Raw genomic sequence first — 54,290 nt, 5'->3', positions numbered from 1 at the left:
CCCGGCAGACGAATTTCTACCGCGACCGGCAGGTGATCGGAAATGGGTTGTGCCAGCACCTCGACCTTTTCAAGCGTCAGGGTGGGGCTGAGCAGAATGTGGTCCAGGCAGCGCTGTGGGCGCCAGCTGGGAAAGGTCGCTTCCATCTGCGGCGCGAGCAGGCCTAAATCGCGCAGCGGGGAATGTTGCAGCAAGTCACCGGCATGGGTATTCATATCGCCCATCAGCACCTGGTGCTTATAACCGCCGATCAACTCGCGGATGTAAGCCAGTTGCATGCTACGGGCGCGAGCGCCCAGCGCCAGGTGCATCATCACCACCACGAGCGCCTCCGGACCTTCGCCGAAGCGCACCAGAATGGCCCCGCGACCCTTGGGCCCCGGCAGCGGATGATCCTCGATCGCCCACGGGCGCAGGCGACTGAGCACGCCATTGCTGTGCTGGCCGAGATGACCGAGATTGCGATTGAGTTGTTGATACCAATAAGGGAAGGCGCCGAGCTGCGCCAGGTGTTCGACCTGATTGACGTAGCCCGATCGCAGGCTGCCGCCATCGGCTTCCTGCAAGGCGACCAGATCGAAGTCGCCCAGCAGATTGCCGATTTTTTGCAGGTTGTCGGCACGCCCGGTGTGCGGCAACAGATGCTGCCAGCCGCGGGTCAGATAGTGCCGATAACGCTCGGTACTGATGCCGACCTGGATATTGAAACTGAGCAAACGCAGACGGCTGTCCACGGGCAACCCCGTCGATTCCAGGTGATGCTCGTTGACCCGCGGGTCGTGCAGGCCAACGATGCGTTCAGTTCCCCAGCGGCGCATGGCAGGTGCCGCGCTTAGTTGGCAACGGCCTTGGTTGCCGCTCGCTCTTTGGCGACCAGTTGGTCGGCCAGTTTCAACGCTTGTTCGGCGCCGCCGGCAGAACCGATGTCAAAGCGATACTTGCCATTGACGATCATGGTAGGCACCCCGGTGATTTCGTATTTCTTGGCAAGCTCTTTGGCTTTGTTGATCTGGCCCTTGATGGCGAAGGAGTCGAAGGTGGCCAGGAATTTGTCCTTGTCTACACCTTGGGTCGCCAGGAAGTCCGCCATGTCTTCTTTATCGGTCAGCTTCTTGTGTTCTTTCTGGATTGCGTTGAACACCGCAGCATGAACCTTGCTCTCGACACCCATGGCCTCAAGCGTCAGGAACATCTGGCCGTGGGCATCCCAAGGGCCGCCAAACATGGCCGGGATACGCACGAAATTCACGTCGGAGGGCAGCTTTTCAACCCATGGGTTGATGACGGGTTCGAAGGCATAGCAGTGCGGGCAGCCGTACCAGAACAGCTCCACGACTTCGATCTTGCCAGGCTCGGCCACTGGGACCGGGTTGCTCAGTTCGACATAGGGCGCTTCAGGTTTTTCGGCGGCTTGGGCAGTCATGCCGAACAGGCTGGCAGCGACGAGTGCGGCGCTGATGATCAGATTACGCATGCTTTACTCCTGGACAATTTGGGCGCCTCGCGCGACCTGTTTTCAGACAGATTCCGGCGGGCTTGAGTTCTGTAGTGTAACGGCAGCGGCCACAAAAAAGGGCAGCCAAAGCTACCCTTTTTATGTTTGCATCGACGGATTAATCGAGAGTTAACGTTGCAAGAGATGTACATCACTCACAACGCTCGATCACAGGCCTTAGTGCAAGCCTTGAATATAGCTGGAGACGGCGGCGATATCTTCGTCGCTCAGCTTTTTAGCGATGCTTTGCATTGGTTTGGTGTCGCCGTCGTTGGTCCGGCCACCTTCTTCTTTTCTGAATTCGGTCAGTTGCTTGCCGACGTACTGGGCATGCTGGCCGCCCAGGTGCGGGAAGCCGGCAGCTGCGTTGCCTGCGCCATTGGGCGAGTGGCAGCCGGTGCAGGCTGGCAGGCCTTTAGCCAGGTCGCCACCGCGGAACAGTGCTTCACCGCGTGCCACGATTTTCGGGTCGGCGGCACCAACGCTGCCTTTCTGGCTGGCGAAGTAGGCGGAGATATCGGCCAGGTCCTGATCGCTGAGGTTGGTCAGCAGGCCGGTCATTTCCAGTACCGTGCGTTTGCCGGACTTGATGTCGTGCAGCTGCTTGTTCAGATAACGCTCGCCCTGGCCTGCCAGTTTCGGAAAGTTAGGCGCCATGCTATTGCCATCCGGGCCATGACAGGCGCCACATACTGCGGCTTTCGCCTGACCAGCAGTCGCATCACCTGCAGCATGGGCAATACCGGAGATCCCCACGGTCAACAGCAGACTCACGATCAATTTGTTCATCAGCTAATCCAACTACGGCTAAGGGTTAAAGAGTTATGGACCGGGTTTACTCGCTCATCCACTGGATGATGGCTCGGTAATCCTCGGCACTGCAGTCCATGCACAAACCACGCGGCGGCATCGCCTTGAAACCCTGGGTCACGTGTTGCACCAGCGTCTCCATACCTTTCGCCAACCTCGGCGTCCAAGCTTCCTGATCGCCCTTGCGGGGCGCCATGGGTAGTTGGCCGGAATGACAGGCACCACAAACACGGTTGTACACAGCTTCCGGATCCTGTGTAGCCTGAGCGCTGTAAAGCGGCATCAAGACACCGGCAGCTAGCAGCCATTTCGTCATAAAACGACCTTTTCAGGGTTGAGAGCGTGCTGCGTTCTAATGCGCAATCAAGGTCAATCGCTCTCGTGAACTTCATCCTACGCTGGGACAAAGCGCACACAAAATCTGCGGCATTATATACTGGCGTCACTGAAACGGAAACGACACTGCTTGCCGCGTCCATTCCCGGCGCCGCCCACATCGGAAATCCCATGCAACTCAAGAATCCCATCCTCGGCCTGTGCCAACAGTCCACCTTTATGCTCAGCGCCGCCAAAGTCGACCAATGTCCCGACGACGAAGGCTTTGAAGTGGCCTTCGCCGGGCGTTCCAATGCCGGCAAGTCCAGCGCATTGAATACTCTGACCCACGCCAGCCTGGCGCGAACCTCGAAAACACCGGGTCGCACGCAGCTGTTGAACTTCTTCAAGCTAGACGATGAACGCCGTCTGGTCGACCTGCCGGGGTACGGTTATGCAAAAGTACCGATCCCGTTGAAGATGCACTGGCAGCGTCACCTGGAAGCCTATCTGGGTGGCCGTGAGAGTTTGAAAGGTTTGATTCTGATGATGGACATCCGTCATCCAATGACCGACTTCGACCTGTTGATGCTCGATTGGGCCGTCGCCAGCGGCATGCCGATGCATATTCTGCTGACCAAGGCCGACAAACTGACCTACGGCGCGGCAAAAAACACGCTGCTCAAGGTTCAATCGGAAATCCGCAAGGGTTGGGGCGATACGATCACTATCCAGCTGTTTTCGGCCCCCAAACGCATGGGGCTGGAAGAAGCCTACACCGTACTGGCGGACTGGATGGAGTTGGCGGACAAGGGTGCCGAGGCTGCCGAGTAAGGCTCTCGAGACCAATCGGCAGGCAAAAAAAACCCCGGACTTCGTATGGGGAGGGAGAAGTTCCGGGGTTCAAGTTCCGGACCGCTAGGGCGGGGTCCAGATATCTGCCAACACTTAACACAACATAGGAGCATCGAAGGGCTTCACCAGCCATTCAGTATCTCTGAGTGGCGGTTCACGGATTTAGTTCAGACTATTTTCAAAATCCTTTGGAAATAATCACTGTCGTTTTTCGCTCTATAGCCCTTCGTCATGTGCTGCGGCGCCAGGCCGCAGCACAAACGTCTTTTCAGGCGGCTCAGTGCGCCTCATCCCAGTTGTTGCCTACGCCCACCTCGACCAGAAGCGGTACGTCCAGTTGTGCAGCGTTGCTCATGTGCACGCGAATCTCCTCGCGTACCTGGTCGACCAGGTCCTCACGCACCTCGAGCACCAATTCATCGTGTACCTGCAGGATGACTTTGGCGTCCAGGCCTGACGATGCCAGCCAGTTGTCCACCGCCACCATGGCTTTCTTGATGATGTCCGCCGCGGTGCCTTGCATCGGGGCGTTGATCGCCGTGCGCTCGGCAGCTTTGCGCAGGGCCTGGTTTTTCGCGTTGATTTCCGGCAAGTACAGGCGACGACCAAAGATGGTTTCGACGAAGCCTTGCTCGGCGGCCTGGGCGCGCGTGCGCTCCATGTACTGCAGCACGCCGGGATAACGAGCGAAATAACGGTCGATGTAGGCCTGGGACTGTTTGCGATCGACGCCAATCTGCTTGGCCAGACCAAACGCACTCATGCCGTAGATCAAGCCGAAGTTGATGGCTTTCGCACTTCGACGCTGATCGTTGGTGACCGCGCCCAACTCAACGCCAAACACTTCTGCGGCCGTGGCCCGGTGCACATCGAGGTTGTTGCGGAAGGCATGCAGCAAACCTTCGTCCTTGGCCAGGTGCGCCATGATCCGCAGTTCGATTTGCGAGTAATCCGCGGCCAGCAGTTTGTAGCCTTTCGGCGCGACGAACGCCTGACGAATCCGGCGACCTTCGGCGGTGCGAATCGGAATGTTCTGCAGGTTCGGGTCGATGGATGACAAACGCCCGGTGGCTGCGACAGCTTGCTGGTAAGACGTATGAATGCGCCCGGTGCGTGCGTTGATCTGCTCTGGCAAACGGTCGGTGTAGGTGCTTTTGAGCTTGCTCAGCGAGCGGTATTGCATCAGCACCTTGGGCAGCGGGTAGTCCTGTTCGGCCAACTCGGCCAGCACGGCTTCGGCAGTCGACGCCTGACCCTTGGCGGTTTTGCTGAGTACAGGCAAACCGAGCTTTTCGTAGAGGATCACGCCCAGTTGCTTCGGCGAGCCGAGGTTGAATTCTTCACCGGCAATGGCAAAGGCCTCACGCTCAAGGGCGACCAGTTTCTCACCCAGCTCGACGCTCTGGATGCCCAGCAGGTTGGCGTCTACAAGCGCGCCCTGGCGCTCGATACGGGCCAGGACCGGCATCAGCGGCATTTCAATTTCGTTGAGCACTTTGACCAGGCTTGGCGTCGCGGCCAGTTTTTCCTGCAATACCAGATGCAGGCGGAAGGTGACATCGGCGTCTTCGGCGGCGTAGGGGCCTGCCAGCTCAAGGGAAATCTGGTCGAAGGTCAGCTGTTTGACGCCTTTGCCCGCAATCTCCTGAATGTCGGTCTTGCTTTGGCCCAAGTATTTGAGTGCCAGGCTGTCCATGTCGTGGCGGGTGGCCGTTGAGTCCAGTACGTAGGACTCGAGCATGGTGTCGTAGGCAATACCCCGAACAGTAATCCCGTTGTTCTGATCGCCACCGATGGCGCAATTGGCGAGGATATTGGTGTCGTACTTCGCATGTTGGCCGACTTTCAGTTTATTCGGGTTTTCCAGCAGCGGTTTCAACGCCAGCAGTACGGTGTCGCGATCCAGTTGCTCTGGCACGCCCATGTAGGAATGGGTCAGCGGAATGTAGGCTGCTTCGTTGGCCGCGACAGAGAACGACAGGCCTACCAGTTGCGCGTGTTGGGGGTCGTTGCCGTTGGTTTCGGTGACCAAGGCGATCAGCGGCGCTTTTTCGAGCTTGTCCAGCCAGGCCTCGAAGCGCTTCTGGTCGAGGATGGTTTCGTATTTCGCTTCGGCGGCACCCGGCTGCTCTTGGACAGCCTCGACGATGTCCTGGCCCGAGCGCTTGGCATCGCGCTGGTTCTCTTCGAACCAGCTTTTGAATTCCAGCAGGGAATACAGCTCGGCAAGTTTGTCGTGATCCGGTGGTCCCATATGCAGGTCGTCGAGGCCGAAGTCCAGCGGTACGTCGATCTTGATGGTTGCCAATCGATAAGAAAGAAAGGCCATTTCCTTATGTTCTTCGAGCTTGGCCGGCAGGGTCTTGGCGCCGCGAATCGGCAGGGTCGGGACGATATCGAGCTGTGCATAGAGCTCGGTCAGGCCGCCATTCACGCCAACCAGCAGGCCGGAAGCGGTCTTGGGACCGATACCCGGAACGCCCGGGATGTTGTCGGACGAATCGCCCATCAGGGCCAGATAATCGATGATCTGCTCGGGAGCGACGCCGAATTTCTCCTTCACGCCTTCCACGTCCAGCGTGCTACCAGTCATCGTATTGACCAAGGTAATGTGCCCGTCGACCAGTTGCGCCATGTCCTTGTCGCCGGTGGAAATCACCACCGGGCGGTCCGCGGCCGCGCTGCTGCGGGCCAGGGTGCCGATCACATCGTCCGCTTCGACGTTGTCCACGCACAGCAATGGAAAGCCCAAGGCTTTGACGCTGGCGTGCAGCGGCTCGATCTGGACCCGCATATCGTCAGGCATGCTTGGACGGTTGGCCTTGTACTCGGCGAACATCGCGTCGCGGAACGTCCCGCCCTTGGCGTCGAACACCACGGCGAACGGGCTGTCCGGGTACTGCTTGCGCAGACTCTTGAGCATGTTCAACACGCCCTTGACCGCACCGGTCGGCAGGCCTTTGGACGTGGTCAGCGGTGGCAGCGCATGAAAAGCGCGGTACAGGTAAGAAGAACCGTCCACCAGGACGAGGGGGGCTTGGCTCATGAGCAGGATCAACCTTTTCGGCGGGTCCGGCGCTAGAATAGCGGGACCGTTGACGACAAAGGGACAAGGTTATCATGCGCACACTAAATCGCTTGTTGCTGGCTGGCTTCTTTGCAATCACTCCGTTGGCTGTCATGGCGGCGGATGACAAGCCCTCGGCGGACCCGGAAGTAACGATCCGCACGGAAGGCGATAAAACCATTCAGGAATACCGGCAGAACGGTTTTCTGTATGCCATCAAGGTCACTCCGAAGGGCGGTAAACCGTACTTCCTGGTGCGCGCTGATGGCTCGGAGGGTAACTATATCCGCTCGGATCAGCCGGATATGCTGATCCCTGCGTGGGAAATCTTTAAGTGGTAAGCGGTTCTTAACTTTAATCGGCGCTTGCTATGTAGCGGCGCCCGTACTGGCAGTTTTAACCATGTCTGTGTTCACCCCCCTGGCTCGGCCCGAGCTGGAAACCTTTCTCGCCCCTTACGGGCTCGGCCGCCTGCTTGATTTCCAGGGGATCGCCGCCGGTAGCGAAAACACCAATTTCTTTATCAGCCTGGAGCAGGGCGAGTTTGTCCTGACCCTGGTCGAGCGCGGTCCGGTGCAGGAGATGCCGTTCTTCATCGAACTGCTCGATGTGCTGCACGACGCCAACCTGCCGGTGCCTTATGCCCTGCGCACCACCGACGGCGTCGCTTTGCGCGAACTGGCCGGTAAACCCGCGCTGTTGCAGCCACGTCTGGCGGGCAAGCACATCAAGGACGCCAACGCGCAGCATTGCGCTCAGGTCGGCGAGCTGCTGGCCCATCTGCACCTGGCGACCCAGGCCAACATGATCAAGCGCAAAACCGATCGCGGCCTGGACTGGATGCTGGAAGAGGGCACGCAGTTTCTTTCGCACTTGAACGCCGAGCAAAGCGATTTGCTGCAACGGGCCCTGGAAGAAATCACCCAGCAAAAGACGAAAATTCTGGCGCTGCCGCGGGCCAACATCCATGCGGATCTGTTCCGCGACAACGCGATGTTCGAAGGCACGCACCTGACCGGGTTGATCGACTTCTACAATGCCTGTTCAGGGCCGATGCTTTATGACGTGGCAATTGCGTTGAACGATTGGTGTTCGGACGAGCAAGGGCAGATCGATGGCGTACGGGCGCGGGCGTTGCTGGGCGCTTATGCCGCGCTGCGGCCGTTCACCGCTGCCGAAGCTGAGCTGTGGCCGACCATGCTGCGCGTGGCGTGCGTGCGGTTCTGGTTGTCGCGGTTGATTGCGGCGGAGTCTTTCGCCGGGCAGGACGTGTTGATTCACGATCCGATGGAATTTCAGCTGCGCTTGGCACAGCGGCAGAAGGTCGACACGCCGCTGCCTTTCGCCCTCTAAAAGCTTCGCGGGCAAGCCTCGCTCCTACAGGATGTGCGCGATCCCTGTAGGAGCGAGGCTTGCCCGCGAACGATTCACCACCAAACTTCCCGCTTACAACGACTCCAGGCACCCGGCCAAATCATTCCCCAACTTTTCCAGCACCTGCTCATACCCTTGGGCAGTCGCTGGTGTGTATCCGCCCAATGCATCCAGCTCCGCCAGTTTCACCGGTAGCCCGGCCACCAGGGTTTCTGCCAGGCGCGGGCGCAGCGGCGGTTCGCTGAACACGCAAGTTTTGCCGACTTCCTGCAACCGCGTGCGCATCGCCGCGACGTGCTGGGCACCGGGCTGCACTTCGGCTGCGACACTGAACACGCCGGCATGCTTGAGGCCGTAGGCGTCTTCGAAGTAGTCAAAGGCTTCGTGGAACACAAAGTAAGGTTTGTTCGCGATGCCTGCCAGGCGAGCCTTCAGGCGCAGGTCCAAGGCATCCAGGCGCTCATCGAAGGCTTTGAGGTTGCTCTGATAGCGCGCTGCGTTAGCCGGATCGGCTGCACTCAGATCGGCAGCCATTTTGCTGGCGATCACTCGGGCGTTGATTGGGGACAACCACAAGTGCGCATCGAGGCTGCCAGGGCGATGATCGTGGTCATGCTCGTCGGCTTCTTCGGCGTGGGAGTGGCTGTCTTCGGCGAAATGTCGCAGTTTCAGGCCAGGCAAATCCTGCACTGCGACGCTGGGCAGCGTACGACCTTTCAGTACGCGAGGCAGGAAACCTTCCATGTCCGGACCGATCCAGTAAACCAGGTCTACCGACTGCACCTTCCGTACGTCGGATGGGCGCAAGGCATAGTTATGCGGTGATGCCCCGGGCGGCAGCAACACTTCCGGAATCGCCACACCCTCCTGTACCGCAGCAGCAATCAGCTGCAGCGGCTTGATGCTGGTAAGGACGTTGACTTCGGCCTGGGCTGAACCGATCAGCAGAAAACTTGCGACAAATGCGACAAAGATAGAAAAAAGTCGGGACACGATGACCACTCGAAGAGGCGAGAACGGGTAACATAATAACGTCTCTCACAACACTCGTCGCCGCTCATGCCTAAAACACCGATTGCCAGTCGTCCCCACGACCACTCTCATTGCGTCCATAGCGCATTGTCTGAGGCCGATGCCTTGTGCGCACGTCAGGGGCTACGCCTGACCGCTTTGCGCCGGCGGGTGCTGGAACTGGTCTGGCAAAGCCATAAACCGCTGGGTGCCTACGACATTCTGGCGGTGCTCAGCGAGCAGGACGGCCGCCGAGCTGCGCCGCCGACCGTGTATCGCGCGCTGGATTTTCTGCTGGAAAACGGCCTGGTACACCGCATCTCCTCGCTGAACGCCTTCGTCGGCTGCAATCACCCGGAACACGCTCACCAAGGCCAGTTCCTGATTTGCCGCCAATGCCACGCCGCCATCGAGCTTGAACAGAAGTCCATAAGCGACGCGATCGTCGGCAGTGCCAGGGACGTCGGATTTATTGTCGAGGCCCAGACCGTTGAAGTCATCGGTCTCTGCTCGGGTTGCCAGGGGGCTTAATGAGCAATGCGCTGATCCGTCTTGAGCAGGTGGCCGTCACTTTTGCCGGGCAAAACGTGCTGGATAACATCGAACTGAGCGTCGAGCCGGGGCAGATCGTTACCCTGATCGGCCCTAATGGCGCCGGTAAAACCACGCTGGTGCGCGCGGTGCTCGGTCTGTTGAAGCCGGACAGCGGCAGCGTCTGGCGCAAGCCGAAGTTGCGCGTCGGTTACATGCCGCAAAAACTCCATGTCGATCCAACCCTGCCGCTATCAGTGCTGCGTTTCTTGCGTCTGGTCCCTGGCGTGGACCGCGCTCGGGCCTTGGCCGCCCTCAAGGAAGTCGGCGCCGAGCAGGTGATCGACAGCCCGGTGCAAAGTGTTTCCGGTGGCGAAATGCAGCGAGTACTGCTGGCCCGGGCATTGCTGCGCGAGCCGGAGTTGCTGGTGCTCGATGAGCCGGTACAAGGCGTCGACGTGGCCGGTCAAGCCGAGCTCTATAGCCTGATCACACGCCTGCGCGACCGTCATGGTTGCGGCGTATTGATGGTCTCTCACGATTTGCATCTGGTGATGAGCACCACCGACCAGGTGGTGTGTCTGAATCGCCATGTCTGCTGCTCCGGGCATCCTGAGCAGGTCAGCGGCGATCCCGCGTTCGTCGAACTGTTCGGAAAGAACGCACAAAGTCTGGCGATTTATCACCATCATCACGACCACGCTCACGACCTGCATGGCTCGGTGGTCATTGCGACCCCGTCGGCCCATACCCACGTTCATGGAGATAGCTGCAAGCATGGCTGATTTTCTGCTTTTCGCCCTGCTTGCAGGTCTGGCCTTGGCGTTGGTCGCGGGTCCGCTGGGTTCGTTCGTGGTCTGGCGGCGCATGGCTTATTTTGGCGACACCCTGTCCCACGCCGCGCTGCTGGGTGTGGCGCTGGGCTTTCTGCTGGATGTCAGCCCGACCGTGGCTGTCACCGTAGGCTGCCTGTTGCTGGCAGTGTTGCTGGTGACGCTGCAACAGCGGCAGCCATTGGCGTCTGACACGCTGTTGGGAATTCTCGCACCGAGCACGCTCTCCCTGGGCCTGGTGGTACTAAGCTTCATGCATGAAGTGCGGATCGACCTGATGGCCTATCTGTTTGGCGACCTGCTGGCGATCAGCCCGACCGATCTGGCCTGGATCCTCGGCGGCAGCGCGGCGGTGCTGGTATTGCTTGTCACGCTGTGGCGACCCTTGCTGGCGATCACCGTGCATGAAGAACTGGCCAGGGTGGAAGGTTTGCCGGTGGCGGCGTTGCGTCTGGTCCTGATGTTGCTGATCGCCGTGGTGATCGCGGTGGCGATGAAAATCGTCGGCGTGTTGCTGATTACTTCGTTACTGATTATTCCGGCGGCTGCGGCACAGCGTCACGCCCGCTCGCCGGAGCAGATGGCACTGGGCGCGAGCCTGCTGGGCATGCTCGCGGTGTGTGGCGGGCTGGCGTTGTCCTGGTTCAAGGACACCCCGGCTGGCCCGTCGATTGTGGTGGCGGCCGCCGCGCTGTTTCTGCTGAGTTTTGTCCTGCCCCGTCGAGGGGTGTAGACTTGCTCGTTTTTTGCGCAAATAGAGAGTCGCAGGAATGAAGCCGTTCGCCTCCCGTTATCTGCTCCTTGTCGCATTTTCGCTGCTACTGGGTGCTTGCCAAAGCACGCCGCCGGCGGCCACCGAGGCCCCCGATGCGCGGGCCACGGCTATTGCACAACTGGAACAAAGCCTGGCCAGCAGTGAGCTGGCCACCGCCGAGGATCAATTGGCGGCCTTGCAGGCCGAGTCGCCCAACGATCAATCCCTTGAGCAATACCAGCGGCAATTGGCCGAAGCCTATTTGCTGCGCAGCCAGATCGTGTTGCAAAAAGGTGATGTGAATGCTGCGGCCACTGCCCTCAGCCGTGCCCGGGTATTGATGCCCAAGGCCCCGGCGCTGACCGGTGGCGTTAACAATGCCATCGTTCATGCACGTAAGGCTGAACTGGATAAAGCCGAAGCGGCCCTCAAGGCTGCCGAAGCCAAACCGCAGGCCAAAGTGATCGACCCGACGGCTGAAAGCACGACGGTGGCATTGAACCTCACCGATATGAGCAAACTTCGTCGTCAACTCGATGCTATCGCCGCTGATGTGGTGAATTATCAGTGCGACGTGAGCATTCAGGCTCCCCGTACCCAGGATTACCCATGGTTGGCCACCTTGCTGACCAAACGGGTGAAGAAGCTGGATTCGGAGTTTGATCTGAAGCTGGAGAAACAGATTCTGCGTAATATTCCGGCGCAGATGGTTTTGAGTCCTCGCAAGCCATAAAGAAAAGATCGCAGCCTGCAGCAGCTCCGGACCGTCTAGGAGTTAGCGCAGGCTGCGATCTTTTGCTTTTCTAGATGCATCAGGCCGCAATTGCCTTGGTCCCAGGTTCCTACCTTTGATCGCCTTATTGCCAAATCGCTGGTTGAAGGCGAAATAAATGCTAAGAACCTCTATACGGACAGGCTAAAATGCGCGCCCGGCTAACCGCTGATCCTTTTCTAACGCGCCCCACAAGGTTCGCTACGTGATCGAGTTTCAAAACGTCCACAAAACTTACCGCGTCGCCGGTAAGGATATTCCCGCCCTGCATCCGACCAGTCTGACGATTGAGAACGGTCAGGTCTTTGGCCTGATCGGCCATTCCGGTGCGGGAAAAAGTACCCTGCTGCGCCTGATCAATCGCCTGGAAAACTCCAGTGGCGGCAAGATCATCGTCGATGGTGAAGAAGTCACGGCGCTGGATGCCAACGGCCTGCGACGTTTCCGTCAGCAGGTCGGGATGATTTTCCAGCACTTCAACTTGCTGGCGTCCAAGACCGTGGCCGACAACGTCGCGCTGCCGCTGACCCTCGCCGGTGAGCTGTCGCGTAGCGAAATCGACCAGCGTGTGGCGCAATTGCTGGCACGGGTTGGCCTGGCCGACCATGCGAAAAAATACCCGGCGCAACTGTCCGGTGGTCAGAAGCAGCGTGTCGGCATCGCCCGCGCCCTGGCAACCAAGCCGAAAATTTTGCTGTGCGACGAAGCCACCAGTGCCCTCGACCCGCAGACCACGGCGTCGGTTTTGCAATTGCTGGCCGAGATCAATCGCGAGCTGAAGCTGACCATCGTCCTGATCACCCACGAGATGGATGTGATCCGTCGAGTCTGCGATCAGGTGGCGGTGATGGATGCCGGTGTGATCGTCGAGCAAGGTTCGGTGGCCGAGGTGTTCCTGCATCCCAAGCACCCGACCACCAAGCGCTTCGTCCAGGAAGACGAGCAGATCGACGAGAACGAACAGCGCGACGACTTCGCTCACGTACCGGGCCGCATCGTACGTCTGACCTTCCAGGGCGAAGCGACCTACGCACCATTGCTGGGTACCGTCGCCCGGGAAACGGGCGTGGACTACAGCATCCTGGCCGGTCGTATCGATCGCATCAAAGAGGTTCCCTACGGCCAATTGACCCTGGCCGTCACCGGTGGCGACATGGAAGCGGCGTTTGCTCACTTCACCGCAGCTGATGTCCACATGGAGGTGCTGCGCTGATGGAAGTCCTGATGAGTTTCTTTTCCAATATCGACTGGTACGAAATCTGGCTGGCCACCGGCGACACCCTGCTGATGCTTGGCGGTTCGCTGTTGTTCACCGTGCTGCTGGGGTTGCCGTTGGGCGTGCTGTTGTTCTTGTGCAGCCCGCGCCAGTTGTTGGAAGCCAAAGGCGTTTACGCGATGCTGTCGCTGGTGGTGAACATTCTGCGTTCGCTGCCGTTCATCATTCTGCTGATCGTGATGATTCCGTTCACCGTATTGATTACCGGCACTTCCCTCGGTGTCGCCGGTGCGATCCCACCGTTGGTGGTGGGCGCTACGCCGTTCTTCGCGCGACTGGTGGAAACCGCCCTGCGTGAAGTGGATCGCGGCATCATCGAAGCGACCCAGGCGATGGGCGCGACGACCCGTCAGATCATCACCAACGCCTTGCTGCCGGAAGCCCGTCCGGGCATCTTCGCGGCGATTACGGTGACAGCGATTACACTGGTGTCCTACACAGCGATGGCCGGTGTGGTCGGCGCTGGCGGCTTGGGCGACCTGGCGATCCGTTTCGGTTACCAGCGTTTCCAGACCGACGTGATGGTGGTCACCGTGGTGTTGCTGCTGGTGCTGGTTCAAGTGCTGCAAACCGTCGGCGACAAGCTGGTGGTTCATTTCTCCCGCAAATAAACAGTTTTCGTCACTTAAGACATGAGCCGGCCATTCGCTGGCAGGCGCCAAACGGGCGCCTCACAAGGAGTTAGCTGAATGAAAAAACTACTCGTAGCGTTCGCTGCCGTTGCAGCCTTTTCCGCCCACGCTGCCGACACCCTGACCGTTGCGGCCACCCCGGTGCCCCACGCGGAAATCCTCGAGTTCGTTAAACCGGCCCTGGCCAAAGAAGGCGTGGACCTGAAAGTCAAAGTCTTCACCGACTATATCCAGCCGAACGTACAGGTAGCCGAGAAGCGTCTGGACGCCAACTTCTTCCAGCACCAACCGTACCTGAATGAATTCAACAAGGCCAAGGGCACTAACCTCGTCAGCGTTGCCGGTGTGCACCTGGAGCCGCTGGGCGCTTACTCCAGCAAGTACAAGAAACTGGAAGAGCTGCCGGGCGGCGCCAACGTGGTAATCCCGAACGACGCCACCAACGGCGGCCGTGCGCTGTTGCTGCTGGCGAAGGCTGGCCTGATCAAGTTGAAGGATTCGAAAAATATCCTGTCGACCGTGAAGGACATCACCGAGAACACCAAGGATCTGAAATTCCGTGAACTGGAAGCCGCGACCATCCCGCGCGTGCTGACTCAGGTCGACCTGGCGCTGATCAACACCAACTACGCGCTGGAAGCCAAGCTCGATCCGTCCAAGGACGCGCTGGTCATCGAAGGCAGCGACTCGCCGTACGTGAACATCCTCGTTGCCCGTCCGGACGACAAGGACAGCGCGGCAATGCAGAAACTGGTTGCTGCCCTGCACAGCCCGGAAGTGAAAGCCTTCATTCTCGAGAAGTACAAAGGCGCGGTATTGCCGGCGTTCTGATCGGCTGACGTAAACGAAAAAGGGGCGCATTGAATTGAATGCGCCCCTTTTTTTGTCTGTTTGCCCCGTTCTGTAGGAGCCAGGCTTGCCGGCGAAGGCGCCCGTGAGATCGCCTTCGCCGGCAAGCCTGGCTCCTACAAAGAGTGTGGTGCTTATTGACGGTTGAGCATCACCGGCAACTGCGCCACCAGTTTCTGGTTATTCAGCGGTGCACGAATGAACCCGCGTTGAGTCCCGTCCGGTCCGATCACCGCCAGGTTGCCGCTGTGGTCGACGGTGTAGTTCGGCTTGCTGGTGTCCGCCGGAATGAACGGAATGCTCACCGCGTTGGCCATTTTCTGAAGGTCTTCGACCGAGGCTGCGGTCAGCCCGATGAATTGCGGATCGAAGTAGCCCAGGTACTGCTTGAGTTGCTTGGGCGTATCGCGGTTCGGGTCGACGCTGACCAGGATGACCTGCAACTTGTTCACCGCATCCGCCGGCAGTTCACTCTTGATCTGCCGCAGCTGGGCGAGGGTGGTCGGGCAGATGTCCGGGCAGAAGGTGTAGCCGAAGAACAGCAAACTCCACTTGCCTTTCAGTTCGTTGATCGCCACTGGCTTGCCGTCCTGATCGGTCATCTTCACGTCCGGCAGATTGCGGCTTTGGGGCAGCAAGATGATCCCTGCATCGATCAGCGCCGTCGGGTCGCCCTGGTTTTTCCCGGTCAGTACTTTATTGACGGTCAGGCCCAGGATCAGCGCGATCAGGGCAACGAGGATGAAGACGGTTTTCTGGGTTCGAGTCATAGGATCAACAGTAAGTAGTGGTCTACGAGCAGCGCGATAAACAGCAGGAACAAGTAGTAGATAGAGTACTTGAACGTGTTGATCGCCGCGTGCGGTCGAGTGCCACGGTACAGCACCACGGCCCATTGCAGAAACCTGGCGCCCAGTAAAAGGGCACACATCAGGTAGAGCACGCCGCTCATGTGGATCACGTAGGGCATCAGGCTGACGGCCAGCAACGCAAAGGTATAAAGCAGGATGTGGACTTTGGTGTAGTGCTCGCCATGGGTCACCGGCAGCATCGGAATGTCAGCCTTGGCGTATTCCTCCTTGCGGTGAATCGCCAGCGCCCAGAAGTGCGGCGGGGTCCAGGCGAAGATGATCAGCACCAGCAACAATGGTTCGGCGCCGACATGACCGGTGGCGGCGGTCCAGCCGAGCAGTGGCGGGGCAGCTCCGGCGAGGCCGCCGATGACGATGTTCTGCGGCGTCGCGCGTTTCAGGAAACCGGTATAGACCACGGCATAACCGAGCAAGGAGGCGAGTGTCAGCCATGCTGTCAGCGGGTTGGTGAAAGTCAGCAACAAGGCCTGACCGAGCATTGCCAGTATCAGGGCGAAGGTCAGCGCAGCGGCTGGAGACACCCGGCCTTCGGCCAGGGGCCGTTTGTGGGTCCGGGCCATGATCGCGTCGATGCGCCGGTCCACCACATGATTGACCGCCGCCGCCCCGCCGGCACACAGGGCGATCCCCAGATTGCCGAATACCAGCACCGTCCATGGCACCCCGGCGCGGGTCGCGAGGAACATGCCGACCAGCGAGGTGATGAGCATCAGCACCACCACTTTCGGCTTGGTCAGTTCCAGGTAGTCTCGCCAGATGGCCTGACTGTGACGTTCGCCGATCAGAGTCGCCATGGCATCTCTCCTTTTATTGTTATGGGCCCGGCCGAGTGTTTACGCAGGCGTAGTCGCCAGCGCCGAGGGGGCTGATGCTTGACCCGAACCAGGCTGGTTCGCGCGTGATAATTGACCAGCACCATCGTCAGCAACAGCGCCGCACCGCCGGCGTTGTGGGCGACGGCCACCGGCAGCGGCAAGTGGAACACCACGTTGCTGATGCCCAGGGTGATTTGTGCGGCAAGGGCGATCAGCACCATGACGGCCAGGCGCGTCATGCCGACGACCTTCAGTTGCCAGGCCAGACCGAGCAGAACAAAGGTGACCAGTAACGCGCCGATGCGGTGAGTCAGGTGAATCGCGGTGCGGGCATCGCTGTCCAGTTGCCCGCCCAGATAATTCGGGCCGATGTGTTGGGTCAGGTGAAAACCGTTGGCGAAATCAGCCGGTGGCAGCCATTGGCCGTGGCAGGTCGGAAAGTCGATGCAGGCTACCGCCGCGTAATTGGAGCTGACCCAGCCACCGAGAGCAATTTGCAGGATCACCAACAACAAGCCGGCGGTTGCCCAGTATTGCAAACGTCGAGGCACGGTCAGCGCCGGCAATACGCCGGACAGGCGCAAGGTCAGCAGAAACAACAGGCTCAAGGTCGCAAATCCGCCGAGCAAATGCCCGGTGACCACTTGCGGCCAAAGCTTGAGTGTCACCGTCCACATGCCGAAAGCCGCTTGGCCAATGACCAACGCCAGCAGGAACAGCGGCAACTTCACCGGCTGCCCCGGATGATGACGATGGACCCAGGCGCGGCCCGCCAGCACCGCGATCAGCAGCCCCAGCGTGCCGGCGAAGTAGCGATGGACCATTTCGTTCCAGCCCTTGTGGGCTTCCACCGGGGTGTCTGGAAAATGCAGTTCGGCATGAGCCAGTTGGGCTTCGCTTTGCGGCACGCTGATAAAACCGTAGCAGCCGGGCCAGTCCGGGCAGCCGAGGCCGGCGTGGGTCAGGCGTGTGTAAGCGCCGAGCAACACCACAATCAGTGCCAGCAAGGTGGCAAACAGCGCGAGGCGAAATCCAGGTTTGGCCATGACGATGCCCTTATCCGATGTTCGACAGTTTCAGCAGGTGGCGCAGGTCGTTGAGCAGGTCCTTGCCCTTCACCGTCGGGTCGTAACGCAGCACCAGATTGCCGTGAGGGTCGATGATCCACAGGTGCGGCGTGTCATTGCTCTGCGCGCCTTTGATGTAGGACGGCAGGTCCAATGAATAGCGTTGCAACTGTGGGTACTCGCGTTGAAGTTTAGTCTCGTAATCGCTGTTCAGCGGCTGCGCGATGGCCAGCGCATGGCTGGCGCGGGCAGCATCGCGACCAAGGCCGATCTGGATCTGCCGCGCCAGATAAACCAGCTGCTGGCAGTCCACCGAACAGTCCTTGGGCGCCGTCACCAGCAACTGCCAGCGTTCTTCTTGCGCTTGTACGCCAATGTCGGCGCGAGTCTGGCCGTTGCCGATCAGTTCACCGTGATAACTGCGGCCTTCGGGCACCCAGAACTGCAATTTGTACATGCCGGTGGCGAGGATCATCGGACCGATCACCCCCAATAGGATCAGCAGCAACTGCAAGCGTCCGCGCCGCCGATTCACCGGTGTTTTCGCCTCAGACATGCCGGGTGGATTCATGGCCACTCCCATTATTGTTCTCCTTTGCGTTGTGCCATCCGAGATAGAGATAAAGGCCGAACAGCGCGATCGCCAGGGCGAACCACTGCACGGCGTAAGCCAGGTGCTTTTCCGGCCCCATGGCCACCACCGGCCAATCGGCGCGGTAGGTCGCAGGGCCACTTTGCGCGCGTAATTCGTAGGCGAAACCGTCACGTTCAAGCGCCGTCCACAACCTGGCCGGTTCAACGGCGGTGATCAGTTGTGGCCAGGTCGTGGCGTTGGGGTCCGCGTGCAACTGGAACGTTGCGCCGGGCGAGACATAGACCCAGGCATCGAGGCTCAACACCTCAGTCGGTGTGGTGAATGACGGCGGTGTGCGCCGATCCGGCCACGGCAGCCAGCCGCGATTGACCAGCAACCAGAGCCCGGTGGCCTGATCCTGAAACGGTTGCAACAGCTCGACCCCGACCTTGCCGTCACGCTGCCGGTTATCCAGCAGCAGGCTGTGTTCGGCATCGAACTGGCCGTGCAGGCGAACCCGGCGGAAGGCCGGATCTTCGGTGTGTTGCAGTTCGGTGCTGGCCATCGGTTCGGCCGCCCGGCGCTCGGCGTAATTTTGCAGCAGCGCGCTTTTCTCCGCGCCCCGGCTCAACTGCCAGAAGCCGAGTGACACCAGCAAGGGCAGCAGCAACACGACTGCGAGGGTCGGCACGAAGCCCGGCCGAAAGCGCTTCATGGCGTCGCCAGAAAGTCGGTCATCGCGATAGCTATACTCACATGCATCGCCTGTCCCCCGGAGTGTCACCATGCTCAAAGCAGCCATCGTCCTGATGCTGATTGCCACGGTTGTCAGCCTGTTCAGCGGCCTGTTTTTTCTGGTCAAGGACGACAGCAGCTCGAATCGCCTGGTCATCGCCTTGAGTATTCGTGTTGCGCTGGCCGCCATCACTGTCGGCTTGATCGCCTGGGGTTTTTTCAGCGGCCAGCTGGTGTCCCACGTGCCTTGGTAGTCATGAGTACCAGGCTCAAAGTACGTAGACGAAAACGAACAACCCGATCCACACCACATCCACAAAGTGCCAGTACCAGGTCGCCGCCTCGAAGCCGAAATGGTGGTCTGCATTGAAGTGCCCGCGCATGATGCGCATCAGCATCACGAACAGAATGATGGTGCCGATGGTCACGTGGGCACCGTGGAAACCGGTGAGCATGAAGAACGTTGCGCCGTAGATGCCGGAACCCAGGGTCAAGCCCAGCTCGTGGTAGGCGTGCAGGTATTCTTTGGCTTGAAAGCCCAGGAATCCGCAACCGAGCAACACGGTCAGCGCCAGCCAGATTTTCAGCGCCCCGCGATGGCCTTTCTTCAAGGCGTGGTGAGCGATGGTCACGGTGACGCTGGAACTCACCAGCAGCACGGTGTTGAGCAGAGGCAGGCCCCAGGGGCTGATGACTTCCTTGGGGGGAGGAAAGAGTTTCGAGTCCGGGTTGTTCAGCAGCGGCCAGGTGAACTCGAACGTCGGCCACAGCATGTGGGCGATGCCTTTGGTGCCTTCACCACCCAGTGCCGGGCCCGCGATATTGCGCACATAAAACAGCGCACCGAAAAAGGCCAGGAAGAACATCACCTCCGAGAAAATGAACCAGCTCATGCCCCAGCGGAACGAGCGGTCGAGTTGCGGGCTGTACAACCCCGCGCGACTTTCCTTGACCACCGTCCCGAACCAGCCGAACAGCATGTAGGCCAGCAGCAGTCCGCCGACGAAAAAGATCAGCGGGCCATGGGATTCCGGCCGCGCAGCCTTCAGGTCATTGAACCAGGTGCCCAGGCCGAACACCGTGACCAGCATGCCGACCGTGGCGATGATCGGCCATTTGCTCTGGGCTGGAACGTAATAATGTTCATGAGTTGCCATTTATTGTTCTCCTTATCGGGCACGCTTTAACGCCTAGCCACCTGTGCTTGCTGCAACAGCTACGGGCGGATGACGTGCGGTGATATCGAACAGCGTGTAGGACAGCGTCAGGTGCTTCACATCCTTGGGCATGTCGCGGTCAACGATGAACCGTACTGGCATCTCGATGCGTTGACCGGGCTGCAGCACTTGCTGGGTAAAGCAGAAACATTCGGTCTTGTGGAAGTACGCCGCGGCTGCACTCGGCGCGATACTCGGCACTGCCTGGGCGCTCATCGGCCGGTCGGTGGGGTTGTGGGCGATAAAAATCATCTCGTTCACCGCCCCGGGGTGCGCGGTCAGCTCATCCGTCTTGGGATAGAAATCCCAGGGCATGTCAGCGGCGTTGGTCGACAGAAACTGCACGCGAACCTGCCGCGAGGCGTCGACCGTTTGCTCGCCTTCATACTGCCCGGCGGTTTTGCCATTGATGCCGAATGCCTTGCACATCACGTCGTAGATCGGCACCAGGGCAAAGCCGAAGACAAACATCGCCGCCACCACCAGCAACAGGCGGGTGACCAGCTTCTTCATCGAGATCGAGTCAGCCATTATTTCCAGCCTCTACGCCATATCCTGTAGGAGCTGGCTTGCCAGCGAAGGCGGAGTGTCTGACACACCGCGCTGCGTTCATCGCCAGCAAGCCGGCTCCTACAGGACCGAGGCGTTTCATTTCACTTCCGGCGGTGTGGTGAAGGTGTGATACGGCGCGGGCGATGGAATGCTCCATTCCAGCCCTTCGGCACCATCCCACGGCTTGGCCGGTGCCGGCTCGCCGCCGCGAATGGTCTTGATCACGATGAACAGGAAGAAGATCTGCGTGGCACCAAACATGAACGCGCCGATCGACGACACCATGTTGAAGTCGGCGAATTGCAGGTTGTAGTCCGGAATCCGCCGCGGCATGCCCGCCAGGCCCACGAAGTGCATCGGGAAGAACGCCATGTTCATGCCGATGAAAGACAGCCAGAAGTGCAGCTTGCCGAGGGTTTCGTCGTACATGTGGCCGGTCCATTTCGGCAGCCAGAAGTAAGCCGAGGCGAAGATCCCGAAGATCGCCCCCGGCACCAGCACGTAATGGAAGTGCGCGACCACGAAGTAGGTGTCCTGGTACTGGAAGTCCGCCGGGGCGATGGCCAGCATCAACCCGGAGAATCCGCCAATGGAGAACAGAATCACGAACGCCACGGCGAACAGCATCGGCGTTTCGAAGGTCAGCGAGCCTTGCCACATGGTGCTGGCCCAGTTGAACACTTTCACGCCGGTCGGCACTGCGATCAGCAGCGTGGCGTACATGAAGAACAACTCGCCCACCAGTGGAATGCCGACCACGAACATGTGGTGCGCCCAGACGATGAATGACAGGAACGCAATACTGGCCGTGGCATAGACCATCGAGGTGTAGCCAAACAGCGGCTTGCGCGAGAACGCCGGAATGATTGAGCTGACGGCACCGAAGGCCGGCAGGATCATGATGTACACCTCGGGGTGGCCGAAGAACCAGAACACGTGCTGGAACAGCACCGGATCACCGCCACCGGCGGCACTGAAGAAACTGGTGCCGAAGTGGATGTCCATCAGCATCATGGTCACGCAGCCGGCCAGCACCGGCATCACCGCGATCAGCAGGAACGCGGTGATCAGCCAGGTCCAGACGAACAGCGGCATTTTCATCAACGTCATGCCGGGGGCGCGCAGGTTGAGGATGGTCGCGATCACGTTGATTGCGCCCATGATCGAACTGATCCCCATCAAGTGGATGGCGAAGATGAAGAACGTCACGCTTTCCGGCGCGTAGGTGGTCGACAGCGGTGCGTAGAAGGTCCAGCCGAAGTTCGGCCCGCCACCGGGCGTGAACAGGGTCGATACCAGCAGCAGGAACGCGGCCGGCAACAGCCAGAAGCTGAAGTTGTTCATTCGCGGCAGGGCCATGTCCGGCGCGCCGATCATCAACGGGATCATCCAGTTGGCGAGGCCGACGAAGGCCGGCATCACCGCGCCGAAGACCATCACCAGACCGTGCATGGTGGTCATCTGGTTGAAGAACGCCGGTTCGACGATTTGCAGTCCCGGCTGGAACAGCTCGGCACGGATCACCATGGCGAACGAGCCGCCGAGCAGAAACATGGTGAATGCAAACCACAGGTACAGCGTGCCGATATCCTTGTGGTTGGTAGTCAACACCCAACGCATCAGGCCTTTGGCAGGGCCGTGGGCGTGGGCGGTATCGGTATGAACATGGTCATCGACTACAACAGTCATGTCCTGTCTCCTGCAAACGGCTGGGCTGGGCGAACCGGGACGTCATGCCCCGACCGATTCCTTGAGTACGCAATAGACCGGGTCATTTGCTTTCCGCCTGTTTCAGCTCCAGCACTTCTTTAGGGGTGACCATGTCGCCTTTGTTGTTGCCCCAGGCGTTACGTTCGTAGGTCACGACCGCCGCGATATCGACTTCCGAGAGCTGCTTGCCGAACGCCGCCATGGCGGTGCCGGGCTTGCCATGGAAGACCAGGCTCAGGTGAGCTTCTTTCGGCCCGGTGGCGATTTTCGAGCCCTTGAGTGCCGGGAACATCGGCGGTAGGCCCTGGCCTTCGGCCTGGTGACAGGCCACGCAAGTGGTGTGATAAATCTTGTCGCCGCGCTCCTTGAGCTCGTCGAGGGTCCATTCCTTGCTGGTCAGCTCTTTGAGTTGCGCGGCTTCCGCCTTGCGCTCGCCCAGCCATTTTTCGTAGTCGGCCTTTTCCTTGACCTCGACCACGATCGGCATGAAGCCGTGGTCCTTGCCGCACAGCTCGGCGCACTGGCCACGGTAGATGCCGGGCTTGTCGACACGGGTCCAGGATTCATTGACGAAGCCCGGAATCGCATCGCGCTTGACTGCGAAGGCCGGCACCCACCAGGAGTGGATGACGTCGGCGGAGGTCACCAGAAAACGCACCTTGGCACCGATCGGCAGCACCAGTGGCTTGTCGACCTCCAGCAGGTAATGTTCGCCCTTGGCTTCCTTGTTGTGGATCTGATCGGCGGGGGTAGTCAGGTTGCTGAAAAATTCGACGTCCTGACCCAGGTATTTGTAATGCCACTTCCACTGATAGCCGGTGACCTGGATATCGATATCCGGCTCCGTGTTGTCGTACATCTTGATCAGTGTGGCGGTTGCGGGGACCGCCATGGCCACCAGGATAAGCAGGGGCACGATGGTCCAGAGGATTTCAACGGTGGTGCTTTCATGAAATTTTGCGGCCACCTGCCCGGTCGAGCGGCGGTGGATCATCATCGACCAGAACATGGCGCCGAAGACGATGATGCCGATCACCACACAGATCCAGAAAATGGTCATGTGCAGATCGAATACTGCGTGACTGATCTCAGTCGCTCCAGGCGCCATATTGACAGTCCAGGCCGCTTGCGCCTGACTGAAAATCGACCACAACAGGAGGCCCATCCAGACATGTGGATGTCGCATCATTGCGGGTTCCCCTTATCGTTCTTGTTATCCCGTAGGCGTAACGCCTGCGGCAAGGGAGCGGCTTTTTCAGACCACGAACTTGAATCGCCGAGCCTTGCTGCATATGCAGTCGGGTGTCATCAGCTAACTCCATTCAGAACCGAGTATAGACAGCGACTGCCACCTCGCAACGCGATGGGGTAAATCAGCTGAAACAGGTTGGACTTGCGTTCCAGGTCACGAATGGAGAAGGATGCAGACGAGTGGTGGCAAATCGATATAACGCAGGCGTCTCAAGAATGAAATAATTATGACAAATGCGTCTTAGCCTTTTTCCTGAGCCAGCTAAGTTATGTCTTCCCTATTTCATTGCCTTTGTTTCCTGGAGTTTTCATGAACACCGCCGCATTGCGCGAGCAGATCCAAAAAGCCCTGCAACACGAGGCCGAGACCGGCCTGCTGACTCGTCAGCTGGAAACCCAACTGCCGCACCTTCACTCCGCCATCCAATTGCCGGATGTCGACGCCAACGGCGTGATGACGCGTTTTGTGGCCGCGTATATAGAACAAGTGCCAGACCTGCTGGATGCAGCCAATGAAGTCGCCAGGGAAGCGGGCATCGAATCGCAGATCAAGCCGGTGCTGACAATCGCCGAGCAGTTCTTCCTCCAGCCGCCGGCGATCATGGCCGGTCACGTTGGCCTGGACAGTCTGCTGGACGAAGCTTATCTGGCGCACCGCTTGGTCGAAGAGGTCAACGACCTGTACATCAAGCATTTTGGCCAGCCATTGATCCCCTTGGACATGACTGTCGCCAACCTGATTGCCCACCAATTGATTGGCGAGGAATTTGCCAACCAACTGGATGAGGCAGTGCATCACGCCGTGGACGAGATGCTTGACGATGAAAGTTTCGCGCTGGAGTCGGTGGAGGCCTACCGCGAGAAACTCAACAGCCCGGACACCGGCGCCGCGTGGAAGCGCTGGCCGTGCCTGTCGCGCCAATTGGGTGTCGAGCTGGAGCTGGATCAGCCAGCGGCTTGATCCAACGGTAAGAACCGAATACCTGTGGGAGCGAACAAGCTCGCTCCCACACGGTTATCTATCCGGCGGAACCTACGCCCGTCGTGGTCCGCAACCGCCCTTCAAGCCTGCGCTTCAACCCCCGCGCTTCAATCAACAGCTTCGAACCCTTGGCCGCATTGGCCCGGCCCCACTCCTCCAGCAACTCAAGGCACGAGTGATCGATGTAGCTCAGGTTATTGAGCGGCACATGTACCGTCGCGCCTGCGGGAATGCTCCCCAGCACCTGGGTCAACGCCGGCACCTTGAGGAAGGTCGCCGCCCCCACCAGTCGCAGTTCCATCTCGCCGTCCGCCGGTAGATCGATCAGGCTGATTTTCAGGCGCGACGCTTTCCAGGCCAGCTTGGCCAGCGTCAGGCCGAAGCCGATCAGCACACCGGTCAGCAGGTCGGTGAAGATGATTGCCAGTGCGGTCGCCGCATAGGTGAACATCGGCATCCGGCCATAACGGCCCAGACCGCGAAAGGCCTTGAGGTCTACCAGTTTGAAACCGGTGTAAACCAGCACGCCCGCCAGGCTCGCCACCGGAATGCTTTGCAGCACGCTCGATAGCAGCAGCACGAAAGCCAGCAACCACAGGCCATGGAACACCGTCGACAGACGGGTGGTGGCGCCGGCTTGAACGTTGGCCGAGCTGCGCACGATCACCCCGGTCATCGGCAGCGCGCCGAGCAGGCCACACAACATGTTGCCCACACCTTGCGCCGACAATTCGCGGTCGAAGTCCGAGCGTTGACCGCTGTGCATGCGATCCACGGCGGCGGCCGAGAGCAGGGTTTCGGCGCTGGCGATAAAGGCCACGGCGAAGGCGGCGATCAGCAGGGTTGGGTCAGCCAGGTTGAGCAGATCCGCCGGGCGTAGCCAATCGATGGCCTCCGCGAGGTTAGCCGGGACCTCTACACGTTTGACCTGCAAGGCGAGCGCCAGGCTGGCGATCGTTGCCAGACCGACCCCGAGCAATGCACCGGGAACGAAACGCAGGGAATGCGGGCGGAATTTTTCCCACAGCCACATCACGGCAATGGTCGACAGCCCGAGCAAACCCGCTTGCCAGCCAAACGAAGGCAAAGCCTGAATCACTGCAGCAGGGAAGGCCGCCAGGTTATCCAGCCCCGAGGGCTTGGGCACGGCATCGAGCATTACATGCACCTGCGACAGCACGATCAACACGCCGATGCCGGCGAGCATGCCGTACACCACAGCCGGCGCCGTGACCCGAAACCAGCAACCCAGTTTCAAACGCCCGGCCACCAATTGCAGAAAACCCGCCAGTAGCAGGATCGGCCCGAGCATGGCGATTCCATGTTGGCGCACCAGTTCGAACACCAATACCGCCAGACCGGCCGCCGGGCCGCTGACTTGCAGTGGTGAACCGGCAAGCCAGCCAACCACCAGTCCACCGATGATGCCGGTGATCAGGCCTTTGGCCGGTGGCAGCCCGGAGGCTATGGCGATGCCCATGCACAAAGGCAGGGCAACCAGAAATACAACCACCGAAGCCAGCAGCTCCCGTGGCAGAACAGCTTTTAATTGAGCGGCACGCATGGTGACTCTCCCGAGGTTTTCTTCAGGCATGGCAAAGCCGGGCTGCTTGATCAGCAGCCTCGGCTAAACCACACAGGGATCTGGTGGCCTGTCTCGCAAACGTAGTTGTGAGACAGGCTACGAAGAGGATTTAGAAGCGCGCTTTGGGCGTCGCCACCGGAATCGGATGGCTGCCATCGAGCGGCAGGAAACAACCCTGATCCGCGTCGTAAGCCTGGATTTCGCTGGTTTCGATGTTGTACACCCAACCATGGATAAACAGCTGACCGTTGGCCATGCGCGAGGCCACCGACGGGTGCGTGCGCAAATGTTGCAACTGAGCGATCACATTCTCTTCGGTAAGGATGTGCATGCTCTCGCTTTCATTCGAGCAATGGCAGTTGTCCTGAACCATGGTTTTCGCCACTTCTGCATGGCGCAGCCAGGCTTTGACCGTCGGCATCTTTTCCAGGCTCTGCGGGTTGAGTACCGCGCGCATGGCGCCACAGTCGGAGTGGCCACAGATGATGATGTGCTGCACGCCGAGCGCCAGCACTGCGTATTCGATGGCTGTGGAAACACCACCGTTCATTTGCCCATAAGGCGGCACGACGTTGCCGACGTTACGGGTGACGAACAGGTCGCCGGGGGCGCTTTGGGTGATCAGCTCGGGAACAATGCGCGAATCGGCGCATGCGATGAACATCGCCCGAGGCCGCTGGGCCGTGGCGAGTTTTTTGAAGAGTTCTTCCTGCTGCGGAAAGATCTCGTGATGAAAATGCAAAAAGCCGTCAACGATATGCTGCAGCGCTGCATCGGCGGTTTCCGCCTCGGGTTGGGCTGAAGCCGACGCAGCCAAAGGCTGTTTATCCTTGTCACTCATGATTCATCCTCTTTGGCGGAGTCAGGGAATTTTCCCGTTTTGTCCGATGTGAAGCCAGTGGCTGTATAAAAAACATCCAGGTCGAAAAGCAGACCCGTCAGTCACTCGATGAACAAGGTAGCGGCCGAAGCTTAACTCAAACTGAATCAAACGCTCTAGAACGTGCGTTCCAGGTCATAAGAAATATGACCAGCTTGAACGCGACGTACCTTTTTCACTACTCCACCATAGGTCCAATTGTCCTTAAATCAATGACATCTGGCGACCCGGCGGACAAAAAGCTTTGCAGTCCAGATCGAAACCTTCCCGACGGTTGAGCCCAAGGCGCTTGATGGTTTTGGCAAAACGCTGCGCCAGCAGATCGGCAAATGGTCCTTCACCGCGCATACGGGCACCAAACCGACTGTCGTAAAGCTCGCCGCCACGGCTCTGGCGGATCAGGCTCCACACATGAGCTGCACGCTGAGGATAGTGGGCGGCCAACCACTCTTCGAACAACGGCGCCACTTCCAGCGGCAGGCGCAACATCATGTAAGCCGCAGTTTGCGCTCCGGCCGCATGGGCCTCAGTCAGCAGGCTTTCGAGTTCGCTGTCGTTGATCATCGGAATCATCGGTGAACACAAGACACCCACCGGAATCCCCGCTTCACGCATTACCCGGATCGCCCGCAGTCGTGCCTTGGGCGCAGCCGTACGGGGTTCGAGGATGCGTTTGAGCTCATCGTCCAGAGTGGTGAGGCTGATCATTACCGCCACCAGCCGTTGTTCGGCGAGTTCGGCCAGCAAGTCCAGATCGCGCAGAATCAGCGAGCCCTTGGTGATGATGGTCACCGGATGGCGATAGCGCAGCAGCACCTCGAGGGTCCTGCGGGTGATTTTGTGTTCACGCTCGATCGGCTGATAAGGGTCGGTGTTGGAGCCCAGGTTGATCGGCGCGCATTGATAGCCGCGTTTGGACAGTTGTTCTTCCAGCACATCGGCGGCGTTGGTCTTGGCGATCAGTCTGGTTTCGAAATCCAGCCCTGGCGACATGTCCCAGTAGGCGTGGCTGGGCCGAGCGTAGCAATAGATACAGCCATGCTCGCAGCCACGATAGGGATTGATCGAGCGGTCGAAGGGCAAGTCCGGCGAGTTGTTGCGGGTAATGATGGTCTTCGCCGTCTCGATGCGCACCTCGGTGCCTTGGGTGATCGGCGCTTCCTGATACCAACCGTCATCCTCGGCCACCGAACGGTTCGGTGCGAAACGGTTGTGCGGGTTGGTGGCGGTGCCGCGACCGCGGGGTGGCAGAGGCGTGTTCATCGATAAAAGTCCGTTGACTGTATGTGCATACAGTATCAAGGGGGCAAGCGACAAGCCAGTGCCGTTCGGCGAGTGAATGTCGGAGATTATATAAAGGAACTAACTATACAAGTTTCTGGATCAAGCGCATTGCGCAACTGTCATCACCGGAAATATATATCAAGTAGCGCAATTACAAAGGCTGTTAGTACTATCCTCGCCACACGAAGTTGTCGTGGATTATTAATTAAAAGGATTTAGTCATGTCGTTTTTTAATCAGCGTGGTATTTTTTTACAACTGTTGGCGCCCAGCATAACCAATCCTCGCGAAGCACAAGTATCGATGCAACTTGCCCGTAAAGAGCTGGGGTGGGAGGCGGTAAATGAAGTGCAGACAGAGGCGCTGGTCGATTCCGTCTATGTGACAGCGGTTTCCAGCGATGGTGGTCAGTCCTTCACGATCAAAACCATTAACAGCGATGTGGACGGTGATGGCGATATCGATGGTAACGACAAGGCAAAATTGCTGGCCTTGGCCAAGGCTTATTCCAGTATCGTAAATCCCTGAAGTTGATAGTTGTTGCCAGGTCTGCATGAGACTCCATGCAGGCCTGGTTTTATCGGCGTCTATTAACTCAAGGTCTTGCCGGATAGTGTCTCTCAGTCAACTAGCGATGTCGGACAGTCTGACTGATCTGAATGACAACCAGCCTCGGGCATTTGCTGTTCTATTCACGATTCTTTGACAGTGCCCTCACAGGTCTTTGACTGTCCCGAGTTCAGGCTATCGATCACTTATCCACCACTTCACGGTCGCCTGAGCATGTCCCTACTGCGCCTTCTACCTGCGACGTTTCTTTTGTCGCTGGCCGCACTTTTCAACCTGACGCTGGCCCACGCTGATGACGCTGCTCTATCCCGGCCTGCGGACTGGGCTCAATCGGTGGAGGTTCAGTACAACCTCTATCAGATGTCCCCGACCCTCTATCGCAGTGCGTTGCCGGACAAGGGGGCGGTGCCGTTGCTGGAAAAACTCAAGGTCGCCACCGTCATCAACTTCCTGCCTGAACCGGACTCAAGCTGGTTGTCCAAACCCGGAATCACCCAGATACAGCTGCCCTACCGCACCAATCATGTGGATGACAGTGATGTGCTCAAGGCCCTTCGCACGATTCAGAGCGCCGAGGCCAAAGGACCTGTGCTTATGCACTGCAAACACGGCTCGGATCGCACCGGCCTGATGGCGGCGATGTACCGGGTGGTGGTGCAGGGCTGGAGTAAGGAAGATGCGCTGAGTGAAATGACTCAGGGCGGTTTTGGCGATAGCACCCACTTCAAGGACGGCATTCGCTACATGATGCAGGCCGATGTCGACAAACTTCGTACGGCGCTGGCCAATGGTGATTGCAGCACAAGTCCGTTTGCCATGTGTTCGATGAAGAGTTGGTTCAACTCGGCCCATGTCGAGTAAGTAACACCTTCCACTGCGTTGCGCAGTGGAAGGTGTTTTTCGATACTCAGTGTTGCTCGTCAGGCTTTTTCTTCAGCTTCGGGTTCGGGAAAAACTGCACGGCCTGAACCTTGGCGTCCGGCACCTTGAGTGCCGAGGTGTTAACCCGGGTGCCCAATTCCTTGGGCACCGACAGGCCTTGTTCATTCAGCGTGTCGGAATAACCGCAGGCCACACACTCGCGATGTGGAACGGTATCTTCGTTCCACATCATCAACTTGTCGGGCTCGCTGCAGGCCGGGCAGACCGCCCCGGCGATAAAGCGTTTTTTGGTAATCACAGGTCCCTCACTCATGCTGCCGCGTCCTCGGTCAGGCCGCTGTGGCGCAAGAGTGCGTCAATCGATGGCGCACGGCCACGGAAGTCGACGAACAGCACCATCGGTTCCTGGGAACCACCTCGTGCCAGGATCGCTTCGCGGAAGGCACGACCGGTCTGGGCATTGAGCACGCCGTCTTCTTCGAACTTCGAGAAGGCATCGGCCGACAATACTTCTGCCCATTTATAGCTGTAGTAACCCGCTGCGTAACCACCGGCGAAGATGTGGGCGAAGCTGTTGGGGAAACGGTTGTAGGCCGGTGGACGCATGACCGAAACCTCATCACGCACGCCTTCGAGCACTTGCAGCACGCCGCGGCCGTCGCCGTGGGTGGCGTGCAGCTCGAAGTCGAACAGCGAGAACTCCAGTTGGCGGACCATCATCAGGCCGGACTGGAAGTTCTTCGCCGCGAGCATTTTCTCCAGCAGATCCTGAGGCAACGGTTCGCCGGTTTCGTAGTGACCGGAAATCAGTGCCAGACCTTCCGGCTCCCAGCACCAGTTTTCCATGAACTGGCTTGGCAGCTCGACCGCATCCCAGGCCACGCCGTTGATGCCGGACACACCAGCGTGCTCGACGCGGGTCAGCAGGTGATGCAGGCCGTGACCGAATTCATGGAACAGGGTGGTCACTTCGTCGTGGGTCAGCAGGGCTGGTTTACCGCTGTCGGCTGGGGTGAAGTTGCACACCAGGTTCGCCACCGGGCTTTGCAGCACACCATTGATTGTGCGGCGGTGATCGCGGGCGCCGTCCATCCAGGCACCGCCACGCTTGTTGGCGCGGGCATAGAGGTCGAAGAAGAAGCGGCCGACGTGCTGGCCGTTTTCCTTGATTTCGAACAGGCGAACGTCCGGGTGCCAGGTATCGAAGCCTTTCAGCTCGGCGATCTCAATGCCGTACAGGCGCTGGACGATGGCGAACAGCCCACCCAGAACCTTGTCGATCGGGAAGTACGCGCGAAGGGTTTCCTGGGCAACGCTGTAGCGCTGCTCGCGAAGTTTTTCACCGTAGAAACCGCTGTCCCAGCTTTGCAGGTCCGGGCAACCCTGTTCGGCGGCGTAGGCCTTGAGCTGCTCCAGATCCCGGACGGCGAACGGCTTGCTGCGCTTGGCCAGGTCGCGCAGGAAGCTGAGAACCTGATCGCTGGATTCGGCCATTTTGGTCGCCAGACTCAGCTCCGAGAAGCTGGTGAAACCCAATAGTTTTGCCAGTTCCTGACGCAGGTCGAGGATTTCTTCCATGACCGGGCCGTTATCGTTCTGACCGGCATTCGGGCCTTGGTCCGACGCACGGGTGCAGTAGGCGGCGTAGACTTCTTCGCGCAGGGCGCGGTCCTGGGCGTAGGTCATCACCGCGTAGTAACTCGGGAATTCCAGGGTGATCAGCCAGCCGTCGAGGTCTTTGGCTTGCGCGGCGGCGGCCATCTGCGCCTTGGCCGAATCGGTCAGGCCGGCGAGGGCGGCTTCGTCAGTGATGTGCTTGGTCCAGGCCTGAGTGGCGTCGAGCAACTGGTTGGAGAAGCGACTGCCCAGCTCCGACAGTTTGCTCTGCACGTCGGCATAACGCTTTTGTTCGGCTTCAGGCAGGTCGATACCCGACAGGCGGAAGTCACGCAGGGCGTGCTCCAGGATGGTTTTCTGCGCCACGTCGAAACCGGCGGCCTCAGGACTGTTCGCCAGCGCTTCATAGGCCTGAAACAGTTCACGGTTCTGGCCCAGCTCGGTGGCGTAGGCGCTCAGGGCCGGCAGGCAGGACTCGTAAGCCTCGCGCAACTCAGCGCTGTTGCACACGGCATTGAGGTGGCTGACCGGGCTCCAGGCGGCGCCCAGACGATCATTGAGTTCGTCCATCGCCAGTACCAGGCCGGCCCAGGTCGGTTGTTTGGCCTGGGTCTTGAGGATTTCGACAATGGCGGCGCGGTTGTCAGCCAGGATCTTTTCAATGGCCGGTTGCACGTGTTCGGCACGGATCGCCGAGAACGGCGGCAGGTCGTAGGACTGCAGAAGAGGGTTGTTCACGCTCACGGTTGGCACCTTGGCTGGAAAACATGCGGGAAGAAACATGCGCCCATCTTAATTACAATCGACGCTCACCGCAGCTATCGGCAACAGAGAGAAACCCTATCGTGACCCTTCGCAAGTATCAGAACTACACGCCGCTGCTGGGCAAAGGCGCTTTTGTCGACGGCTCGGCAGTGGTGATCGGCGACGTCGAAATCGGCGAAGACAGTTCCGTCTGGCCGCTGACGGTGATCCGCGGCGACATGCATCGCATCCGGATCGGTGCGCGCACCAGCGTGCAGGACGGCTGCGTGTTGCACATCACCCATGCAGGGCCATTCAACCCCGATGGCTTTCCGTTACTGATCGGCGACGATGTGACCATCGCGCATAAAGTCATGCTTCATGGTTGCGCCGTGGGCAACCGGATTCTGATCGGCATGGGCAGCATCGTCATGGACGGTGCGGTGGTCGAGGACGATGTGATCATCGGCGCCGGTAGCCTGGTGCCACCGGGTAAGCGCCTGGAAAGCGGTTTTCTTTATGTCGGGAGCCCGGTGAAGCAGATCCGGCCGCTGACGGACAAGGAAAAAGCCTTTTTCACCTACAGTGCAGCGAATTACGTGAAGCTCAAGGACCTGCATCTGGCCGAAGGCTACGACCAGCTCTAAGCCTCTTGATAACGGAAAGCGTCTCGCTATTGCTCAGGAATTTCCATGCATCACCAAACCGTACTGTTCGACCTCGATGGCACGCTGACCGACCCGCGCGAAGGCATCACCCGCTCCATCCAGTTCGCCCTGAGCAAACTGGGTATCGATGAACCGGACCTGACCAGGCTCGAACATTTCATTGGCCCGCCATTGTTGCAGGCGTTCATGCAGTTCTATGACTTCGACGAACCCAAGGCCTGGGAGGCAGTGAACTTCTATCGTGAACGCTTCAAGGTCACCGGCCTGTATGAAAACCGTGTGTTCGACGGGGTTATACCGTTGCTGGAAACCCTCGGTGGGCAAGGGCGACAGCTGTACATCGCGACCTCCAAGCCATGGGTTTTCGCCCGGGAAATTGCCCGGCACTTCGACTTCGCCAAGCATTTCAAGATGATTTATGGCAGTGAGCTGGATGGCACGCGGACCAACAAGGTCGAGCTGATTGCACACTTGATGGCCGAAGAAGGTCTCGACCCGGCCAATACGCTGATGATCGGCGACCGTAAGCACGACCTGATCGGTGCCCGCAGCAATGGGCTGGACGCGGCAGCGGTGGGTTATGGGTTTGGCAGCCGGGAAGAATTGAGCGCCGAAGTACCGGCGTATCACTTCGAGACGCTGGATGAGTTGCATCAGGCGTTTTTGCAGCGCTGATCAAATCCCTTCGCGGGCAGTCCGCGAAGGTGCCCGTTCAGCCACCGGAATTCGCTGATCCTGCCAACGCCCTCAACGCCGCCTTGCGCTCCCCAACCGGCAACGCGCCCACCTTCTCCACTGCCGCATAAAACCTCACCCAATCACCATCGACCTGCCTGAACAGTGCGGTAAACGCTGGCACCCACTGGTCATACAAACCAAACGGCAATAATCGGGCGTTGTTCATCGGGGCGTTGATCCATGCATCGTAGCGATTGTTGCCAGCCCATTGGCTGTCGCGCAGGGTCCTGTACTCACGGCGCAGTTGTTCGAACTCGGCCGCTTTTCGCTCACGCATTTGGTCGGCCGGCAGCGGCAGGGCGTAAAGCCGTTCAAGCCGGGTGCGGGTGTCCAGAATCAATTGGATGAACTGGTCGCGTTGGCGTACCAACGCTCCATTATCCGGCGGCATGTCTCGGAATGCGCGCCATTGGCGAGTGCCTTCCTGTTCGACGAACGTGGCGAAGGACTCGTTGAACTCGGTGTCGTCTTTCACATAAAAACGTTGGTGCGCGAGTTCGTGGAATATCAGCGTGGCCAACCGTTCGTCGCCCCACGCCATCATCGAGCTAATAATCGGATCGTTGAACCAACCGAGCGTCGAATAGGCCTCGACGCCGCCGATCGACACGTCCATACCTTGCAGGCGTTGCAAGGCGGCCTCACCGCGAGCAGCGCTCTGACTGTAAAAACCGCGATAAGCGACGCAGCCGGCGACGGGGAAGCAATGGTTCTGCGGCTTGAGCGAAAACTCCGGCGTGGCGAAGACATTCCAGACTACATACGGTCGGCCGATGTCGGCGTACAAACGGTAGCTCTGGTTGTCCGGCAGATGCAGGTGTTGGCTGGCGAACGTTCGGGCCTTTTGTGACTGGGCCAGGTGCGCACGCAATTGCCGGTCGCGGTCGGGGTCGGCAATCACATTGGCAATCGGTTCCCGGGCCCGCAGCAAGTGCAGCTGACCACTGGCCAATTGGCCGTAATAGCTGACGCTCGCGCAGCCGTTGAGCGACAAAAGAAAAACACCCGGAAACAAAATGCGTAAAACGCGATCAAGTAACCCAAGGCTTGGACGCGGCCTGATCAAAATAAAAAAATTCCTGGAAAGTCTGCCCGCAAGACTATCCCGCCTATTGGAGCTCCGCTATGCGCAAATTGATGCTGACGGGAGGCCTGCTGATGCTGGCCGGCTGTGCCGGATTGCCCACCCCTGATCCTTCGCAGGCCTGGATCGATCTGGATTCACGGCAGGAGGACACCGCGCTGCAAGCGCTGGAAGTCGATAACAAGGCTTCCATCGACAAGCGCTATTTCCAGGTGCAGCCCGGCAGCCATGAGCTGAAGGTTCGCTACTTGTTTGCGGTCCAGCCGACCAACATTGGCCCCGATGCCGAGCCGTTGTGGCGTGACTGCCAGTTGAATGTGAAATTCAAGGACTTCAACGCCGGGCAGCGGTATCAGCTGCAAGCGGGGAATATCGGCTTTCGGCCGTGGGCAAAGCTTTATGATCAGCAGCGAAAAGTGATTGGGCAGGGTAAGCCAGCGGGCTGCCAACGCACCTGATCGGCGCTATGCTGAATGACCAGTCCTTGGGATATTCATCATGCGCAGGTTGTTGCTGTTGCTCGCTGCAGGTGCCTTTGTCGGCTGCACGAGTCCGTTGCCGGCGGTCAATCCGCAGATGGCCTGGGTCGACTTCGCTACGCCAGTTCCCGGCGGGAAACTGCTGATGGCCGATCGTCTGGACAACCAGCGGTTGAGCGATGGCCGTTACTTTCAGGTCACCCCGGGTAGTCATGAGCTCAGGGTACGTTTTGACTTTGAAGTGTTTGGCGGAGGGCCGGGTTTGCTGAACACTCCTCTGGAGCGAATATGCTACCTGACCATCAATTACGACCATTTCGAGGCCGGCCAGCGTTATCTGCTGGAAGCTCGCTCCATAGCGTTCACCCCCAGCGCCCGGCTGTATAACGCCAAGCGGGAGATTGTCGCCGAAGATCGCGAGAGCTACTGCCTCATGTGAGGTGAATCAACTGTCATTTTTTTGGTAGATGACTTTCTTCGTGCCGCTTTCGCACGTGCCGACCACCATATTCTGATCGTGCACTTCGTCGTTGGTGACGATTTCCAGGGTGTAGGACGAAACGTTATTGGCCTGGATCTTGGCTTCGATCTCGGCCTTGAGTTCTTCACAGGATTTCGGTGCCGCGAGAGCCGATGTGGCCAGCGTGCAACAGATAACCGCCAAGGCAAAACGTTTCATGGTTGAAGCTCCCTTGAGGCAGCGCGCACGGTGATGCGCTAAAGCTGCTGTCATTTATTCGACCACAATTACGCCAGCCAGGTTTTGTTTCAACGCAAAAAAGATCGCAGTTTTCGACAGCGCCTACCGATCAATCAATAATCCAGGCGCTGCCGACGGCTGCGATCTTTTATCGGTTTAGCTGACCAGCGTCGCATCCAGGCTGATTTTCGCATTCAGTACCTTGGACACCGGGCAGCCCTCTTTGGCCTTGTTGCTCAGTTCTTCGAATTGCGCCTGGGTCGCCCCGGGGATTTTCGCCTTGAGGATCAGTTTCACCGCGGTGATTGCAAAGCCGCCGTCCACCTGGTCCAGAGTGACTTCGGCATTGGTGTCGATGCTGTCGGCCTTGAGGCCGGCTTCACCGAGAATCATTGAAAACGCCATGGAGAAACAGCCGGCGTGGGCCGCACCGATCAACTCTTCCGGATTGGTGCCTTTACCGCCTTCGAAACGGGCCTTGAAGCCGTAAGGGGCTTCTCTGAGTACGCCGGTTTCCGTGGAGATTGAGCCGATGCCAGTTTTCAGGTCACCTTCCCAATGAGCCGATGCTTTCTTTGTGATAGCCATGTCTGCCTCCTCAAGATCCGGCGCGAAACGTCGCGCCTTCGTGGTTTTCGGTTACCAGGGTTCTGAGGATAGACCGTCAGGCAAAGTTCATCTCATCTGATCAGTCCTCTAATTGCGCAGGAATTTTGTCTCTCCTATTGAAACTCGGGTATATGCCCTCATTGCAGAGAACACGCTTACAGACTCGGCAGGTTTTCGTTGGGAAAAACCTGCTTACCCATTGGAGAAGCAGGTTTATGAAACGACTGTCTGAGATCAAGTTTTCGACCCTCGATCTGGTGCCCGTGCGCGAGAACGGCAGTGTGGCCCAGTCTCTGCGCAATTCCCTGGACCTGGCGCAGCACGTCGAAAAATTCGGCTACAACCGCTTTTGGGTCGCCGAACACCACAATATGGACGGGATCGCCAGCTCGGCGACCTCGGTCCTGCTGGGCTATCTGGCCGGTGGCACTTCGACCATACGCGTCGGTTCGGGGGGCGTGATGCTGCCCAACCATGCGCCACTGGTGATCGCCGAGCAGTTCGGCACCCTTGAAAGCCTGTATCCAGGCCGGATCGACCTGGGCCTGGGGCGCGCGCCCGGCTCCGATCAAATGACCGCCCGCGCTTTGCGTCGCGAGCGTTCCGGCAGCGCCGACGATTTCCCGGAAGACGTGGCCGAGTTGATGCGCTACCTCGGCCCACGCACGCCGGATCAGCGGATCATTGCCATGCCGGGTACCGGCACCAATGTCCCGGTCTGGTTGTTGGGTTCGAGCCTGTTCAGTGCGCAGCTGGCCGGTGAGCGCGGATTGCCCTACGCCTTCGCTTCACATTTCGCACCGCGCTTCATGCATGAAGCGATTCGCGTCTACCGCAATCACTTCAAGCCATCAGCGGTGTTGGATAAGCCTTACGTGATGCTCGGTGTGCCGCTGGTGGCGGCAGACACCGACGAGCAGGCCGATTACCTGGCCACTTCGGTGTACCAGCGGATTCTTGCGTTGATGCGTGGCCAGAGCCTGGTGCAACGCCCACCCGTGAAGACCATGGACGGCCTGTGGCTGCCCCATGAGAAAGAAGCGGTCGGTGATTTCCTGGGGCTGGCGATGGTCGGCAGCCCGCAGAAAATCCGCGCCAAGCTTGAGGTGCTGATCGAACAGACCCAGGCGGATGAACTGATTTTCACCTGTGATCTGTATGAACATGCCGATCGCGTGCACTCCTATGAACTGTTGGCGCAGGTCATGAAGGGCTGACACTTAAACGACATCCACAAAAAGCCGACGCCGTGGCGTCGGCTTTTTGTTATTGAGGGAAGTCAGCCCTGTTTGTAAACGATTACCTTGGAGCCCTTCTCACATTTCCCGACGACTTTTCCACCGGCAGCAGTGCCTTTGTCGACGATCTCCAGTGAGTAATTGGAAACACCCTTGGCGTCCAGTTTTGCAGCGATTTCGGCTTTCAGCTCTTCACACGACTTGACCTGGGCAAAGGCTGTTCCCGCAAGGCTCAACAAACCTACCGCCAGAATAAACTTCTTCATGGGTTGCACTCCTTGGTCGGATCAATAGAGGGAGGGCATCCAGCTACCGACTGGATGCGCTCACCCTGTAGCGCTTTGCTGTTTCCTATGGCATTCAGTCGGCGCGCAAGTTCAGACGGCTGGCTCAAACTCAGCTGCTGGCAATCCGGAACCCGACTTTGAGTGTCACCTGGAAGTGTGCAGCTTTGCCGTCCTTGATATGCCCGCGGGTTTCGGTCACTTCAAACCATTCCATGTACTTGAGGCTTTTGTTGGCTTCGGCCAGGGCGTTGTTGATGGCGTCTTCAATGCTGCTGGTGGACGAGCCAACCAGTTCGACTTTCTTGTAGGTGTGATGGTCAGACATGGCGTTCTCCTTGAGGTGTGAAATACAGCCTAGCAGTGATTTTTCTGATTTCTTCTGTCGACCAATCCGTAGTGACGTTCAGATTTACTGCACTTTCTCGAACCCCTGAAGTCCCAACCAACACACGTCACTCATCAACAATGCAGGAGAGCCATCATGGCCAACACGTCGTTACGCAACGCCTCATTGCAAAGCATGGAAGCCGAGATCGAGAGTCTGTTGAAATCGTTGGAAAGCTTGAAGGGCGACGCCTCGGACGAGTCGCGTAAAACTCTCAAGACGTTGAAAAGCAACGCTGAGAACGCGCTGAAACACTCGCGCCATCTGCTTGCCGATGCCTATGAAGAGGTCAAGGTCAAAACCCGTGAAACCGGAATCGCGACACGTGACTACGCCCAGGAACACCCTTGGACTACAGCCGGTGTTGCCGTTGGTGCGCTGGGATTGCTCGCGGCCTACTTATTGTTCAAGCGTGGTCATTAAGGTGTCTGGCGCAGTTCGTTTTTAAGCCACTGCGCCAACTGCCGAGCGCGCCCGTCCGCGGCGCGCTTGGGGAGCCACAACGCCAGTTGCGCCGGGGTTTCACGGAAGCCCCATGGCGCAACCAGGCGACCGGCCTTCACGTCTTCGGCCACCAGCGGCTCGGGCGCGATGGCCACGCCCAGCCCGGCCACTGCCGCTTCCAGCAAATAATACAAATGCTCGAAGCCCTGACCGTACTTCAGCGCCTTGTCGTCGAGGCCGCTTTGCTGTGCCCAGATCGGCCAGGCTTGCGGACGTGAGGTGGTGTGCAGCAAGGGTTCGCTCAACAGTGTGCTTGCTGGTGCGTTTCGTAGCCTTTCGTAGCCGGCAAATCGCGGGCTCATGACCGGGCCGATTCGTTCGCTCACTAACTCGTAGACCTGCATATCTGCCGGCCATGGCGGCTCGGCAAACACCAGCAGGGCATCCAGACCGGGTCGTCGTGGATCGAGATCGCCTTCGCCAGCCGACAGGTGCAAGCGCAGATCCGGCAGGTCCGCATTCAGGCGCCCCAAACGCGGAATGAACCAGCGCGCCAAAAGACTGCCCGAGCAGCCGAGCACGAACGGCGCATCGGCGGTGCTTTGGGTCAGCTCGGCGCAAACGCTGCGCAAACGCTCGAAGGCTTCGGCGCTGGCATCGCGCAAACGAACGCCGGCATCTGTGAGTTTAAGGCCGCGTCCATCCTTGATGAACAGGCTCACGCCGAGGTGTTCCTCCAGTACCTTGAGTTGCCGGCTGACTGCGCCATGGGTGACGTGCAGCTGTTCGGCAGCCTGACTGACGCTGTTCAGGCGGGCAGTGGCTTCGAAGGCGCGAAGCGCGTTCAGCGGGGGGAGGTCATGGCTCATGGGATCTGTGAGTTTTCCTGACAGGTTGCGGCGATCTTATCGGTTTTCAGCGTGGGATGTCAGGGGTAGAGTGAACCCCATCGTCACCTCTCGAATACAACTGGAGCGACCCATGACCCAGACTAATCTGCGCAACGGCCCCGACGCCAACGGCCTGTTTGGCGCGTTCGGTGGCCGTTACGTCGCCGAAACCCTGATGCCGTTGATCCTCGATCTGGCCCGTGAATACGAAGCGGCCAAGGAAGATCCGGCATTCAAAGAAGAATTGGCCTACTTCCAGCGTGATTACGTCGGACGCCCAAGCCCACTGTATTTCGCCGAGCGCCTGACAGAGTTTTGCGGTGGCGCGAAAATTTACCTCAAGCGCGAAGAGCTGAACCACACCGGCGCGCACAAGATCAACAACTGCATCGGCCAGATCCTGCTGGCGCGGCGCATGGGCAAGAAACGCATCATCGCCGAGACCGGCGCCGGCATGCACGGCGTGGCGACCGCCACCGTGGCCGCGCGTTTCGGCCTCGATTGCGTGATCTACATGGGTACCACTGACATCGAACGTCAGCAAGCCAACGTGTTTCGCATGAAGCTGCTGGGCGCCGAAGTGATCCCGGTAGTCGCGGGCACCGGCACCCTCAAAGACGCAATGAACGAAGCCCTGCGTGACTGGGTGACCAACGTCGACAGCACTTTCTACCTGATAGGCACCGTGGCCGGTCCGCACCCGTACCCGGCCATGGTTCGCGACTTCCAGGCCGTCATCGGCAAGGAAACCCGCGAGCAGTTGCAAGCCCAGGAAGGTCGTCTGCCAGACAGCCTGGTGGCGTGCATCGGCGGTGGTTCCAATGCCATGGGCCTGTTCCACCCGTTCCTCGATGACAAGAGCGTCGAGATCATCGGCGTCGAAGCGGCCGGCTACGGCATCGAAACCGGCAAGCACGCGGCCAGCCTGAACGGCGGCGTACCAGGCGTGCTGCACGGTAACCGTACGTTCCTGTTGCAGGACGATGATGGCCAGATCATTGACGCGCACTCGATTTCAGCCGGTCTCGACTATCCAGGCATCGGCCCTGAACACGCCTGGTTGCATGACATCGGCCGCGTCCAGTACACCTCGGTGACCGATGACGAAGCCCTCGACGCATTCCATAAGTGCTGCCGCCTGGAAGGGATTATTCCTGCACTGGAAAGCGCCCATGCCCTGGCCGAAGTGTTCAAGCGCGCACCGACCCTGCCGAAAGATCACCTGATGGTGGTCAACCTGTCCGGCCGTGGCGACAAAGACATGCAAACCGTGATGCACCACATGGAAAACTCTCAACAAGTGCAGTCCAAGCAGGAGAAACACTGATGAGCCGCCTGCAAACGCGTTTTGCCGAACTCAAGGAACAGAACCGCGCCGCCCTGGTGACCTTCGTGACCGCCGGCGATCCGAGCTATGACACGTCCCTGGCGATCCTCAAAGGTTTGCCCGGTGCTGGTGCTGATGTGATCGAGTTGGGCATGCCCTTCACCGATCCGATGGCCGACGGCCCGGCGATCCAGCTGGCCAACATCCGTGCTCTGGGCGCCAAACAGAACCTGGCGAAAACCCTGCAAATGGTTCGCGAGTTCCGCGAAGGCAACAGCGAGACTCCGCTGGTGTTGATGGGTTACTTCAACCCGATTCACATGTACGGCGTGCCGCGTTTCATCGCTGAAGCCAAAGAAGCCGGTGTCGATGGCCTGATCGTGGTCGACATGCCGCCAGAACATAACGCTGAATTGTGCGACCCGGCACAGGCGGCGGGCCTGGACTTCATCCGTCTGACCACTCCGACGACTGACGATGGGCGTCTGCCGACCGTTCTGAATGGCAGTTCCGGATTTGTTTACTACGTGTCGGTAGCGGGTGTGACCGGTGCGGGTGCGGCGACTCTGGAACATGTCGAAGAGGCCGTCACCCGTCTGCGTCGCCATACCGATCTGCCGATCAGCATCGGCTTCGGTATTCGCACACCGGAACAGGCAGCGGCCATCGCGCGTCTGGCTGATGGTGTGGTGGTGGGGTCGGCGCTGATTGATCACATCGCCAACGCCTCGACCCCTGATCAGGCTGTGGAGGGCGTACTCAGCCTGTGCGCGGCCTTGTCCGACGGCGTGCGTAAAGCGCGGGTCAGCTGAAAGTAAGAGAGGAATTAGTGCCTCGCGGCACAGCACATACAGCAAGACCGAGGGCTTCAGGACTATGTTCTGAAGCCCTTTTTGCTTTCAGGGCAACTCCAACCCACCCGCAGCCTTGTGCAACTTCCTCAAATGTTCGCCAACCTGTTTCAGGTTCTCTTCGTTGGCGGCCATTTCAGCAGCGCGGCTTGGCTCGAGCAGCGCTCGCACTTCCTTGTCGAGGTCTCCGGTCAGCACTTGAAGCTGCTTCTGACGCAGATTGCTTTCCGACTCCAGGCGTGTCCACTCGTTCGGCTGCGGCAAGCCATAGCCACCAGTGCCGAGCAGTTCGGCCGGACGGCTGAGGAAGCCGCTATTGGCGAGAATCTGCTGCAAGGTCGCGTTGGCTTTATCCATACCGCCGTTATTCAATTCCCGAGCGCCCAGGTAGCGCTGTTTGACTTCGTCCTGAGCCAACACTAATTGTTGGCGGAAGCTCGCCTGCTCCAGTAACAGCAATGCCGCGCTGGTGCGCAGGTCCGCCTGGTCAATCCATTTGCGGCGCTCATCAGCTTTCAATGCCAGCCAGTCTTCGACCTTTTCCTGCTTGATCGGCAAATGCTTTTTCAGCACCTCGAACATCGCTTGATAACGCTCGCGGAAGGAGTCGAAGCGATAGCCCAGGCGTAACGCTTCGCGAGGGTCGTCGAGCACGCTGGTATCCGCCAGTCCGCGGCTCTTGAGTACTTCCAGCAAGCCGTTGGGCATGATGCTGTCGAGCCCTGTCAACTGGGCGTTATTGCTGCCGCTGCGCAGCAGTTTCAGGCTTTCCACGGCGCAGTTGTTGGACAGGAAGAAGTAATTGCCGTCGTAACTCCAGTGCATCTCGGCGGCGTGCTCCACCACATCTTCGATCTCGCTGCGCGACAGGTTCAGCGGTACCGAGGCCAGGCTGCGCAGTTCGGTCTTGGTGTATTCGTCGATCACCTGGGCCAGCGGCAACACAAACAGGCGCGATGGGTATTTGCCCACCAGCCCATCCCAACTCGACAACTGTACGTCGCCGACGAAGGCGCGGTAGGACAGCACCAGATGTTGATCCAGATCGAGGCGGCAATCCGGCCCGCGAGGCCGACCGGGCGCGCAGATCACCAGTCGCAGCATGCTGTGACCCCAGCGGCTGACCCAGTTCTGGTTGGCTTCTGCCAGCAGATAGTCGACGGCATACACCCGTTCCGGATCGACCTGGCCCAAGGGCTGTTTGGCGAAATCGTTACCCGCATTGAGGAAGGCGAATGATCGGGCGCAGGTGTCTTTGGCGGCGGGCGCCCAGCCGAAGTGTTCTTTGTAGTAGCGATACAGCGCAGGGCGACGGCAGGCATAGCTTGGGTCGAGGAGGAAGTACTCCATGTTGACCGCGACGAACTCCTTCGGGCTGCTCGTCTCGTAGATGTCCGGACTGCGGGCAATCTGCCGGTTGTGCTGTTCGCGCTCACCGCGCCGACCGACGTATTGCGGCCAGCCGGCCAGATCGAGCAGGCGAGGGTCGTCGCTGAGGGTCCAGCGTCGGTCGGTCTGTCCGCGGCACTGATCCGGGATGCCGATCAGTCCGGAGCTGCTGTTACGTTGTGTGCAGCGCTGGATCAGTGTGCGCTCGGCGTCCGGCCACAGGCGTGCGCGGTCGTAGATGTGGGTGAGCTCGTGCAACACCGTGGCGAGCAGTTCCTGGCGCACGGTGCCGTGGGGACGATAGGTTTTTTTGGTCGCGGCGCTGCCGTCGGTGAGGCTGGCGAGCAGGTTGCGATTCAGGTCGAGCTCGGACACCAGCGATGCCTGGCCATAGGCATTGCTCGGCATGTTGTCGGTCCAGCCGACATCGATGTGCCGGTCCAACTGCTCGATGAAGCGTGGCGGTAACGCCTGCATGGCTTCATCGAGCAGCGCCTGACTGGCCTGCTGTTGCGCGGGGCTCAGGCCTTCGGTCTTGAGCCGTAATTGCAGGCCGGCCTGGGCCGTGTTGCCAAGCAGCAACACAACCCCGGCCAGCAGCCAGGCGCTTAGTGATTTCACAGTGCGAGGATGGCTTCGGCGAGAACCTGATCACTGGCGTCGCGGGCTTCCGGTACGCGGGTGCGCAAGGTGTCGAAGGCCGCTTCCAGGTGTGCACCACGGATTTCACCCTCGCTGGCGACGAAACTGGCCGCATCGTCGTGGGCTTCACGGACGATCTTCGAATCACGGATGGACGTGGTGGTATCGGAAGTGAAATCAAGCGTGCGCTGGGAGGCACGAATGATCATGTTACTGGTGGCTACCAGGGTGTGGGCCTGGGCCACGTCGGCCAACAACAGCAGGCCAAGGGTGGCAGCAATCAGCGGGCTACGCATGGAGTGACTCCGGAGAAACAAGGATAACTATTGGACGAGAATTGCCTGCGCCAGTTCAAGGTCGCTGGCATGAAGTTTTGGCTGGGTCCGGCGCAGGTAGATCAAGGCCGATTCCAGTTGTGCTCCTCGCAGTTGGCCGTCACTGGCGATGAACGCTGCAGCGTCATCCCGGGCGGCGATCAGCATTTTATGGTCGAAGGGCGCGGAGGTCACCATGCTGGTGGCGTAACCACTGGCTACGGTGCCTTGTGTAGACAGGTTGAAAGCGTCGAAGGCATGGGCTGAACCCGACCAGCAGGCCGCGAGAAAAACCGGAGTGATCAACAGACTTGAAAGAAAACGCATGAGGCTCGATAGCTGAAAGCGAGCCCCAAGGCTAGCGCAATGCCCGGGCTAGAGCCAGCGCCGAAACATTGGGACACGACGGGCGTGTCCCGGTTCAGCGCAGTTGCCTAGATCGTCAGGATGGCCTGGGCCAGCTGTGCGTCGGTCGCATTCAGTTGTGGAGCCTGTTGGCGGATATGGTTGAGCGCGCTTTCCAGTTTCACGCCACGGATGGCACCTTCACTGGCAACGAAGCTGGCGGCATCGTCACGGGCAGCACGGACGATTTTGTTGTCGCGAAAGGAGGACGAGACATCCGAAGTCGCGTCGGAGGAAGCCTTCAGGCCATTAACGATGGAGTCGGTGGTCACGATAAAACTGGAGGCGTGGGCATTGGCAGTCATGGCAAGCAGGGCTGCAGCGCTGAGCAGGCGAAGGGGGGACATGAGGTAGCTCCTTTGGATAGACCGATAGAGAGGTGGCACAGGATCAGACGCCTGTCGTCTTAAAGCGTTCGCCACGTTTTATACAGATATTAGGCCTGCATACATCGGTTAGAACAGTCCCGCTTGTTCATGCAGGCGAGCGCAGACACACTTAGAATAAACTGTACTGGTTGTTTTTATATATTTAAAAACTGTCACTGTCGGTGATTTTCTCTTCTGTACGCCCCCAATATGAAGCCCTGAAACGACAGAACCCGTCGTGGTTTCCCACGACGGGTTCTGTTTGTTCAATTCGGGTTGCTGGCGGTGGACCCGGTGGGTCAGAGCCAGCGACGCTAACTTAGCGCCAGAACGGCTTGCTCAGCTCTTCGTAGCGTTGTGCTTCGCTAATCCCGGCGTCAGCCAGCAGACGCGAATCCAGGCGAGCCAGTTGATGGCGGCTGGAGATGCGGCGCTGCCACAGCATCAGGTTGGCGATAACGCGCAAAGGCAGGGAAGCCTGGGTTTTTGCAGCAGTGTCTTCGAAGAACAGCTCGGAACTGAGTGTACGTTCCATGGTTGACATCCTTCCGCTTATGGCGGGATTAGGTAGTGGTTTAACTTTGACTGATGCCAATGATCCTCTCGTTTGGCCAGTCTCTGTAGATACAGTTCACCTGTATTGTGAGAGACCAGTTAACTGTTAAACGGTGGTGTACTGGTCTAAATTGAGGCAACTGTACCTATCGGCACCATTGTGGTGCATTTATAGGGGTTAGGCTGGAAAAGGTAGGCAATTACGGTAGGAAAAGACCGGTACAGCAGTACAGTTTTTGATTGAAAAGAATGCTGCAACAGCGAGCTGACGAAACTGTGTTTGCGTCAGCTGCTATCTGTATCAATTACACCGCCAGCATGCGCCCGGTTTCTTCCAGGTTCATGTGCCAGCTCAGTGCGTCACGCAGGATATGCGGGGTATGCCCGCCGACTGCGCAAGCAGCAGTGAAGTAGTCATTCAGGGCCGGGCGATAGTCCGGGTGAACACAGTTATCGATAATGACGCGGGCACGCTCACGCGGCGCCAGGCCTCGGAGGTCGGCCAGGCCGATCTCGGTCACGAGAATATCGACGTCATGTTCTGTGTGATCGACGTGGCTGACCATGGGAACCACGCTGGAAATCGCCCCGCCCTTGGCGATCGACTTGGTGACAAAAATCGCCAGGTGCGCATTGCGCGCGAAGTCGCCCGAGCCGCCGATGCCATTCATCATCCGCGTGCCGCAGACGTGAGTGGAGTTGACGTTGCCGTACAGGTCGAACTCCAGCGCAGTGTTGATGCCGATGATGCCCAGGCGCCGCACCACTTCGGGGTGATTGGAGATTTCCTGGGGGCGCAGCACCAGCTTGTCCTTATAGTGCTCCAGATTCCCGAATACATCGGCATTGCGCCGGCTCGACAGGGTGATCGAACTGCCCGAAGCGAAGCTCAACTTGCCGGCGTCGATCAAATCGAAAGTCGAATCCTGCAGCACTTCGGAGTACATGGTCAGGTCTTCGAATGGCGAGTCGATCAAGCCGCACATCACCGCGTTGGCGATACTGCCAATACCGGCTTGCAGCGGGCCGAGTTTGTTGGTCATGCGACCGGCAGCCACTTCTTGCTTGAAGAAGTCGATCAGGTGGTCGGCGATGGCCTGGGTGTCCACATCCGGCGGCAGCACAGTAGAGGGCGAGTCGGATTGATTAGTGATCACGATCGCGACGATTTTTTCCGGCGGTATCGGGATGGCAGTGCTGCCGATACGGTCATCGACCTTCACCAGTGGAATAGGCGTGCGGGTAGGCCGGTAGGTAGGGATATAGATGTCGTGCAAGCCTTCGAGATTCGGGTTGTGCGCCAGATTGATCTCGACGATCACGTGTTTGGCGAAAATCGCGAAGCTGGCCGAGTTGCCTACCGAAGTGGTCGGCACTATATGGCCCTGCTCGGTGATCGCCACGGCTTCGATCACCGCGATGTCCGGCAGCTTGAGTTGCTGGTTACGCAGCTGCTCTACGGTTTCCGACAGGTGCTGGTCGATGAACATGACTTCGCCGGCATTGATCGCCTTGCGCAGAGTGCTGTCCACCTGGAACGGCATGCGTCGCGACAGTACACCGGCTTCAGTCAGCTGTTTGTCGAGGTCGTTGCCCAGGCTGGCGCCGGTCATCAAGCTTATTTTCAGCGGCGTGACCTTGGCGCGCTCGGCCAGTGCATGAGGCACGGCCTTGGCTTCGCCGGCTCGGGTAAAGCCGCTCATGCCGACGGTCATGCCGTCCTGAATCAGAGCTGCAGCGTCGGCGGCGCTCATTACCTTGTCCAACAATGAAGGCAAGCGAATACGGTCACGGTACATGATTGTTATCTCGGGCAACGGAAGCAAGGTGCGCAGTCTAGTGAATTCGAGCGGTGCCCGTCCCGCTACCAAGGTCGCATTCGGGGCGTCTATTCCGGTGCTTTCAGGCAAAACACCTTTACAGGATCGGTAACAGACGCAAACAAAAACGCCCCGACGAGTCGGGGCGTTCAGGTTGCCGAAGGGGTTTACCCGACGGCTTTAACCATGTCTTCGATGACTTTCTTGGCGTCGCCGAAAACCATCATGGTCTTGTCCAGATAGAACAACTCGTTGTCCAGGCCGGCATAGCCGCTGGCCATCGAGCGCTTGTTGACGATGATGGTCTTGGCCTTGAACGCTTCGAGAATCGGCATGCCGGCAATCGGCGATTTCGGGTCGTTCTTGGCTGCCGGGTTCACCACGTCGTTGGCGCCGAGCACCAGCACCACGTCGGCCTGGCCGAACTCGGAGTTGATGTCTTCCATCTCGAACACCTGGTCGTAAGGCACTTCGGCCTCGGCCAGCAATACGTTCATGTGGCCAGGCATCCGGCCGGCAACCGGGTGAATCGCATACTTCACGGTTACGCCGCGGTGGCTCAGTTTCTCGGTCAGCTCTTTCAAGGCGTGCTGCGCCCGTGCTACCGCCAGGCCATAGCCTGGAACGATGATCACGGTGTCGGCGTTGGTCAGCAAGAAGGTGGCGTCATCAGCCGAACCGGATTTCACCGGACGGGCTTCTTTGGAGCCCGCCGGGCCAGCATCCGCGGTGTTGCCGAAGCCGCCGAGCAGTACGTTGAAGAACGAACGGTTCATCGCCTTGCACATGATGTACGAGAGGATCGCACCGCTTGAGCCCACCAGCGAGCCGGCAATGATCAGCATCGAGTTGTTCAGCGAGAAGCCGATACCCGCTGCCGCCCAACCGGAGTAGCTGTTGAGCATCGACACCACGACGGGCATGTCGGCGCCGCCGATCGGGATGATGATCAGCACACCCATCACGAAGGCCAGGGCCAGCATCAGGGCAAAGGCGCTGAAGTTTCCGGTCAGCATGAACGTGACACCCAGTGCCAGCGTCGCCAGACCCAACAGCAGGTTCAGTTTGTGCTGACCGCTGAACTGTACTGGTGCGCCCTGGAACAGGCGGAACTTGTACTTGCCCGACAGCTTGCCAAACGCGATCACCGAACCGGAGAAGGTGATTGCACCGATGGCCGCGCCGAGGAACAGCTCCAGACGGTTACCCGCCGGAATCGAATCGCCCAGATGTTTAACGATGCCCAACGATTGCGGCTCGACGACGGCTGCAATGGCGATGAACACCGCTGCCAGACCGATCATGCTGTGCATGAAGGCGACCAGCTCCGGCATTTTGGTCATTTCAACGCGCTTGGCCATGATCGAACCGGCGGTACCGCCGGCCAGCAGACCGACGATGACGTAGCCGATGCCGGCGGTAGCACCGCCTTGCTCAATGGAGAGCGCCGCCAGCTTATAGATGAGACCGATGGTGGTGAGGATCGCCAAGGCCATGCCGAGCATGCCGTACACGTTGCCGCGCCGCGACGTGGTCGGGTGCGACAGGCCTTTGAGGGCCTGGATGAAGCAGATCGACGCGATCAGGTACAGCGTCGTTACCAGGTTCATGCTCATTACTTGGGCGCCTCTTCTTGTACGGCTTTCGGGGCTTTTTTCTTGAACATCTCAAGCATGCGACGGGTGACCAGGAAACCACCGAACACGTTCACGGCCGCCAGAGCCACCGCCAGGGTGCCCATGGTTTTGCCCAATGGTGTTACGGTCAAAGCGGCCGCCAGCATCGCGCCGACGATCACAATCGCCGAAATGGCGTTGGTCACCGCCATCAATGGCGTGTGCAGTGCAGGTGTAACGTTCCAGACCACGTGATAACCGACATAAATCGCCAGCACGAAGATGATCAGGTTGTAGATACCGGGGGAGATAAGCTCTTCCATCGTCTGAATCCCTGCTTAGGCGTTTTTGCGGATGACTTGGCCGTCGCGGCACATCAGGCACGCGGCGACGATGTCGTCTTCTAGGTTCACTTCGAACTGGCCTTCCTTGTTGAAGACCAGCTTCAGGAAGTCCAGCAGGTTGCGTGCGTACAGCGCCGAAGCGTCTGCCGCCACCGCACCGGCCAGATTGGTCGGGCCGACAATGGTCACGCCATTCGAGACCACGACCTGGTCCGCCACGGTCAGCGGGCAGTTGCCGCCCTGGGCTGCGGCGAGGTCGATAACCACCGAGCCTGGCTTCATCTGCGCCACAGTTTCGGCGCTGAGTAGTGTCGGCGCCTTGCGGCCCGGGATCAGTGCCGTGGTGATGACGATATCAGCCTGCTTGGCGCGTTCGTGTACGGCCAGGGCCTGACGCTGCATCCAGCTGGCCGGCATGGGACGCGCGTAACCGCCGACACCGACGGCGCATTCGCGCTCTTCATCAGTTTCGTACGGCACGTCGACGAATTTCGCACCCAGGGATTCGATTTGCTCCTTCACCGCAGGACGCACATCGGACGCTTCGATCACGGCACCCAGACGTTTCGCGGTGGCGATCGCCTGCAGACCGGCCACGCCGGCACCGAGAATCAGCACGCGCGCCGCTTTCACGGTGCCCGCAGCGGTCATCAGCATCGGCATGAAGCGAGGGTAGTAGTGAGCGGCCAGCAATACGGATTTGTAACCGGCGATGTTAGCTTGGGAGGACAGCACATCCAGGCTCTGGGCGCGGGAGGTGCGTGGCGCAGCTTCCAGCGCAAACGCGGTAATGCCGCATTCGGCCAGTTTGGCGATGGTTTCATTGCTGAACGGGTTGAGCATGCCCACCACGACGGTGCCGCTCTTGATCAGCGTCAGTTCGCTGTCGCTGGGGGCGACCACCTTGAGAATCAGCTCGGCACCAAACGCATCGGTGGCGCTGCCAATGGTTGCGCCTGCCGCTTCATAAGCACTGTCGACAACGCTGGCGTTAATGCCGGCGCCGCTTTGTACAGTGACCTTATGACCCTGGCCGATCAGCTTCTTGATGGTTTCCGGGGTTGCAGCAACCCGTGTTTCACCCGTTTGGGTTTCGAGAGGAACACCAATGTGCACGTCAAATCTCCTGCGTGATCTTATTGAGTAAACCCAGGCACTTCGGATGGTGCGGCTGGGGCGGCCGATCAGCACGATCCCGCCAAATCAGGGCGGGGCGCGGCATTTTGCAGGCGAACTTTGTGCCCTTCAAGGGATTATGACGGGTGACGGAAAATTAACTACAAGTCACCCCGTGACCGAATGTCGCACCTTTCCGTTAAATCCCTTGCAGGCCGTGGCTTCTAAGGATTTTTGCCAAAATTCAAGAATTTACACATCCGCACGGTGAATAGGTTGTCATTGCCTGCCAATAGAGGCTCAAAGCCACGTACTCAAACGCTTGTGGGACGTTTGTGCTGTTTGTCGGTACAGTCTGTCAATATGCGACAAATACTTATATCTGTAGTGCTTTTGTTTTGCTGACTACGCGGTCAACTAATGGGTGTGAGCCTTTATCCTTCTAGGTTGTAGCTGTGTGCCTGATTTACCAGCCAATCGCGAAAAGCCTTCAAAGAGGCTGATTCGACCTTTCGATCAGGAATCATCAGGTAGTAGGCCTTGATGCTCGATAGTGCTTGGGTATTGGCAATGACCAGACGCTTCTCCGCCAATTCGCGTTGAATCAGGAATGGCGGAATCAGCGCGATCCCCATGTCATGCATCGCTGCTTGGGCGAGCATGGAGAATAGCTCGTAACGCGGTCCTGTCATGTCTCGCGGGATATTCAGGTTCTGGGAGTTGAACCATTGGCGCCAGGCATAAGGGCGAGTGGTCTGTTGCAGCAAGGGCAGCTCGGCGATTTCACCGGGGCTCAGGTTGGTTTTTTGGCCCAGCAGCGTGGGGCTGCACACCGGCATCGGGTTCTCGCCCATTAACCTGTGGGATTCGGTACCTGGCCAGTCGGCGTCGCCGAAATAAATGGCGGCATCGAAGTCGGTGTCGGCAAACAGGAAGGGGCGCGTACGGTTGGTGAGGTTGACTGTCACCTCCGGGTGTTTGTGCTGGAAATCCTTGAGTCGTGGCAGCAGCCATTGAGTGCCGAAGGTCGGAACCACCGCCAGTTCGATCGAGTTGGCTCCTTGTTGGCCCATCACTGACAAGGTGTCCCGTTCAACCGCGTCGAGTTGGGTGGCCACCCTGCGGCTGTAGGAAAGCCCGGCTTCTGTCAGCTTCACTCCGCGCCGTGAACGCCGGAAAAGCTCGACATTGAGGAACTCCTCGAGGCTGGCGATCTGTCGGCAAATCGCTCCCTGAGTGAGAGAAAGCTCCTGGGCCGCCTTGGTAAAGCTCTCGTGGCGCGCTGCCGCTTCAAAGCTGATCAGGGCTGTTGTGCTGGGGATCTTCCTGCGCATGTACGTCAACCTCACTAATGCATTGCATAAAGGCGATTTTGCAACGTTTCGAAGTGAGAAATTAGCACAACAGTATGCGAAAACCTCGTTTGCCGGGACGCCGAACCCGGCCTAGGATCAATCCACGTTATTTGACCTGATTCGAGAGGACTCACTCATGGGCGGTAAAGCTAGCTTCAACTGGATCGATCCCCTGTTGCTGGATCAACAGCTCACTGAAGAAGAACGCATGATTCGCGACACGGCCGAGCAGTTTGCTCAGCAGAAGCTCGCACCGCGTGTTCTCGAAGCTTTCCGTCATGAGAAGACTGACCCGGCGATCTTCCGTGAGATGGGTGAGGTGGGTCTGCTGGGTGCGACCATCCCTGAGCAATACGGTGGCAGCGGCCTGAACTATGTCAGCTACGGCCTGATTGCCCGTGAGGTCGAGCGTGTCGACTCCGGCTATCGCTCGATGATGAGTGTGCAGTCTTCGCTGGTCATGGTTCCGATCAATGAATTCGGCACCGAAGCACAGAAGCAGAAATACCTGCCGAAGCTGGCCACGGGTGAATGGATTGGTTGCTTCGGTCTGACCGAGCCCAACCACGGCTCCGACCCGGGCGCGATGATTACTCGTGCACGCAAAGTGGACGGTGGCTACAGCCTGACCGGCAGCAAGATGTGGATCACCAACAGTCCGATCGCTGATGTATTCGTGGTTTGGGCCAAGGACGATGCGGGCGACATTCGTGGCTTTGTGCTCGAGAAGGGCTGGAAAGGTCTGAGCGCTCCGGCGATTCACGGCAAGGTCGGCTTGCGTGCATCCATCACCGGCGAAATCGTCATGGACAACGTGTTTGTTCCTGAAGAGAACATCTTCCCGGATGTCCGTGGTTTGAAAGGCCCTTTTACCTGCCTTAACTCGGCGCGTTACGGCATTTCCTGGGGCGCACTGGGCGCTGCCGAGTTCTGCTGGCACACCGCTCGCCAGTACACCCTGGATCGTCAGCAGTTTGGTCGTCCATTGGCGGCCACTCAATTGATCCAGAAGAAGCTGGCCGACATGCAGACCGAAATCACTCTGGCGCTGCAAGGCTGCCTGCGTCTGGGACGTATGAAAGATGAAGGCACTGCCGCGGTCGAGATCACTTCGATGATGAAGCGCAACTCCTGCGGCAAGTCCCTCGACATCGCCCGCATGGCGCGCGACATGCTGGGTGGCAACGGTATCTCCGATGAGTTCGGTGTGGCCCGCCACCTGGTCAACCTCGAAGTGGTGAATACCTATGAAGGTACGCATGACGTCCATGCGCTGATCCTCGGTCGCGCGCAGACCGGCCTCCAGGCGTTCTATTAATAGGAGAACGGCCATGGGCGCGCTTTCGCATCTACGGGTACTGGATTTGTCGCGGGTGCTCGCCGGGCCTTGGGCCGGGCAGATCCTTGCGGACCTTGGCGCTGACGTCATCAAGGTCGAGCGCCCGGGCAATGGCGATGACACGCGTGCCTGGGGGCCTCCGTTCCTTAAAGACGCGTATGGCGAGAACACTAGCGAGGCGGCCTATTACTTGTCCGCCAACCGCAACAAGCAATCGGTGACCATCGACTTCACGCGGCCAGAGGGTCAGCGGCTGGTGCGTGAGTTGGCGGCGAAGTCGGATATCCTCATCGAGAACTTCAAGGTCGGTGGTCTTGCGGCGTATGGGCTGGACTACGAGTCGCTAAAGGTGGCCAATCCGAAGCTGATCTATTGCTCGATCACCGGGTTCGGTCAGACCGGCCCGTATGCCAAGCGTGCGGGTTATGACTTCATGATCCAGGGCTTGGGCGGTCTGATGAGTTTGACCGGTCGCCCCGAAGGAGATGAAGGTGCAGGCCCGGTGAAAGTCGGCGTGGCGCTGACAGACATTCTGACTGGGCTCTATTCAACGGTAGCGATCCTGGCTGCGCTGGCTCATCGGGATCATGGTGGTGGCGGTCAGCACATTGATATGGCATTGCTGGACGTTCAGGTGGCGTGTCTGGCGAACCAGGCGATGAACTACCTGACTACGGGCATTGCGCCTAAGCGCCTGGGTAACGCCCATCCGAATATCGTGCCTTATCAGGACTTCCCTACAGCCGATGGCGACTTCATCCTCACCGTGGGTAATGATGGGCAGTTCCGCAAATTTGCGGAGGTGGCCGGGCAGCCGCAGTGGGCGGATGATCCGCGTTTTGCGACCAATAAGTTAAGGGTGGCAAATCGGGCGGTGCTGATCCCGCTGATCCGCCAGGCGACCGTGTTCAAGACCACTGCTGAATGGGTGGCGCAGTTGGAGCAGGCAGGCGTGCCGTGTGGACCGATCAATGATTTGGCCCAGGTGTTTGCGGACCCTCAGGTTCAGGCTCGTGGGTTGGCTATTGAGCTGCCTCATGCTTTGGCCGGGATCGTACCTCAAGTTGCGAGCCCGATACGCCTGTCCGAGACGCCAGTGGAGTACCGTAGCGCACCTCCTTTATTGGGTGAGCACACGCTGGAGGTTTTGCAGCGGGTATTGGGTCTGGATGCCGGTGCAGTCGCTGCTTTCAAAGAGGCGGGGGTGCTCTGAAGTCCTCTTATATATAGAGGGAGTGGTTTTGCTCTCCTTTATAGAAGAAAAGCGGGCGGTTTTCCGGCTTTTTGCAAGCTATTGATAGAAAAGCCAAATTAGAGGTTGACGGCAGATTCTGGACGTCTATAATTCGCCCCACTTCCGGCGCAGTCGAAACGGAAAACTCCTTGGTAAACAACGAGTTACGCAGTTTTCGGCAGC

At 59.0% G+C, this 54,290-nt stretch carries 61 protein-coding genes (1 of these 61 running past the window's edge); 24 read left to right on the top strand and 37 right to left on the bottom strand.

Annotated features, from left to right (window positions below; all coding sequences use genetic code 11):
- From AF70_RS24270 to AF70_RS24255, 4 genes are all read right to left on the bottom strand, one after another.
- Nucleotides 1-818 carry the 5' portion of an endonuclease/exonuclease/phosphatase family protein gene (locus AF70_RS24270; protein ID WP_007940704.1) on the bottom strand. Its footprint begins 43 nt before the window's first position, so 818 of the gene's 861 nt are visible here — the first part of the coding sequence; the start codon lies at nt 816-818; its stop codon lies beyond the left edge, outside the window.
- A gap of 14 nt (nt 819-832) precedes the next feature.
- On the bottom strand, nt 833-1,474 hold the full coding sequence (locus AF70_RS24265; RefSeq protein WP_019580303.1) for a thiol:disulfide interchange protein DsbA/DsbL: 642 nt from the start codon (nt 1,472-1,474) through the stop codon (nt 833-835).
- Between the two features lie 198 nt (nt 1,475-1,672).
- Nucleotides 1,673-2,284, bottom strand: coding sequence for a cytochrome c4 (locus tag AF70_RS24260; protein ID WP_007940706.1), 612 nt, complete (start codon nt 2,282-2,284; stop codon nt 1,673-1,675).
- A 46-nt stretch (nt 2,285-2,330) separates the two neighbouring features.
- Nucleotides 2,331-2,621 (bottom strand): cytochrome c5 family protein, encoded by a 291-nt coding sequence (locus AF70_RS24255; protein WP_003196231.1) that lies wholly within the window; start codon nt 2,619-2,621, stop codon nt 2,331-2,333.
- A 191-nt stretch (nt 2,622-2,812) separates the two neighbouring features.
- On the opposite strand from AF70_RS24255, the gene yihA reads away from it, so the two are divergent.
- Nucleotides 2,813-3,454: a ribosome biogenesis GTP-binding protein YihA/YsxC gene (gene yihA / locus AF70_RS24250; protein ID WP_007940707.1), complete on the top strand. Its 642-nt coding sequence runs from the start codon at nt 2,813-2,815 to the stop codon at nt 3,452-3,454.
- A gap of 298 nt (nt 3,455-3,752) precedes the next feature.
- On the opposite strand, the gene polA is transcribed toward yihA, so the two are convergent.
- The gene (gene polA / locus AF70_RS24245; protein WP_028940061.1) at nt 3,753-6,521 is read right to left on the bottom strand and encodes a DNA polymerase I; all 2,769 of its coding nucleotides are present in this window, start codon (nt 6,519-6,521) and stop codon (nt 3,753-3,755) included.
- A 74-nt stretch (nt 6,522-6,595) separates the two neighbouring features.
- Between polA and AF70_RS24240 the strand changes: the two genes are divergently transcribed.
- A complete protein-coding gene (locus tag AF70_RS24240) occupies nt 6,596-6,883 on the top strand; it encodes a DUF2782 domain-containing protein (protein WP_028940060.1) in 288 nt (95 codons plus the stop codon).
- Between the two features lie 61 nt (nt 6,884-6,944).
- Complete coding sequence (locus tag AF70_RS24235; protein WP_028940059.1) at nt 6,945-7,895, top strand: homoserine kinase; 951 nt, start codon at nt 6,945-6,947, stop codon at nt 7,893-7,895.
- Between the two features lie 93 nt (nt 7,896-7,988).
- On the opposite strand, the gene AF70_RS24230 is transcribed toward AF70_RS24235, so the two are convergent.
- Nucleotides 7,989-8,909: a zinc ABC transporter substrate-binding protein ZnuA gene (locus tag AF70_RS24230; RefSeq protein WP_028940058.1), complete on the bottom strand. Its 921-nt coding sequence runs from the start codon at nt 8,907-8,909 to the stop codon at nt 7,989-7,991.
- Between the two features lie 66 nt (nt 8,910-8,975).
- Between AF70_RS24230 and zur the strand changes: the two genes are divergently transcribed.
- The 7 genes from zur (at nt 8,976) to AF70_RS24195 (ending at nt 14,556) form a co-directional block, all read left to right on the top strand.
- On the top strand, nt 8,976-9,458 hold the full coding sequence (gene zur, locus AF70_RS24225; RefSeq protein WP_026286509.1) for a zinc uptake transcriptional repressor Zur: 483 nt from the start codon (nt 8,976-8,978) through the stop codon (nt 9,456-9,458).
- A complete protein-coding gene (znuC, locus tag AF70_RS24220) occupies nt 9,458-10,243 on the top strand; it encodes a zinc ABC transporter ATP-binding protein ZnuC (protein ID WP_007940713.1) in 786 nt (261 codons plus the stop codon). Before zur ends, znuC begins: the two co-directional genes overlap by 1 nt.
- Nucleotides 10,236-11,024, top strand: coding sequence for a zinc ABC transporter permease subunit ZnuB (znuB, locus tag AF70_RS24215; protein WP_019580298.1), 789 nt, complete (start codon nt 10,236-10,238; stop codon nt 11,022-11,024). Before znuC ends, znuB begins: the two co-directional genes overlap by 8 nt.
- A 37-nt stretch (nt 11,025-11,061) precedes the next feature.
- Nucleotides 11,062-11,778 (top strand): PA5502 family lipoprotein, encoded by a 717-nt coding sequence (locus tag AF70_RS24210; protein WP_019580297.1) that lies wholly within the window; start codon nt 11,062-11,064, stop codon nt 11,776-11,778.
- 244 nt (nt 11,779-12,022) lie between these two features.
- Nucleotides 12,023-13,030: a methionine ABC transporter ATP-binding protein gene (locus tag AF70_RS24205; RefSeq protein WP_007940716.1), complete on the top strand. Its 1,008-nt coding sequence runs from the start codon at nt 12,023-12,025 to the stop codon at nt 13,028-13,030.
- On the top strand, nt 13,030-13,704 hold the full coding sequence (locus AF70_RS24200; protein ID WP_018927268.1) for a methionine ABC transporter permease: 675 nt from the start codon (nt 13,030-13,032) through the stop codon (nt 13,702-13,704). Before AF70_RS24205 ends, AF70_RS24200 begins: the two co-directional genes overlap by 1 nt.
- 78 nt (nt 13,705-13,782) lie before the next feature.
- Complete coding sequence (locus tag AF70_RS24195; protein ID WP_028940057.1) at nt 13,783-14,556, top strand: MetQ/NlpA family ABC transporter substrate-binding protein; 774 nt, start codon at nt 13,783-13,785, stop codon at nt 14,554-14,556.
- A gap of 152 nt (nt 14,557-14,708) precedes the next feature.
- On the opposite strand, the gene AF70_RS24190 is transcribed toward AF70_RS24195, so the two are convergent.
- The 5 genes from AF70_RS24190 to AF70_RS24170 are packed head-to-tail and all read right to left on the bottom strand — an operon-like array spanning nt 14,709 to nt 18,617.
- Nucleotides 14,709-15,344 (bottom strand): SCO family protein, encoded by a 636-nt coding sequence (locus AF70_RS24190; RefSeq protein ID WP_019651205.1) that lies wholly within the window; start codon nt 15,342-15,344, stop codon nt 14,709-14,711.
- Nucleotides 15,341-16,240 (bottom strand): heme o synthase, encoded by a 900-nt coding sequence (gene cyoE / locus AF70_RS24185; protein WP_028940056.1) that lies wholly within the window; start codon nt 16,238-16,240, stop codon nt 15,341-15,343. Before cyoE ends, AF70_RS24190 begins: the two co-directional genes overlap by 4 nt.
- Nucleotides 16,228-17,307, bottom strand: coding sequence for a heme A synthase (locus tag AF70_RS24180; protein ID WP_018927264.1), 1,080 nt, complete (start codon nt 17,305-17,307; stop codon nt 16,228-16,230). The genes cyoE and AF70_RS24180 overlap by 13 nt, the downstream gene beginning before the upstream one ends.
- A gap of 10 nt (nt 17,308-17,317) precedes the next feature.
- Complete coding sequence (locus tag AF70_RS24175; RefSeq protein ID WP_026286508.1) at nt 17,318-17,911, bottom strand: hypothetical protein; 594 nt, start codon at nt 17,909-17,911, stop codon at nt 17,318-17,320.
- The gene (locus tag AF70_RS24170) at nt 17,877-18,617 is read right to left on the bottom strand and encodes an SURF1 family protein (protein WP_028940055.1); all 741 of its coding nucleotides are present in this window, start codon (nt 18,615-18,617) and stop codon (nt 17,877-17,879) included. Before AF70_RS24170 ends, AF70_RS24175 begins: the two co-directional genes overlap by 35 nt.
- A 70-nt stretch (nt 18,618-18,687) precedes the next feature.
- Here AF70_RS24170 and AF70_RS24165 point away from each other — a divergent pair, with 70 nt between their 5' ends.
- Entirely contained in the window at nt 18,688-18,891 is a 204-nt protein-coding gene (locus AF70_RS24165) for a twin transmembrane helix small protein (protein ID WP_018927261.1), read from the top strand.
- A 15-nt stretch (nt 18,892-18,906) separates the two neighbouring features.
- On the opposite strand, the gene AF70_RS24160 is transcribed toward AF70_RS24165, so the two are convergent.
- The 4 genes from AF70_RS24160 to coxB form a co-directional block, all read right to left on the bottom strand.
- Nucleotides 18,907-19,794, bottom strand: coding sequence for a cytochrome c oxidase subunit 3 (locus tag AF70_RS24160; RefSeq protein WP_019580291.1), 888 nt, complete (start codon nt 19,792-19,794; stop codon nt 18,907-18,909).
- 33 nt (nt 19,795-19,827) lie between these two features.
- Nucleotides 19,828-20,385, bottom strand: coding sequence for a cytochrome c oxidase assembly protein (locus tag AF70_RS24155; protein ID WP_018927259.1), 558 nt, complete (start codon nt 20,383-20,385; stop codon nt 19,828-19,830).
- A gap of 117 nt (nt 20,386-20,502) precedes the next feature.
- On the bottom strand, nt 20,503-22,095 hold the full coding sequence (ctaD, locus tag AF70_RS24150; RefSeq protein ID WP_018927258.1) for a cytochrome c oxidase subunit I: 1,593 nt from the start codon (nt 22,093-22,095) through the stop codon (nt 20,503-20,505).
- Nucleotides 22,096-22,177: 82 nt separating this feature from the next.
- Nucleotides 22,178-23,305 carry a cytochrome c oxidase subunit II gene (coxB, locus tag AF70_RS24145; RefSeq protein WP_019580289.1) on the bottom strand — a complete coding sequence of 376 codons (1,128 nt, stop codon included), beginning with the start codon at nt 23,303-23,305 and terminating at the stop codon, nt 22,178-22,180.
- 372 nt (nt 23,306-23,677) lie between these two features.
- On the opposite strand from coxB, the gene AF70_RS24140 reads away from it, so the two are divergent.
- Complete coding sequence (locus AF70_RS24140) at nt 23,678-24,328, top strand: hypothetical protein (protein ID WP_019580288.1); 651 nt, start codon at nt 23,678-23,680, stop codon at nt 24,326-24,328.
- A 58-nt stretch (nt 24,329-24,386) separates the two neighbouring features.
- On the opposite strand, the gene AF70_RS24135 is transcribed toward AF70_RS24140, so the two are convergent.
- The 3 genes from AF70_RS24135 to AF70_RS24125 all read right to left on the bottom strand — a co-directional run bounded on the left by AF70_RS24135 (nt 24,387) and on the right by AF70_RS24125 (nt 28,077).
- Nucleotides 24,387-25,913 carry a SulP family inorganic anion transporter gene (locus tag AF70_RS24135; RefSeq protein WP_019580287.1) on the bottom strand — a complete coding sequence of 509 codons (1,527 nt, stop codon included), beginning with the start codon at nt 25,911-25,913 and terminating at the stop codon, nt 24,387-24,389.
- Between the two features lie 130 nt (nt 25,914-26,043).
- Entirely contained in the window at nt 26,044-26,775 is a 732-nt protein-coding gene (locus tag AF70_RS24130; RefSeq protein WP_018927254.1) for a carbonic anhydrase, read from the bottom strand.
- A gap of 243 nt (nt 26,776-27,018) precedes the next feature.
- Complete coding sequence (locus tag AF70_RS24125) at nt 27,019-28,077, bottom strand: PA0069 family radical SAM protein (RefSeq protein WP_028940054.1); 1,059 nt, start codon at nt 28,075-28,077, stop codon at nt 27,019-27,021.
- A gap of 242 nt (nt 28,078-28,319) precedes the next feature.
- Between AF70_RS24125 and AF70_RS24120 the strand changes: the two genes are divergently transcribed.
- Complete coding sequence (locus AF70_RS24120) at nt 28,320-28,625, top strand: hypothetical protein (RefSeq protein ID WP_019580285.1); 306 nt, start codon at nt 28,320-28,322, stop codon at nt 28,623-28,625.
- A gap of 255 nt (nt 28,626-28,880) precedes the next feature.
- A complete protein-coding gene (locus AF70_RS24115) occupies nt 28,881-29,528 on the top strand; it encodes a dual specificity protein phosphatase family protein (RefSeq protein ID WP_026331798.1) in 648 nt (215 codons plus the stop codon).
- 46 nt (nt 29,529-29,574) lie between these two features.
- Here the strand turns inward: AF70_RS24115 and AF70_RS24110 are convergent, their stop codons facing one another.
- Together AF70_RS24110 and prlC are read right to left on the bottom strand one after the other, a co-directional pair.
- Complete coding sequence (locus tag AF70_RS24110) at nt 29,575-29,862, bottom strand: YheV family putative zinc ribbon protein (protein WP_018927249.1); 288 nt, start codon at nt 29,860-29,862, stop codon at nt 29,575-29,577.
- Nucleotides 29,859-31,949, bottom strand: a complete 2,091-nt coding sequence (gene prlC, locus AF70_RS24105) for an oligopeptidase A (protein WP_169342501.1) — start codon at nt 31,947-31,949, stop codon at nt 29,859-29,861. Before prlC ends, AF70_RS24110 begins: the two co-directional genes overlap by 4 nt.
- Nucleotides 31,950-32,011: 62 nt before the next feature.
- Between prlC and AF70_RS24100 the strand changes: the two genes are divergently transcribed.
- Both AF70_RS24100 and AF70_RS24095 read left to right on the top strand, forming a co-directional pair.
- A complete protein-coding gene (locus AF70_RS24100; protein ID WP_007940736.1) occupies nt 32,012-32,557 on the top strand; it encodes a gamma carbonic anhydrase family protein in 546 nt (181 codons plus the stop codon).
- A 45-nt stretch (nt 32,558-32,602) separates the two neighbouring features.
- Entirely contained in the window at nt 32,603-33,253 is a 651-nt protein-coding gene (locus tag AF70_RS24095; RefSeq protein ID WP_028940053.1) for an HAD family hydrolase, read from the top strand.
- 37 nt (nt 33,254-33,290) lie between these two features.
- On the opposite strand, the gene AF70_RS24090 is transcribed toward AF70_RS24095, so the two are convergent.
- Entirely contained in the window at nt 33,291-34,382 is a 1,092-nt protein-coding gene (locus AF70_RS24090) for an aminopeptidase (RefSeq protein WP_026331797.1), read from the bottom strand.
- Nucleotides 34,383-34,441: 59 nt separating this feature from the next.
- Between AF70_RS24090 and AF70_RS24085 the strand changes: the two genes are divergently transcribed.
- The gene (locus AF70_RS24085; protein WP_019580281.1) at nt 34,442-34,858 is read left to right on the top strand and encodes a hypothetical protein; all 417 of its coding nucleotides are present in this window, start codon (nt 34,442-34,444) and stop codon (nt 34,856-34,858) included.
- A gap of 40 nt (nt 34,859-34,898) precedes the next feature.
- Nucleotides 34,899-35,318 carry a hypothetical protein gene (locus AF70_RS24080; RefSeq protein WP_018927244.1) on the top strand — a complete coding sequence of 140 codons (420 nt, stop codon included), beginning with the start codon at nt 34,899-34,901 and terminating at the stop codon, nt 35,316-35,318.
- Between the two features lie 6 nt (nt 35,319-35,324).
- Here AF70_RS24080 and AF70_RS24075 read toward each other — a convergent pair whose 3' ends face one another.
- A complete protein-coding gene (locus AF70_RS24075) occupies nt 35,325-35,558 on the bottom strand; it encodes a DUF1161 domain-containing protein (protein ID WP_019580280.1) in 234 nt (77 codons plus the stop codon).
- Nucleotides 35,559-35,735: 177 nt separating this feature from the next.
- Entirely contained in the window at nt 35,736-36,167 is a 432-nt protein-coding gene (locus AF70_RS24070; RefSeq protein ID WP_007940742.1) for an OsmC family protein, read from the bottom strand.
- A 236-nt stretch (nt 36,168-36,403) separates the two neighbouring features.
- Here AF70_RS24070 and AF70_RS24065 point away from each other — a divergent pair, with 236 nt between their 5' ends.
- A complete protein-coding gene (locus AF70_RS24065; RefSeq protein ID WP_028940052.1) occupies nt 36,404-37,405 on the top strand; it encodes an LLM class flavin-dependent oxidoreductase in 1,002 nt (333 codons plus the stop codon).
- A 62-nt stretch (nt 37,406-37,467) separates the two neighbouring features.
- On the opposite strand, the gene AF70_RS24060 is transcribed toward AF70_RS24065, so the two are convergent.
- Together AF70_RS24060 and AF70_RS24055 are read right to left on the bottom strand one after the other, a co-directional pair.
- Complete coding sequence (locus AF70_RS24060) at nt 37,468-37,692, bottom strand: DUF1161 domain-containing protein (protein ID WP_019580277.1); 225 nt, start codon at nt 37,690-37,692, stop codon at nt 37,468-37,470.
- Between the two features lie 130 nt (nt 37,693-37,822).
- Nucleotides 37,823-38,038, bottom strand: a complete 216-nt coding sequence (locus AF70_RS24055) for a dodecin (RefSeq protein WP_018927240.1) — start codon at nt 38,036-38,038, stop codon at nt 37,823-37,825.
- 156 nt (nt 38,039-38,194) lie between these two features.
- Between AF70_RS24055 and AF70_RS24050 the strand changes: the two genes are divergently transcribed.
- A complete protein-coding gene (locus AF70_RS24050; RefSeq protein ID WP_028940051.1) occupies nt 38,195-38,521 on the top strand; it encodes a YqjD family protein in 327 nt (108 codons plus the stop codon).
- Here AF70_RS24050 and AF70_RS24045 read toward each other — a convergent pair.
- Complete coding sequence (locus AF70_RS24045; RefSeq protein WP_026331796.1) at nt 38,518-39,411, bottom strand: LysR family transcriptional regulator; 894 nt, start codon at nt 39,409-39,411, stop codon at nt 38,518-38,520. The two genes, AF70_RS24050 and AF70_RS24045, sit on opposite strands and share 4 nt — an antisense overlap.
- A 112-nt stretch (nt 39,412-39,523) precedes the next feature.
- Between AF70_RS24045 and trpB the strand changes: the two genes are divergently transcribed.
- A complete protein-coding gene (gene trpB / locus AF70_RS24040) occupies nt 39,524-40,759 on the top strand; it encodes a tryptophan synthase subunit beta (protein WP_007940749.1) in 1,236 nt (411 codons plus the stop codon).
- Nucleotides 40,759-41,571, top strand: coding sequence for a tryptophan synthase subunit alpha (gene trpA / locus AF70_RS24035; RefSeq protein ID WP_019580275.1), 813 nt, complete (start codon nt 40,759-40,761; stop codon nt 41,569-41,571). The genes trpB and trpA overlap by 1 nt, the downstream gene beginning before the upstream one ends.
- A gap of 87 nt (nt 41,572-41,658) precedes the next feature.
- Here trpA and AF70_RS24030 read toward each other — a convergent pair whose 3' ends face one another.
- The 10 genes from AF70_RS24030 to AF70_RS23985 form a co-directional block, all read right to left on the bottom strand.
- Entirely contained in the window at nt 41,659-43,620 is a 1,962-nt protein-coding gene (locus tag AF70_RS24030; protein ID WP_019580274.1) for a DUF4105 domain-containing protein, read from the bottom strand.
- Nucleotides 43,617-43,937 (bottom strand): DUF2388 domain-containing protein, encoded by a 321-nt coding sequence (locus AF70_RS24025; protein WP_018927234.1) that lies wholly within the window; start codon nt 43,935-43,937, stop codon nt 43,617-43,619. The genes AF70_RS24030 and AF70_RS24025 overlap by 4 nt, the downstream gene beginning before the upstream one ends.
- Before the next feature lie 27 nt (nt 43,938-43,964).
- A complete protein-coding gene (locus tag AF70_RS24020) occupies nt 43,965-44,282 on the bottom strand; it encodes a DUF2388 domain-containing protein (protein WP_018927233.1) in 318 nt (105 codons plus the stop codon).
- A 107-nt stretch (nt 44,283-44,389) separates the two neighbouring features.
- Nucleotides 44,390-44,707, bottom strand: coding sequence for a DUF2388 domain-containing protein (locus AF70_RS24015; protein WP_028940050.1), 318 nt, complete (start codon nt 44,705-44,707; stop codon nt 44,390-44,392).
- A 340-nt stretch (nt 44,708-45,047) separates the two neighbouring features.
- A complete protein-coding gene (locus AF70_RS24010) occupies nt 45,048-45,263 on the bottom strand; it encodes a DUF1127 domain-containing protein (RefSeq protein ID WP_018927231.1) in 216 nt (71 codons plus the stop codon).
- A 325-nt stretch (nt 45,264-45,588) separates the two neighbouring features.
- On the bottom strand, nt 45,589-47,082 hold the full coding sequence (locus AF70_RS24005; protein ID WP_019580272.1) for an acetyl-CoA hydrolase/transferase family protein: 1,494 nt from the start codon (nt 47,080-47,082) through the stop codon (nt 45,589-45,591).
- A gap of 188 nt (nt 47,083-47,270) precedes the next feature.
- The gene (locus AF70_RS24000) at nt 47,271-48,719 is read right to left on the bottom strand and encodes an NAD(P)(+) transhydrogenase (Re/Si-specific) subunit beta (RefSeq protein ID WP_028940049.1); all 1,449 of its coding nucleotides are present in this window, start codon (nt 48,717-48,719) and stop codon (nt 47,271-47,273) included.
- The gene (locus tag AF70_RS23995; protein WP_007940759.1) at nt 48,719-49,042 is read right to left on the bottom strand and encodes an NAD(P) transhydrogenase subunit alpha; all 324 of its coding nucleotides are present in this window, start codon (nt 49,040-49,042) and stop codon (nt 48,719-48,721) included. Before AF70_RS23995 ends, AF70_RS24000 begins: the two co-directional genes overlap by 1 nt.
- A gap of 15 nt (nt 49,043-49,057) precedes the next feature.
- On the bottom strand, nt 49,058-50,179 hold the full coding sequence (locus AF70_RS23990) for a Re/Si-specific NAD(P)(+) transhydrogenase subunit alpha (RefSeq protein ID WP_019580270.1): 1,122 nt from the start codon (nt 50,177-50,179) through the stop codon (nt 49,058-49,060).
- Between the two features lie 434 nt (nt 50,180-50,613).
- Nucleotides 50,614-51,513, bottom strand: a complete 900-nt coding sequence (locus AF70_RS23985) for a LysR family transcriptional regulator (RefSeq protein ID WP_018927227.1) — start codon at nt 51,511-51,513, stop codon at nt 50,614-50,616.
- 157 nt (nt 51,514-51,670) lie between these two features.
- Between AF70_RS23985 and AF70_RS23980 the strand changes: the two genes are divergently transcribed.
- Nucleotides 51,671-52,852 carry an acyl-CoA dehydrogenase gene (locus AF70_RS23980; RefSeq protein ID WP_019580269.1) on the top strand — a complete coding sequence of 394 codons (1,182 nt, stop codon included), beginning with the start codon at nt 51,671-51,673 and terminating at the stop codon, nt 52,850-52,852.
- A gap of 13 nt (nt 52,853-52,865) precedes the next feature.
- On the top strand, nt 52,866-54,086 hold the full coding sequence (locus tag AF70_RS23975; protein WP_028940048.1) for a CaiB/BaiF CoA-transferase family protein: 1,221 nt from the start codon (nt 52,866-52,868) through the stop codon (nt 54,084-54,086).
- A gap of 7 nt (nt 54,087-54,093) precedes the next feature.
- Here the strand turns inward: AF70_RS23975 and AF70_RS29675 are convergent.
- A partial coding sequence (locus tag AF70_RS29675; protein ID WP_218585003.1) for a hypothetical protein occupies nt 54,094-54,290 on the bottom strand: 197 nt, incomplete at its 5' end.

Origin of the sequence: Pseudomonas sp. KD5 (genome assembly GCF_012932895.1) — a bacterium.
Classification (GTDB): Bacteria; Pseudomonadota; Gammaproteobacteria; order Pseudomonadales; family Pseudomonadaceae; genus Aquipseudomonas.
Note: the sequence above shows the minus strand (reverse complement) of the source record. Positions and strands in the feature narration are given on the sequence as shown.

Bases quoted from the DNA above. Each gene is read 5' to 3' on its own strand.
- AF70_RS24265 (WP_019580303.1), bottom strand. From the start codon at position 1,474: ATGCGTAATCTGATCATCAGCGCCGCACTCGTCGCTGCCAGCCTGTTC.
- AF70_RS24260 (WP_007940706.1), bottom strand. From the start codon at position 2,284: ATGAACAAATTGATCGTGAGTCTGCTGTTGACCGTGGGGATCTCCGGT.
- AF70_RS24255 (WP_003196231.1), bottom strand. From the start codon at position 2,621: ATGACGAAATGGCTGCTAGCTGCCGGTGTCTTGATGCCGCTTTACAGC.
- yihA (WP_007940707.1), top strand. From the start codon at position 2,813: ATGCAACTCAAGAATCCCATCCTCGGCCTGTGCCAACAGTCCACCTTT.
- polA (WP_028940061.1), bottom strand. From the start codon at position 6,521: ATGAGCCAAGCCCCCCTCGTCCTGGTGGACGGTTCTTCTTACCTGTAC.
- AF70_RS24240 (WP_028940060.1), top strand. From the start codon at position 6,596: ATGCGCACACTAAATCGCTTGTTGCTGGCTGGCTTCTTTGCAATCACT.
- AF70_RS24235 (WP_028940059.1), top strand. From the start codon at position 6,945: ATGTCTGTGTTCACCCCCCTGGCTCGGCCCGAGCTGGAAACCTTTCTC.
- zur (WP_026286509.1), top strand. From the start codon at position 8,976: ATGCCTAAAACACCGATTGCCAGTCGTCCCCACGACCACTCTCATTGC.
- znuC (WP_007940713.1), top strand. From the start codon at position 9,458: ATGAGCAATGCGCTGATCCGTCTTGAGCAGGTGGCCGTCACTTTTGCC.
- znuB (WP_019580298.1), top strand. From the start codon at position 10,236: ATGGCTGATTTTCTGCTTTTCGCCCTGCTTGCAGGTCTGGCCTTGGCG.
- AF70_RS24210 (WP_019580297.1), top strand. From the start codon at position 11,062: ATGAAGCCGTTCGCCTCCCGTTATCTGCTCCTTGTCGCATTTTCGCTG.
- AF70_RS24200 (WP_018927268.1), top strand. From the start codon at position 13,030: ATGGAAGTCCTGATGAGTTTCTTTTCCAATATCGACTGGTACGAAATC.
- AF70_RS24195 (WP_028940057.1), top strand. From the start codon at position 13,783: ATGAAAAAACTACTCGTAGCGTTCGCTGCCGTTGCAGCCTTTTCCGCC.
- AF70_RS24190 (WP_019651205.1), bottom strand. From the start codon at position 15,344: ATGACTCGAACCCAGAAAACCGTCTTCATCCTCGTTGCCCTGATCGCG.
- cyoE (WP_028940056.1), bottom strand. From the start codon at position 16,240: ATGGCGACTCTGATCGGCGAACGTCACAGTCAGGCCATCTGGCGAGAC.
- AF70_RS24180 (WP_018927264.1), bottom strand. From the start codon at position 17,307: ATGGCCAAACCTGGATTTCGCCTCGCGCTGTTTGCCACCTTGCTGGCA.
- AF70_RS24175 (WP_026286508.1), bottom strand. From the start codon at position 17,911: ATGGGAGTGGCCATGAATCCACCCGGCATGTCTGAGGCGAAAACACCG.
- AF70_RS24170 (WP_028940055.1), bottom strand. From the start codon at position 18,617: ATGAAGCGCTTTCGGCCGGGCTTCGTGCCGACCCTCGCAGTCGTGTTG.
- AF70_RS24165 (WP_018927261.1), top strand. From the start codon at position 18,688: ATGCTCAAAGCAGCCATCGTCCTGATGCTGATTGCCACGGTTGTCAGC.
- AF70_RS24160 (WP_019580291.1), bottom strand. From the start codon at position 19,794: ATGGCAACTCATGAACATTATTACGTTCCAGCCCAGAGCAAATGGCCG.
- AF70_RS24155 (WP_018927259.1), bottom strand. From the start codon at position 20,385: ATGGCTGACTCGATCTCGATGAAGAAGCTGGTCACCCGCCTGTTGCTG.
- ctaD (WP_018927258.1), bottom strand. From the start codon at position 22,095: ATGACTGTTGTAGTCGATGACCATGTTCATACCGATACCGCCCACGCC.
- coxB (WP_019580289.1), bottom strand. From the start codon at position 23,305: ATGATGCGACATCCACATGTCTGGATGGGCCTCCTGTTGTGGTCGATT.
- AF70_RS24140 (WP_019580288.1), top strand. From the start codon at position 23,678: ATGAACACCGCCGCATTGCGCGAGCAGATCCAAAAAGCCCTGCAACAC.
- AF70_RS24135 (WP_019580287.1), bottom strand. From the start codon at position 25,913: ATGCGTGCCGCTCAATTAAAAGCTGTTCTGCCACGGGAGCTGCTGGCT.
- AF70_RS24130 (WP_018927254.1), bottom strand. From the start codon at position 26,775: ATGAGTGACAAGGATAAACAGCCTTTGGCTGCGTCGGCTTCAGCCCAA.
- AF70_RS24125 (WP_028940054.1), bottom strand. From the start codon at position 28,077: ATGAACACGCCTCTGCCACCCCGCGGTCGCGGCACCGCCACCAACCCG.
- AF70_RS24120 (WP_019580285.1), top strand. From the start codon at position 28,320: ATGTCGTTTTTTAATCAGCGTGGTATTTTTTTACAACTGTTGGCGCCC.
- AF70_RS24115 (WP_026331798.1), top strand. From the start codon at position 28,881: ATGTCCCTACTGCGCCTTCTACCTGCGACGTTTCTTTTGTCGCTGGCC.
- AF70_RS24110 (WP_018927249.1), bottom strand. From the start codon at position 29,862: ATGAGTGAGGGACCTGTGATTACCAAAAAACGCTTTATCGCCGGGGCG.
- prlC (WP_169342501.1), bottom strand. From the start codon at position 31,949: ATGTTTCTTCCCGCATGTTTTCCAGCCAAGGTGCCAACCGTGAGCGTG.
- AF70_RS24095 (WP_028940053.1), top strand. From the start codon at position 32,603: ATGCATCACCAAACCGTACTGTTCGACCTCGATGGCACGCTGACCGAC.
- AF70_RS24085 (WP_019580281.1), top strand. From the start codon at position 34,442: ATGCGCAAATTGATGCTGACGGGAGGCCTGCTGATGCTGGCCGGCTGT.
- AF70_RS24080 (WP_018927244.1), top strand. From the start codon at position 34,899: ATGCGCAGGTTGTTGCTGTTGCTCGCTGCAGGTGCCTTTGTCGGCTGC.
- AF70_RS24075 (WP_019580280.1), bottom strand. From the start codon at position 35,558: ATGAAACGTTTTGCCTTGGCGGTTATCTGTTGCACGCTGGCCACATCG.
- AF70_RS24070 (WP_007940742.1), bottom strand. From the start codon at position 36,167: ATGGCTATCACAAAGAAAGCATCGGCTCATTGGGAAGGTGACCTGAAA.
- AF70_RS24065 (WP_028940052.1), top strand. From the start codon at position 36,404: ATGAAACGACTGTCTGAGATCAAGTTTTCGACCCTCGATCTGGTGCCC.
- AF70_RS24060 (WP_019580277.1), bottom strand. From the start codon at position 37,692: ATGAAGAAGTTTATTCTGGCGGTAGGTTTGTTGAGCCTTGCGGGAACA.
- AF70_RS24055 (WP_018927240.1), bottom strand. From the start codon at position 38,038: ATGTCTGACCATCACACCTACAAGAAAGTCGAACTGGTTGGCTCGTCC.
- AF70_RS24050 (WP_028940051.1), top strand. From the start codon at position 38,195: ATGGCCAACACGTCGTTACGCAACGCCTCATTGCAAAGCATGGAAGCC.
- AF70_RS24045 (WP_026331796.1), bottom strand. From the start codon at position 39,411: ATGAGCCATGACCTCCCCCCGCTGAACGCGCTTCGCGCCTTCGAAGCC.
- trpB (WP_007940749.1), top strand. From the start codon at position 39,524: ATGACCCAGACTAATCTGCGCAACGGCCCCGACGCCAACGGCCTGTTT.
- trpA (WP_019580275.1), top strand. From the start codon at position 40,759: ATGAGCCGCCTGCAAACGCGTTTTGCCGAACTCAAGGAACAGAACCGC.
- AF70_RS24025 (WP_018927234.1), bottom strand. From the start codon at position 43,937: ATGCGTAGCCCGCTGATTGCTGCCACCCTTGGCCTGCTGTTGTTGGCC.
- AF70_RS24020 (WP_018927233.1), bottom strand. From the start codon at position 44,282: ATGCGTTTTCTTTCAAGTCTGTTGATCACTCCGGTTTTTCTCGCGGCC.
- AF70_RS24015 (WP_028940050.1), bottom strand. From the start codon at position 44,707: ATGTCCCCCCTTCGCCTGCTCAGCGCTGCAGCCCTGCTTGCCATGACT.
- AF70_RS24010 (WP_018927231.1), bottom strand. From the start codon at position 45,263: ATGGAACGTACACTCAGTTCCGAGCTGTTCTTCGAAGACACTGCTGCA.
- AF70_RS24005 (WP_019580272.1), bottom strand. From the start codon at position 47,082: ATGTACCGTGACCGTATTCGCTTGCCTTCATTGTTGGACAAGGTAATG.
- AF70_RS24000 (WP_028940049.1), bottom strand. From the start codon at position 48,719: ATGAGCATGAACCTGGTAACGACGCTGTACCTGATCGCGTCGATCTGC.
- AF70_RS23995 (WP_007940759.1), bottom strand. From the start codon at position 49,042: ATGGAAGAGCTTATCTCCCCCGGTATCTACAACCTGATCATCTTCGTG.
- AF70_RS23985 (WP_018927227.1), bottom strand. From the start codon at position 51,513: ATGCGCAGGAAGATCCCCAGCACAACAGCCCTGATCAGCTTTGAAGCG.
- AF70_RS23980 (WP_019580269.1), top strand. From the start codon at position 51,671: ATGGGCGGTAAAGCTAGCTTCAACTGGATCGATCCCCTGTTGCTGGAT.
- AF70_RS23975 (WP_028940048.1), top strand. From the start codon at position 52,866: ATGGGCGCGCTTTCGCATCTACGGGTACTGGATTTGTCGCGGGTGCTC.